This is a genomic window from Edaphobacter aggregans DSM 19364, from assembly GCF_000745965.1.
In the GTDB taxonomy this organism is placed as follows: Bacteria; Acidobacteriota; Terriglobia; order Terriglobales; family Acidobacteriaceae; genus Edaphobacter; species Edaphobacter aggregans.
In genome coordinates this window covers 1-57671 of the sequence record NZ_JQKI01000023.1, presented here as the reverse complement: position 1 = coordinate 57671, position 57671 = coordinate 1, and the positions used below count along the sequence as shown (strand labels likewise).

Below are 57671 nucleotides of genomic sequence, written 5' to 3'. Positions count from 1 at the left end.
TTGAGGACCTTGACGAGTCGCTCCGTGCCGAACATCTCGCCGGTGGCGTTCTCTGCGTCCGGAATGCCGTCGGAGAAGAAGACGATCAGGTCGCCGGTGCGGGTGGAGAGGGTGAACTCCTCATATTCGACGTCGGGGAAGAGGCCGAGGGGAAAGCCTTCGGCCTGGATGGTCTTCACGTCAACCAAGGTTCTGGAGCCGGTGGAGGTGAGAGAGACGAAGAGCGGCTGCACGGAGCCGGCGTTGGCGATCTGGAGGGTCTGGTTGGAGTCGTCCCAGATGGCGATCAGCATCGTCACATATTGGGAGTCGAGCCTGCGCTCCTGGAGTTGGTCGTTGAGCGCGGCCAGCAGGGCTGCGGGTGAAAGGTTTTGCGTGGCCAGCGAGCGAAGGATGCCGCTGACGAGCGCGGCGTAGAGTGCCGCCGGAGCAGCCTTTCCGCTCACATCGCCGATGGCCAGGGCGATGCGGCCCGGGCCGTAGTCGAGGAAGTCGTAGATGTCGCCTCCGATGGAGCGCGCCGCCATGAATCGAGCGGCAAACTCGGCGCGATCGAGCTTCGGAGGCTGCGGCGGCATCAGGCGGAGCTGGACCTTCCGGGCCATCTCGAGGTCGCGCTCCATGCGCTGCTCTTCCTCGTGGATGCGCTGGTAGAGCCGGGCATTCGCGATGGAGATGCCGACCTGCGCCGCGAGCGTGGAGAGCGTGCGCTGATGGTCCTCGTTGTAGTAGTTCACCCGCGTGTGCTCGAGGTCGATGACGCCGATGACCTGACCTTTATAGATGAGCGGCACGGCGAGCTCGGAGCGGACCTCGGGGCTGGCCTCGAGGTAGCGGGGGTCTTTGCAGACGTCGGGGGCGAGGATGGGCTCGCGGAGCTGGGCGGCGGTTCCGATGAGACCCTGGCCGAGCGAGACGTTGCGCTCGCGCAAGACGCGCTCTCCGTAGCGGGAGGTGAAGCGGTGCTCGAACTGCTGGGTTCGCTCGTTCCAGAGCAGGATGGCGAACATGTGGTAGTCGATGACGCGTTTAAGGAGCTGGCCGATGCGCTCGAGCAGATCGTCGAGGTCGAGGATGCTGGTGATCTCGCGGGAGATCTCGTTGAGCACGGTCAGGGTCTGGGCCTGGCGCGAGACGCGGGTGTAGAGGCGGGCGTTTTCGACTGCGATGGCCATGCGCGAGGCGACCAGCTCGAGCAGGCGTTGGTGCTCGGCGGTGAAGAAGCCGGGAATCTCGGATTCGATGTCGAGGACTCCGATGACGCGATTTTTTACGATGAGCGGGACGGCGAGCTCGGAGCGGACGTTGGGGTTGGCCGGGATGTAGTGCTCGTCCTTGGAGACGTCGTCGACGCGGAGCGTCCTGCGCTGGAGGGCGGACTGTCCGATGATTCCGCGGCCCATCTTGATGCGCGCACGCTCGACCTCGGCGGTATGGCCAATCTGGAAGCGCATCCAGAGCTCCTGGGTGCGGTCGTTGATGAGGAGGATGGCGAAGATGCGGTAGTCGATCACGGCGCGAACGAGGTCCGCGACGCGGTGCATCAGGGTGTTTAGGTCGAGGGTGGTGTTGAGGGCGTCGGCGAGGGAGTGGAGGAAGTCGACCTGGTGGACGGGTTCGACGCGGATGTTGGACGGCTGTGCACCGACGGCGGCCTCGTCGGCGCTTGGCCGGTAGTCTCCTTCGAAGGCGTGCTCAGAGGCGGTGGCCTGGGGGGCCGCCGGCGCAGAGGGGGAGGCTACACGTCGCTGTTTGTCGGCTGTGGACATGGGAAGAGGCGATGATACTACTGACGGGCTGTGGGGAGTTCACGTTTTCTCTTCCAGAATGGATTCTGGTGTATCCCGGAAGGATTCTGGCTCGCCCGCATCAGTAGCCGGATGATGGGGCCGGCGAGGATTCGGGCTGGCGATCGGAGAGTTCGGAGACGATCTTGACGCTGGCGCTGGCGCCGATGCGGGTGGCTCCGGCGTGGAGCATGGCGGAGGCGTCGGCGAGGGAGCGGACTCCGCCGGAGGCCTTGACGCCGGCGCGGGTTCCGGCGACTCCGCGGAGCAGGGCAATGTCGTCGACAGTTGCTCCGCCGGTGGAGAAGCCGGTAGAGGTCTTGAGGAAGTCGGCCCCGGCGGCGAGGGCGAGCTCGGAGGCGCGGAGCTTCTCTTCGAACGTGAGAAGGCAGGTCTCGAGGATGACCTTGACGATGGCTCCGGCGCCGTGGGCGAGCTCGACGACGCCGCGGATGTCCTGCTTGACGGCCTCGTAGTCGGCGTGTGTGGCGGACTTGAGGAGGCCGATGTTGAGGACCATGTCGACTTCGTGGGCGCCATATTTGAGGACGCGGGCGGTCTCGTCGCGCTTGGAGGCGGAGAGGGTGGCACCGAGCGGGAAGCCGATGACGACGCCGACGGGGATGCCGGTTCCCTGGAGGGCGGAGGCAGCGAGCTGGACCCAGGTGGGGTTGACCATGGCGCAGGCGAAGCGGTGCGAGGCGGCCTCGTGGCAGAGCTGGAGGACCTGGGCGCGGGTGGCGTCGGTCTTGAGCAGGGTGTGGTCGAGGATGGCGGCGAGGTTTTGGGGAGAGGAGAGGGTGTGAGCGGCGAAGGTGTTTGCGTCGAAGGTCTGTGGTTCCGGGTGCGACAGGCTGCTCATGTTTCTCCTTTGGACCCTGGTTCCGGGCCGGTCTGTTTCTATCACAAGGTGGTTAAGTCTGGCAGTGGGAGGGTTAGCCTTCCCGTCAATTTTGTGCAAAGTATTCGAAACAATATACTTAGCGTGGTACTTTGGTGCTAAGTTATTGAAAATACTGCGTGGTTTCGTGCAAAGTCTTGATAATGCGTATTTTTATGCGCAATGAGAAAGCCCTGGATGGGGCTCCAGGGCTTTTCCTCTGCTGACTTGATTATATCAAGTGGCGGGGAATTAATCGGCACTTGGCATCTCTTTTGGGATGAGTGGTTTGAGGGTTTCTGGGACTTGACAAGGTTTTTGATGGTCCCCGGGATTGGTGGCGCTACGGGCAAAATGCGGGGGTTCTTCGCCTTCGGCTCAGAATGACGCACGCAGAGAGCGTGGCCATGGAGAGATAGCGTGGCCATGCACAGATAGCGTTGCCATGCACAGATAGGAGGGGGACGTCTGAAGGTGTTCGTTGGTTGATGGCAGGTTTCGTTCGAGGGTCGTCGAAGGGTGGTTGGTCATCTGATGGTTATGGATAAGAAGACGGGGTTGCGGCTTTCGGTGCTGGATCAGTCGCCGGTGGCCGAGGATGGGACGCCTGCGCAGGCTTTGCAGAACTCGATTGCGCTGGCGCGGCGGGTGGATGAGCTGGGGTATGGGCGGTTCTGGATGTCGGAGCACCATGCGATGGATACGCTGGCGTGTACGGCTCCGGAGATCATGCTGGCGCGGATTGGGGCGGAGACGAAGCGGATACGGATCGGGTCGGGCGGGATCATGCTGCCTCATTACACCCCGCTGAAGGTGGCGGAGGTGTTTCGGACGCTGTATGGGTTGTATCCGGAGAGGGTGGACCTGGGGCTGGGGCGTGCTCCGGGGGGCGGGCCGATGGAGTCGCTGGCGCTGAGGCGGAGCCGGAAGACTCCGATGGAGGATGATTTCCCGGACCAGTTGGTGGAGCTGCTGGGGTTCCTGGAGGATGGGTTTCCTGACGGGCATCCGTTTGGGAGGGTGAAGGCGATGCCGGCTCCGCCGCCGGGCGAGGAGTACAGGGGGCCGGCGGTGTGGATGCTGGGGTCGAGCATGTGGAGCGCGGTGGCGGCGGTGGAGTACGGGCTGCCGTACTCGTTTGCGCACTTCTTCTCGCCGGTGAAGACGAGGGAGGCGATTGAGACGTATATGCGGTACTTCCGGCCGGGGATTCGGGCGGAGAGGCCAGAGGCGACGGTTGCGGTGGGAGTGGTTTGCGCGGAGACCGAAGAGGAGGCGGAGTATCTGGCGAGCAGCGCTCGGCTGCTGCAGCGGAGGATTCGGCTGGGGGATCGGAAGCCGGTGGCCGCGCCGGAGGATGCGTTGCGCGAGCTGCGGATGATGGGAGAGGTTCCGATGGAGGAGGGGGAGTGGCCGAGGTACTTTGTGGGGACTCCTGCGGTGGTGAGGGAGAGGTTGGAGCAGATGGCTGGGGCTTTGGGGATTGGGGAGCTGATTGTGAATACGATTGTCTGGGATCAGGCGAAGCGGTTGAGGAGTTATGAGCTGCTGGCGGGGGAGTTCGGGCTGACGGCTGCGGGAGTTTCAGGGACTGATAAACTTACGACCGCATGAGTGAGCCAAAGATCCGAATCCTCGGAGTGTACCGGCCAGAGATCTCTGCCGAAACGTATCAGGAGCAGTGGGATGTCACTGGAGATGATGAATCCACGCGCGACCACTTCAATAAACTTGTGCTCATCGAAGCTGAGGTCGAAAGGCATCGATGAGAGATTTACTCTTTCAGATTTTGGTCAGCATGATTTGAGCGGCGATCCTCAACGCATGATGGTTGCGTATGACGAAGCACTCCTTTCAGCGGATGGAGAGAGCGTAATTCAGCGGCAGATGGAATGTGTGCAAGGGACGGGCATTCTCCGGTTCGCATGCTACCTGCACGAATACGCCCCGGCGAGGCCCTTGCGATGGACTTATGGTGAGTTCATGCCACCTCCAGTTGAGTCAGTGCCGGTGCGTCTAACGATGCTGGTTCCTTATAACGCTTGCAGTTGAGTTTCGAGTTGCGAGGTGGATATGAGACTGGATCGGTTTCTGGTTGTTGGCTTGATGAGTGGAGTGGTGTTCGCTCAAACGGGAAGCGGGAAGGCGAAGGTTGAGTTCATGAACTCGCATGAGATGAGCTCGCCTGCAGGGTACAGCCACGCGGTGGTGGTGCATGGCGGCAAGATGGTGTTTCTTTCCGGACAGGTTGGGGTGAACCGGAAGGGTGAGATGGTGGGGAAGGATGATTTTCGCGCGCAAGCGGCGCAGGTGTTTGCGAACCTGCGGGCGGAGCTGGCTGCGGCAGGGGCAACGCCGAAGGACGTCGTGAAGCTGAACTACTACGTGGTGGGGTTGAACCATGACAGGGTGGTTGCGTTACGGGAGGTGCGGGACGGGTTTATCGATAAGGCGCACCCTCCGGCGAGTACGCTGGCCGGGGTGCAGGCTTTGTTTCGCGAGGACGCGATGATTGAGGTAGAGGCGGTAGCGGTGCTGCCGTAATCAGGGACGTATGCGGGCGGGGTTGCCGACTGCGGTGGCTCCGGCGGGGACGTCGCGGGTGACGATGGCGCCGGCTCCGATGATGGCGTCGTCACCGATGGTGACTCCGGGGAGGATGATGGCTCCGCCGCCGATCCAGACGTTGGCGCCGATGTGGACGGGGCGGCCGTTTTCGAGGTGGGCGCGGCGGGTGGCGTGGTCGCGGGGGTGGTCGGCGGCGTAGATCTGGGTGAAGGGGCCGATCTGGGTGCGGTCGCCGATGGTGATGGGAGTGACGTCGAGCAGGACGCAGTTGAAGTTGAGGAAGACATCGGCGCCGAGGGTGATGTTGTAGCCGTAGTCGACGTAGAAGGGCGGGCGGACGACGGTGCGGGGGCCGACGGAGGCGAGGAGCTCTTCAAGCTGGATGAAGTGGGTGGCGGGGTGGTGCGGGGTGGAGTTGTATTTGTGGATGAGGGAGGCGGAGCGGAGGCGGTCGGCGACGAGGGTGGGGTCCTGGGCGTTGTAGAGCTCGCCGGCGAGCATCTTGTCTTTTTCGGATTTTAAAGGAAGCGGCATGTGGGGTTCCGGAAGTTGGGGAGTAGATTGGATGCCTAGCTCAAAGAGCTAACAAGGAGGAAGTCAATGGCCCCTCGAACGAATGGTGGTGCGACCGGTAGCGCACTGGTCACTCTGGCTCGGAAGCACGTCGGCGAACGATATGTGCTGGGAGCTCTTGCTCCCAAGGATAACGGGAATTGGAAGGGGCCCTGGGATTGCGCTGAGTTTTTTTCGTGGGTGGTGTTTCAGACGTCGGGGATTCTGTATGGGTGTAATCGAGACTTTGGGGACCCGGCGACGGCGGATGCTTATACGGGATTCTGCGATCGCGATGCGAGGACGCTGGGTGAGGTGATCTCGCTGGATGCGGCGGCGAGGACTCCGGGCGCGGCGGTTCTGCGCGTGCCGCAGCCGGGGGCGATAGGGCACGTTGTGTTTTCAGACGGGACGGGCGGGACGATCGAGGCGCACTCGTCTGCGGATGGCGTGATTTCTTCGAGGCTGGCGGGGCGGAGGTGGGATATGGGAGTGCTGGTGCCGGGGATCAAATACACGCAACGAGCGGTGGTACCGGTGACGGAGCCTTCGACGGTGGTGTACCGGCTGATGACGCCGATGATGACGGGGCCGGTTGTGCGGAGGATTCAGCAGGCGCTGAAGGCTGCCGGGTTTAATCCGGGTGCGATTGATGGCGAGTTCGGTCCACATACGCAGGCGGCTGTGGTTGCGTTTCAGTTGTCGAATGGGCTGGTGGGTGACGGGGAGGTGGGGGAGCTTACTGCGAGTGCTCTTGGGGTAGCTCTGTAGTAGAGGAAGGCGCATAAGAGATGTTCTATTGCACGGTCACGGATATGTCGGCTGGCTGGGCGAGGGTTAACTGGCCGGTGGCCTGGCCCCAGCCCCGTCCGGTGAAGTGCATGCACCGGTAGCAACGATGGTGTGTGGACAGGGATCGCTTATGAGCGCCTGCGGTGAGCGGTGGGCTGCCCGGCAGGTTCCGTCAGCATGTCAACCGTATGGAGCAGGCAGGCCAGCCGCAGCGGAGTGGAGGCGGTCGGCGACGAGAACTGGGTCCTGGGCGTTGTAGAGCTCGCCGGCAAGCATCTTGTCCTTTTCTGATTTTTCTTTGCCGGTTGGATGAACCATAGGGATCTCCGGCGTCAGATGTGACTGACTGCTTGTGGTGATGATCATCATGGATGAGCTGCGTGTTTTTCAGCCGGCCTCTGACTTCAACTTGAGATTGCGCGCCAACCGATGCAAATACTTGGGGTGAATGTTGAGCGATCGAGCGGCTTCGGGATAGCTTCCGTTTGCTTCACGCAGTGCGTTGAGTACCAGCTCTCTTTTGGTCTGGTTGAGCGCGTCGTGGTATCGCGCGCCGGCGAGGCCGGCGGACTGCTCCTCGAGTATGCCAACGGGGAGATCTTCGGGAAGTATCTCCTCGGTCAGTCCCAAGACGATGGCGTGCTCGATTGCATTCTCCAGCTCGCGGACGTTACCGGGCCAGCTATAGCCCATTAGCAAAGTGCGTGCCCGCTGCGAGATGCCCTTAAACGGGCGCTTGCTCTTTTCTGCGTACTTGGCGGCGAAGTACAAGGCGAGTAAAGGGATGTCCTCGCGGTGTTCGCGCAGGGGCGGGACGGTGACGGAGACGACGTTGAGACGGTAGTACAGGTCCTGGCGAAAGTCGCCGGACTTGAGTGCTTGCTCCAGGTTCTTGTTGGTTGCGGCGAGGACGCGGGCCTTGAAGGGGATGGGGTGAGCACCTCCGACGCGCTCGAACTCCCTCTGCTGCAGGACTCGCAGGAGCTTTGCCTGCATGGGGGGAGCAAGTTCGCCTATCTCGTCGAGGAACAGGGTTCCGTTTTCAGCCGCTTCGAGCTTGCCCTTTCTCGTGCCGACGGCGCCTGTGAATGCGCCCTTCTCATGGCCGAAGAGCTCGCTTTCGAGCAGCGTTTCGGGAATTGCGGCGCAGTTGATAGCGATGAAGGGGCGGTCGGAGCGTGGACTGGAGTGATGTATGGCGCACGCAACGAGCTCTTTGCCGGTGCCACTCTCGCCGCGGATCAGGACGGTGGAGTCGCTCTGCGCGACACGGGAGATGAACTCTTCCACCTGGCCGATCTGGCGGCTTTCGCCGACGAGCTTGCAGGCAGGGTTGAGTTCGGCTTTCAGCAGGCTGTTCTCGGAGCGTAGCGCGTCGAGCGCGAGTATGTTTTCGAGCGTTACGGCTGCGATGCGGGAGACCGAGTCGAGGAAATGGATGTGATCTTCGTGAAACGGCGGAGAAGAGCGCGGCGATGTGAGATAGATGACGCCGATGGTCTTTTCCACGGCGACGAGCGGAAGGCAGAGCACGTTCTGGCTTGCCTCGGTAGCGGCGTTGGTGAAGACAGCCGAACGCTCCCAGATGGCGCGGTGGACCAGCTCACGCTGAACCTCGATTGGCCGACTGTCGCCGAGTTGCCGGCTGTTGGTGCAGATTGAGGCTGGTTCGCCCTCATCGAGATCTGTCAGGAGAAGGACTGCGCCTTTTTCCGCGGGGATGACCTCGAAGATCAGGCGTAGAAGTTCGTGCTGCAGGAGTTCGGAGTCACGGATGGAATTGATAACGTTACTGATTCTGAACAGTGCGGCCAGATCACGCGCCATGCGTCCCACTTCAACTCCAAATGTCGGAGGCACTGGAGGGGCCATTCGAATGGTACTGAGGGTGGAGATGGCGGGGAGATCGCTGTGGATAGCGGTGGCCTGAGTCATCTCGTCGCCTTCATGGGACAGAAACACAAGCTCGGATCTTCCAACGCGGATTGTGTCACCGTGTTCGATAAGCTTGCGCCGTACGGGGACTCCATTCACGAAGGTGCCGTGACGGCTGTCAAGATCGACGAGCTCATAATGCTCGTCGAGTTGCTGGAGCATGCAGTGCCTGCGGGAGACGGCGGGATCGGTGAGGCACAACTGATTTGCTTCGTCACGGCCAATGAAGAACTGGCCTTCGACGAGATGCCGGACGGTGCCTGGGAGGGAACCTGAGATAACGAGGAGCCGCGGCTTCATCGGAGCCTCCGGTCGAGTCAAAGTGTAGGCGAGTTGGTAAGGAATCCCAGATCGTTCTTAATTTTCACGACAGGTAATGGGAAGGATACCGGTGGGTATCCCTTCGGATACCAGCTGCTGGTGCATAGCGGGGACATGGGTGGGTTTGAGTCCGGGGCGGCGTTTGTATCTCGTTGCAAATACATGTGCGGTGTTGCGAGGCGGGAGATCGGCCAGCTTTGGCAACAGGTATGCACTATATCGAGGCATATCAGCTCCTGAAGAGCAAGATCCGAGCCCGAAGGGACCCTGGAAGAGGGTACTCCGGAAAGGAGAACGTCATGAAACGCATCGTCAAGGCAATCGCTCTCTTCGTAGCGGCTACCTCCATCACAGCAGGAGTATGGGCCCAGGATCACAAGATGAAGGCAACCGTCCCATTCAACTTCACGGTCAACGGCAACTCTTTGCCTTCTGGAACCTACACGATCGGTTCCGATTCGTCCAACCCTAATCTGCTCCTCATCTCCAACCGGGAGAAGAGCGTCCACATTCTGACTATGGCTAAAAACAATGATCCAGGAAAGGGCAACGCGCTGGTCTTCCATAAGTATGGGGACCAGTATTTCCTGAGTCAGATTTGCAGCGACCTCTCGGCAATGAATCTTTCCTTCTCGGTCTCGAAGGCCGAAAAGCGCGCCAGGGAGCAAATGCAGGTATCACAGCGTCCGGTCAGCAGCGATGTCACGATCGCCCTCAAGTAGTTATCTTGAGGCGAAGAGGATCCGGAGACGATCGTCTCCGGGTCTTTTTTTGTGCCCGGCAGGTTCTGCCAGCACGTCAACCGTAGGGAGCAGGCAGGTCAGCCGCTATCCGATGCTTGCGCATCTCGGATTCCTGGTGAGAACGGATGCGCACATCGCTACGTGGCATAGCGCAACAGATCAGGATGTAGCGGGCTGCCTCGTCCTCGGGAAAGTAGGTATCGGGATGGTCGTGTTCGACGACGCCTTCGAGCAGCAGTCCGGCACACGTCAGGCAGCGGCCCTGATGACAGATTGCGGGCAGGACGACGCCGTTTTCCGCAGCGGCACCCCAGATGCGCTCCTCTTTGGGGCAGTCAAAAGAGCGTGGGCCGTCCGGGGTTTCGATGAGAACCCGGAAGCTCCGACTTTCTGTCATGCGAACTCTGGCGCGTTATGGATTATCGCGTTACGGATTGTAGAAACCGCGATTCTTGCTGTACGGCGCCTCGCCGGGTTCGCCGCGACGGAAGTGTCCGGAAGGTACCGACTTTCCATCGCGTTCATGGGCCAGCAGTTCGATGAACCAGGCTTCATGCTCTATCTCCTCGTTGAGAATGCGGGCGGCGAGATCGTAGGTGCGCGGGTCTTTGCCGAAGGTCATGTCGCAGACAGCGCTCCAGCTGCGAATGGCGCACCGCTCGGATTCAAGCAGCAGGGTGAGGATGTTCACGGCGGTGGGGGGATCCGGCAGTTTGGCTGCCTTGCAGCCGGCCTGGTCGTGGAATTCCTTGAGGTCGTTGGGTAGTTGTCCGCCAAGCTCGTAGATGCGCGGAACGATCAGTTCCCAGTGGGCCCGGTCTTCAAGCCTGGCATCCTCGCAGATCTCCTTGTAGTCTTCATGGCCGGCAAGGTTCATGCGCAGGATGGTGTAGTAGTAGTACGTGCTGGCAAACTCCGCCGCAGCATTGGCGACCAGCATCTTGATGAGCTTGTCTACGTCCACGCCGCGGGCACGGATGACCTCGACGCCGACTCGTTGGGTTACGTCTCCGGGTTGCACTACGCTTTCTTGTGCCATTGCATGTCCTTTCCCCCGGTCGGAGTTTTGGTCCTCCCGGATTTTTCGTTACCCATTGAGATGCTGGTAATGAGGTGTGGCTATCTCCAATGAGCGGGAAAGTGCGAGATGACAGGCGAAGAGCTAACGAATTGCAGGTTTGGGCTCGTTTGCGGTGATGACTTCGTGGATGAGGGGCGGGCGGGGAGCCGGCTTGCTTCTGATGCGGAGGGTGTCGCGTAGCATCTTTTCCGGTTCGTCGAGGAGGGCTTCGTCTTCGGCGAAGAGGGTGAAGAGGGGTTGGCCTTCTTCGATGCGGTCTCCTAATTTGGCGTGGGACTCGATGCCTGCGTGGGCGCTGACGAGGTCGCCTGGGTTGGCTCGGCCTGCGCCGAGGCGTTGTACGGCCCAGCCGACTTGTTTGCAGTCCATGGAGGTGAGGAAGCCGGAGCGAGGGGCAGTGAGGGTGCGGGTAGCGGTGGGGATGTGGTGGGCGGCGGGGTCGGCGAAGATGGTGGTGTCTCCGCCCTGCGCGGCGACGATTTTTAGCCAGGCTTTGTAGGCTTCGCCGGAGTGGAGGATCTGGTCGGAGAGCTTTGCGCCTTCTTCGGGGGTGCAGGCGCGGCCGGCGAGGTGGAGCATCCAGCCGGAGAGGATGTTGGTGAGCTCGATGAGGTCTCGGGACATGGGGTGGCGCGTGCCGCGCATGATGTCGACGCACTCCCAGACCTCGACCCAGTTGCCGGAGAAACGGCCGAGGGGTTCGTCCATGGAGGTGAGGAGGGCGACGGTGCGAGTGCCGGAGGCCTCGCCGGTCTCGACCATCAGGTCGGCGAGGAGTTTGGATTTCTCGTAGGTGGGCATGAAGGCGCCGGAGCCGACTTTGACGTCGAGGACGAGGGCGTTGAGACCCTCGGCTAGTTTTTTGCTCATGATGCTGGCGGTGATGAGGTAAGCGGACTCGACGGTGCCGGTGTGGTCGCGGAGGGCGTAGAGGATGCGGTCGGCGGGGACGATGTGGGGGGTCTGGCCGATGAGGGAGGCTGCGCATTGCTTGAGCACGTCGCGCATCTCCGCGAAGGAGAGCTGGGTGTTGAAGCCGGGGATGGTCTCGAGCTTGTCGAGAGTGCCGCCGGTATGGCCGAGGCTTCTCCCGCTGATCATGGGAACGACGATGCCGGGGACGCCTTCGGGGGTGGGGTGGGCGAGGCCGGCGGCGGCGAGGATGGGGGCGATGAGGAGTGAGGTCTTGTCGCCGACTCCGCCGGTGGAGTGCTTGTCGATGGTGAAGGTGTTGAGGGCTTCGGTGTAGGCGACCTCGCCGGAGAAGCGCATGGCCTCGGTGAGGGTGGCGAGTTCGCGGGGCGAGAGGCCTCGGAGGAAGACGGCCATGAGGAAGGCGGCGATCTGGGAGTCGGTGACGAGCTGCTTTTTGGGCGTGCGGTCGACGATGGCGCGGATGAAGGCGCGGATCTCCTGGTCGGTGAGGGTGAGGCCGTCGCGCTTGTGGAGGATGACGTCGATGGGATGGATGCGTTTCATAAGAGTTGCAGGTTGCCAGTTGCAGGTTGTCAGTTTGTGAGGCGGAAGGCTGAGGGGAGCAGGTCTGGGATGGTGGAGCGGGTGAGGGAGCCGTCGGCGGCGGGGAAGAAGATTTCAGTGGAGGGCGTGCTGAACTCGTGGATGGTCTGGCGGCAGGCTCCGCAGGGCTGCGAGGCGGCGTCGTTGAGGTTGACGATGACGACGGCGCGGAGGCGGAGGGCGGGGCCGTGGAGGGCGACGGCGGCGGCGATGGCGGCCTGCTCGGCGCAGGTGGTGAGGCGGTAGGAGGCGTTTTCGACGTTGCAGCCGGTGACGAGGTTGCCGTTTTCGAGGAGGAGTGCGGCGCCGACGCGGAAGTGGCTGTAGGGGGCGTATGCGTTTCCGGCTACGGCGAGGGCACGCTGGCGGAGGTCTTCGAGCTGGGACGGCGTGATGCTGCCGAGGGTGTCGTTTTGAGACATAAATGTGAGGCTATCGGGTGTGTTCGGTGAAGGCAAGTAATTGACCAGCTAATGCTTTGTGACGGCTGCGCGATAAGAGGGATGTGGACGACCTGACCAAAGAATTTATCGCAGAGAGCCAAGAGGGACTGGACCGCATGGAGCGGTGCCTGACTGAGCTCGAGGCTCGGCCTGAGGACCGTGCGCAGCTGGTGGGAGAGATCTTCCGCTCGGTGCATACGATCAAGGGCACGACGGGGTTTCTGGGGTTCAACCGGCTGGAGAAGCTGGCGCACGCGGGAGAGCATCTGCTGGGCTCGCTGCGCGAAGCGCGGCTGGCGGTGACCGAGGAGCTGATCAGCGGACTGCTGCGGCTGCTGGATGGGCTGCGGGCGATCCTGGCACTGATTGAGGAGACGGGCGGCGAGGGGACGCGCGCGGGCGATGACGACAGCGCGCTGATCGCGGAGCTTGCGGCGTTGAATGGAGAGGCCGCTGCGGGCGAACCGGAGAGGCCTGCGCCGGTGGTGATGATGAAGGCTGCGGGCGAGGTGGAGGCGGCGGCGCAGACGACGGCCGCGCAGGCGGTGCACGCGGCGGCAAACAGCGACAAGACGCTGCGCATTGATGTGGACGTGCTGAACCGGATGATGAACCTGGTCGGCGAGCTAGTGCTGACGCGCAACCAGATGCTGCAGAGCGGCGTGGAGTCGACGAACTTCCAGGAGCTGGCGCGGCGGCTGGACTCGGTGACGGCTGATCTGCGCGAGACGGTGATGCAGGCGCGGATGCAGCCGGTGGGGAATCTATTCGGCAAGTTTCCGAGGATGGTGCGCGACCTGGCGCGGACGTGCGGTCGCGATGTGCGGATCGAGTTCTCGGGGCAAGAGACGGGACTGGACAAGAGCCTGCTGGAGGCGATCAAGGACCCGCTGACGCATGCGGTGCGAAACGCGGTGGACCACGGGATCGAAGCTCCGGCGGATCGTGTGCTGGCGGGCAAGCCGGCGGAGGGATGCGTCCGGTTGCGGGCGTTCCATCAGAGCGGGTCGTGGTGATCGAGGTCTCGGACGACGGCGGCGGCATTGCGATGGAGCGCGTGCTGAAGAAGGCCGTCGAGCGTGGACTGGTGACCCTGGAGCAGGCCACGGAGATGACGGAGCGCGAGGCATTGCAGCTGATCTTTCTGCCGGGATTTTCGACGGCTTCGGCGGTGACGACGGTTTCGGGCCGCGGCGTGGGCATGGATGTGGTTCGTGCCAATGTGGAGAAGGTGGGCGGCAGCGTCGAGCTGGAGTCGAAGGTTGGCGTGGGCACGACGCTCAGGCTGCGGGTTCCGCTGACGCTGGCGATTGTGCCGGCGCTGGTAGTGCGCAGCGGGGGGCAGAGCTTTGCGCTGCCGCAGACGACGCTGGTGGAGCTGGTGTATATCCCGCCGCGACGGTGCTGGGCAACGGGACGCTGGCGCTGATTCTGGATATTGCGGCTACGGCGGCGCGCGCGGGCGTGAAGCCGGTGGTCGAAGAAGAGGAAGAGGAGCAGGGAGTAGCGCCAGAGCAGAAGGACGAGGCGTCGTTCCTGGTCTTTGAGGACAGGCCGCGCGAGCGCACGGCGCTTCCGCTGGGCGTGGTGGAGCGGATCGAGAGCGTTCCGCTGAGCCAGATCGAGTATGCGAACGGGCGCGCGCTGTTGCAGTATCGCGGCGAACTGCTGCAGCTGAGGGACGACGGCCGCGTGCTGGATGAGATGGAGTCGCTCGAGCAGAAGGGCGAGGAGACGGCGGCGACGGTGCTGATCTGTGGCGATGCGAGCGTGAAGGGATCTCCGCGACTGGGGGTTGTGGTGCGGAGGGTGCTCGATGTCTCCGATGGCACGCTGCTGGAGAAGGATGCGGCGAGCGGCGGGATGGACCTGGCGCTGGTGAAGGAGAAGCTTACGACGATCTTCCGCGGATTTGGCGCGGGCTCGGCGGATGCGTGGAGGGAGGTCGCGTGAAGATCGTGGGACAAGAGGCGCAGGGCGCACAGCAGATCCATGAGGAGGACGACAGCACGTCGCTGTGCTCGATGTTTGCGGGCAATGAGAGCTTCGGCATCGACACGGGCAAGATTCGCGAGGTGCTGGGCAAGCGCGAGAAGCTGGAGCGGGTTCCTATGGCTCCGGCGTTTGTGGCCGGTGTGGTTCCGTATCGCGGCGACGTGCTGACGACGGTGAGCTTTCGCGCGCTGCTAGGACTGCCGGAGAGCAAGGAGGCGGGCTGCGTGCTGGTGCTCGAAGACCGTGACGGCGAGGAGCGGTTCGGCCTGATGGTCGACGCAGTGGGAGCTGTGGTGACGGTGAGCCGGAGGATGCTGGAGGCCAATCCGTGCACGCTGGAGGCGAAGTGCAAGTGGCTGTTCGATGGAGCGTACAAGATGCCGAACGGATTGATGGTGCAGCTGGATCCGCAGAAGCTGCGCCCATCGCGGCTGGCCGAGACGGGAATGTTCAAGCAGGGAGTGACAGGGGAGAACGCATGAGGGCACTGATCGTGGATGATTCGAGCTTTATCCGGGAGTATCTGCGGCATCTGCTGGATCGGATGGGAATCGCGTGCGAGGAGGCCGTGGACGGAAGCGATGCGCTGGCGGTGCTGACGGATGAGAAGGAGTTTGACCTGATGTTGTTGGACGTGAACATGCCGGTGATGAACGGCCTGGAGTGCGTGAAAGCGCTGCGAGAGGTGAAGCTGCATCCGGAGATGAAGGTGATGATGGTGACGACGGAGGCGGACAACTCGTTCATCTCGATGGCACTAAACAACGGAGCCGACGAGTTTCTGATGAAGCCGTTCACGCCGGAGAGCCTGCGCGAGAAGATGATGCTTCTGGGCTTTTGCCGCCTGACGCCGGAAGGCAGTTGAGGAAGGGTGTTTCGTACTGCGGATTGCGGAAGGAAGAGGACAGGGCACATGGTGAATTCAGGGGAGCGGCCTCTGCGCGTTCTTGCGGTGGATGATTCGGCGGTGATGCGCGGGATCATGAGAACTCTGTTTGAGCGGCACGCGAACGATCCGTGCGGCGAGCTGCCGAAGATGGAGCTGGCGGGGGTGGCGCGGGACGGCGTGGAGTGCCTGGAGGCGGTGATGCGACTTGCGCCGGATGTGCTGGTGCTGGATCTGGAGATGCCCCGGCTGAGCGGGCTGGAGGTGCTGGATCATCTGCGCGCGAACAGGCAGCGGCTGCCGGTGATCATGTGCAGCTCGCACACGGAGCGCGGCGCGCGGGCGACTCTGGATGCGCTGACTCGCGGCGCGGCGGACTATGTGATGAAGCCGGCGGGGCAGAGGGACTTTGAGGGCGCGCTGGCTTCGCTGGCGGAGCAGCTGCTGCCGAAGATCGCCGCGCTGGTGAGTGTGCGGAGAGAGAGCGCGGTGTCGAGCGTTGTTCCGCGAGCGAGATTCACGGCTAGCTCGGAGGCCATGGATCGCCCGGTCGAAGCGGTGGTGATCGGAGCTTCGACGGGGGGACCGACGGCGCTGGAACAGCTGCTGCCGCGGCTTGCCCCGGATCTTCCGGTGCCGGTGCTGATTGTGCAGCACATGCCCAAGTTGTTTACGGGAGTGCTGGCGGAGCGGCTGGATCGATGCTGTGCGCTGCGAGTGGAGGAGGCCTACCATGGCGCGCCGCTGCGGGCGGGCCGTGTGCTGCTGGCTCCGGGAGATACGCATATGGAGGTGGCTCCGCATCTGCTGAGTGCTGCGGGCGAGCGGGTGCGCAGTGGCAGAGTGAAGCTGCACAGCCAGGAGCCCCTGAATCATTGCAGGCCATCGGTGGACTATCTGTTCTCTTCGGCGGCTCGCGTGTATGGTGCGGGAGTTCTGGCACTGGTGCTGACGGGCATGGGCTCGGATGGGCTGGACGGAGCGCGGGCGGTGCACGATTCGGGCGGCGTGGTGCTGGCGCAGGACGAGGCGAGCTCTGCGGTGTGGGGGATGCCGGGACGGATCTCGGAGTCGGGCATTGCAAGCGCTACGCTACCGCTGGACGCGATGGCGCGCGAGGTGAACCAGAGAGTGAATGCGGGGCGGGTGGCTAGAACGAGAGTGGCGCCGCGAGCAGCAGAGCTGACGAGTTTGCGGCGGGAGGTAGCGTATGGCCTGTACTGATTCCGATTACGCGTATCTGCGAGAGGTGGTGATGACGCAGTCGGCGAACATGATCGATCCTTCGCGCAATTCGCTGTTCGATTCTAAGCTGACGCCGCTTGCGCGGATGGCGGGAGCGTCGAACCTGGAGGACTTCGTGCATCTGCTGCGTTCGGACAGGCCGGCGCATCTGCATCGCGCGGTGGCCGAGGCGATGACGATCAACGAGACGAGCTTCTTCCGCGATGTAAAGCCGTTCGATCTGCTGCGCGAGACGATTCTGCCTCGGCTGATCGAGGCGAGGCGACACCAGCGCAGTCTGCGGATATGGAGTGCGGTGAGCTCGACGGGGCAGGAGGCCTACAGCCTGGCGATGATGCTCGCGGAGCATCTGCCGGAGATTGCGCTGTGGGACGTGAGGGTGATCGGGACCGACATCTCGCGGCAGGTGGTGGAGTATGCGCGCAGGGGACGGTACCGGAGGCTCGAGGTAAACCGCGGGCTGCCGGCGAGGATGCTGCTGAAGCATATGACGCGAGAGGGAGAGGAGTGGGAGATGAGCCCGCGAATTCGAGCGATGTGCGAGTTCGAGTGCGCTAATCTGTGCGGTCTGCTGCCGAAGCTTCCGGTGTTTGACCTGGTTCTGCTGCGGAATGTGCTGCTGTACTTTTCGCAGGAGGACAGGAGCGTGGTGTTTCGCGATGTGCACCAACATATGGCGCCAGATGGGTATCTTCTGCTGGGGAACGCGGAGCAGGCGGAGGAGTCGACGAATCTGTTTGAGGTGGAGTTCTCTGCGAACTCTTACTTTTATCGGCCGGTGTTTTAGGGCTGATGCGGGTGTGACGATGGCGGGGTAAGGAGCATCGCATAAGTGTGCGGCAGGTATGCTGCTGAAAGAGCGACCTGGTTGGCGATGCCACGTACCCACTCGAACACGAAAGAGAAGGGAAGACCGAAGAGCACGGCTGTCTCTGTGGACGGCGACGTGCTGGAGTTGTTTCATCCGGTGACGGCGCGGTGGTTTCGCGAGGCGCTGGGCGAGCCGACGGCTCCGCAGGTGGAGGGCTGGCCGGCGATTGCGCGTGGGGAGTCGACGCTGATCCTGGCGCCGACAGGCACGGGCAAGACGCTGACGGCGTTTCTGTGGTGCCTGAATAAGTTGATGCTGGGGACTGCGCCCGATGCGGAGCGCGGCTCGCGGGTGGTGTATGTGTCGCCGTTGAAGGCGTTGGCGGTGGACGTGGAGCGCAATCTGCAGCGGCCGCTGGAGGGGATTGCGGAGATGGCGCGGCGGGAGGGCGTGCGGGTGCACGTTCCGGAGATCGCCGTTCGAACGGGTGATACACCGCAGAGGGAGAGGGCGCGGTTCAAGAGGCATCCTGGAGAGATAGTGATTACAACGCCGGAGAGCCTGTACCTGATGCTGACCTCGGGGGCGGGCGAGGCGCTGCGGACGGTCGAGACGGTGATCGTTGATGAGATTCATGCGCTGGTTCCGACGAAGCGCGGGGCGCATCTGGCGGTGTCGCTGGAGAGGCTGGAGGCGCTTTGCGGGAGGCGGTTGCAGAGGCTTGGGCTGTCGGCGACGCAGAGGCCGCTGGAGGAGGTGGGGCGGTTTCTGGGAGGAGCGAGTCAGCGAGAAAGCGAGTCAGCAAGTCAGCGAGTCAGCGGAGGAGCAAGTCAGCGAGTCAGCGAGTCAGCGAGTCAGCGGCTGGTTGCCGGAGTGCTCGATGAGGAAGAGAGTGCGGCGGCTGTGCCGGTATATCGGGCGGTGACGGTGGTGAATACGGGGGCGAGGAAGAGGCTGGAGCTGAAGGTGGAGGTTCCGGTGGAGGATATGGCCCGGCTGAGCACGGCGCTCGATCAGACGGACGAGGAGAGGGAGGCGGTAGGGACGAAGCGTGGGTCGATCTGGCAGTCGATCTATCCGCGTGTGCTGGAGATCGTTCGTGCGCATCGTTCGACACTGATCTTTGTGAATGCGCGTCGCGTGGCGGAGCGGATGGCGGGGGCGCTGAACGATCTGGCGGGAGAGTCGATTGCGCGGGCTCATCATGGATCGCTGGCGGCGGCGCAGCGCAGTGAGATCGAAGAGCTGCTGAAGGCGGGAGAGATTCGCGCGCTGGTTGCGACATCGTCGCTGGAACTGGGGATCGATATGGGGGCGATCGACCAGGTGGTGCAGATCGAGTCGCCGCCCTCGGTAGCGAGCGGGATGCAGCGGATTGGCAGGGCGGGGCACCAGGTGGGGGCGCGTTCGAGCGGGGTGATCTTTCCGAAGTATCGCGCCGATCTGGTGGCATGTGCCGCAGTGACGCGGGCGATGCACGAGGGGCATGTGGAGTCGACGAGGTTTCTGCGCAATCCGCTGGATGTGCTGGCGCAGCAGATTGTGGCAGTGGTGGCTCATCCTCCGCTGAGCAGAGACGTGGAGGCGACGCAGGCGAGGTGGAGCGGAGAAGAGGATGGGCCGGGGATCGGGTACGAGGAGTTGTTTGCGCTGATGCGGAGTGCGGCTCCGTTTGCGGGGCTGAGCCGCGAGGTTTTCGATGGGGTGCTGGATATGCTGGCGGGACGGTATCCGTCGGATGAGTTTGCAGAGCTGCGGCCGAGGATTACCTGGGACCGGAAGCGGCAGTGGATTACGCCACGTGCAGGTGTGAAGCGGATTGCGATTCTGAATGCGGGGACGATTCCGGATCGTGGGATGTATGGCGTGTTTCTTGCCGGCGAGCGGGCGAAGCCGGTGCGGGTGGGCGAGCTGGATGAGGAGATGGTCTTCGAGAGCAAGCCCGGGGAGACGTTTGTGCTGGGGGCTTCGGCGTGGAGGATCGAAGAGATTACGCATGACCGTGTGCTGGTGACGCCGGCGCCGGGCGAGGCGGGGAAGACGCCGTTCTGGCATGGAGACAGAGCGGGGAGGCCGCTGGAGTTTGGGCGCAGGATCGGCGCGCTGGTGCGGGAGGTGCGCGAGATGCCGCGGGGAGCGGCGGTGGCGAGGCTGGTGGAGTCGCACGATCTGGATCCGGTGGCGGCGGAGAATGTGCTTCGTTACATCGCGGATCAGGAGCTGGCGACGGTGGTGGTTCCGGATGACCGCAATGTTGTGGTGGAGCGGGTGCGCGATGAGCTGGGCTTCTGGAGGGTGTGTGTGCTGACGCCTTTTGGAAGCCGCGTGCATGCGCCGTGGTCGATGGCGGCTACGGCGAAGGTGCGGGCGCTGGGTGGTCCTGATGTGGAGGCGATGTGGAGCGAGGACGGGTTTGTGCTGCGCTTTCCGGAGACGGACGAGCCGCCGAGTGTCGAGCCGTTTTTGCTGGAGGCGACGGAGGCGGCTGAGCTGGTGATGGGGCAGCTGAGCGCGACGCCGATGTTTGCGGCGAAGTTTCGTGAGAGCTCGGCGAGGGCGTTGCTGCTGCCGAGGAGGCGGGCGGATGGCAGGACTCCGCTGTGGCAGCAGCGGAAGCGGGCGTATGACCTGCTGCGGGTGGCGAGCCGGTATGCGGAGTTTCCGATGGTGCTGGAGGCGTATCGCGAGTGCCTGAGGGATGTGTTCGATATGCCGGCCCTGATGGAGACGCTGGAGAGTGTGGCGAATCGAACGCTGCGGGTGCATACGGTGGACTCGCGGACGCCGAGCCCGTTCGCTTCGGCTCTGCTGTTTGGGTACGTGGCGAATTATCTGTACGACGGCGATGCTCCGCTTGCCGAGCGGAGGGCTCAGACGCTGGCGATCGATCAGGATCAGCTGCGCGAGCTGATGGGCGATGCGGACCTCCGCGAGCTGCTGGACGCGGGCGCGATCGAGGAGACCGAGGAGCAGCTGCAGTGCCTCGTGGACAACTACAAGGCGCGGACGATGGACGGCGTGCACGATCTGCTGCTGCGGCTGGGGGATCTGACGCGAGAGGAGCTGCGGCTCAGGTGCGCGAACGATGCGGTCTGCGGAAGCGTGGAGAAGCTGCTGCGGGCGAAGCGCGTGCTGGAGGTGGAGCTTGCGGGTGAGCGGAGACTGATCGCGGTGGAGGATGCGGCGCGGTATCGCGATGCGGTGGGAGTGGCGCTCCCGGCGCGATTGCCTGCGGCGTTTCTGGAGGTAGCGCCGGATGCGACGGTGGACCTGGTGCGGAGGTTTGCGCGGACGCATGGGCCGTTCACTACGCCGGAGTGCGCGTCGCGATTCGGCGTGCCGGTGGAACGGGTGGAGGCGGTGCTCGAGCGGCTCGTGCAGGCGGGACGTCTCGTTGAGGGAGGTTTCCGACCGGGGGGAGCGCATCGCGAGTGGTGCGAGGACGAGGTGCTGCGGACGATCCGGCGCAAGAGCCTGGCTCGTCTGCGCCGCGAGGTGGAGCCGGTGGAGCAGAGGACGCTGGCGAGGATGCTGACGCGATGGCAGGGCGTGGTGCAGCCGCGAAAGGGTCTGGATGCGCTGCTGGATGCGATCGAGAGTCTGCAGGGAGCACCGCTGCCGGCGTCGATTCTGGAGACGGAGATTCTGCCGGCGCGGATTGCGGGTTACAGGACGAGCGACCTGGATACGCTGATCGCCGCGGGCGAGGTGGTGTGGGTGGGGCTGGAGCCGCTGGGGGAGCGGGATGGTCGGGTTACGCTCTATCTTGCGGAGCAGCTATCGGCGCTGTGGCCTCTGCAGGCAGGTGGCAGGGAGCTGGGAACGGAGAGCAATGAGCGGGAGGGTGCGATTGTCGAGTACCTGAGGGCGCGGGGGGCTTCGTTCTTTCAGGAGCTGCATGAGGGCGTAGGCGGAGGGTATCCAGGTGAGACGCTGGATGCTCTGTGGCGGCTGGTGTGGCGGGGGATGATGACCAACGATGGCATGGCGGCGCTGCGGGCTTACTGCGAGCCTCCGGCGGCGTCGCGCAGGCCTGTGCGGAGGGAAGTGGGATTTCAGGCGGGGTTCAGGTCGAGACGGACTACACCCCCGAGTGGGCAGGGGCGATGGGCGCTGCAGGCGGCGGCGTTTGCCGAGGGGAGGTCGGCTACGGAGTGGAGCCATCGGGTGGCGTCGCAGCTGCTTGCCCGCTATGGCGTCGTGTTTCGCGAGACGGCGCATGCGGAGGGGTTGCCGGGGGGATTCTCGGCAGTCTACGACGTGCTGAAGGCGATGGAGGAGAGCGGGAAGGTTCGGCGCGGGTACTTTGCGGCGGAACTGGGAGCGACGCAGTTTGCGCTGCCGGCGGCGGTGGAGCTGTTGCGGTCGCTGCGTGCGCGGCGGGAAGACGGCAAGGTGGAGATGGTGGAGCTGGCGGCGACGGATCCGGCGAATCCTCATGGGGCTCTGCTGCGCTGGCCGGCGGCGGAGGCGGGGACGCTGCTGACGCGCAGCGTCGGGGCGAAGGTGATTCTTGGGGATGGGGCGTTGGTTGCGTATCTGCGGCGGGGGAATCCGAATGTGCAGGTGTTTCTGCCGGAGGAAGAGCCGCAGCGATCGCATGTGGCGCAAGGGCTGGCGGAGTTTCTTGTGCGGCGCGTGGAGGAGCGCAAGGAGGAGGGAGACGCGAGGGCGGGAATGCTGATCTCGACGGTGAACGGCGTTCCGGCGGGAGGACATGCGCTGGCGAAGTATCTGCTGGAGGCTGGGTTTTCGGCTGGCGCGACAGGGTTCTATGTGCGGAGAAAGGCGGAGTCGCTAACGGAGCGGTAGGCTGGTGGCGATCGGATGCGGGCGAGTTGGAGAGTGGGCTGCGAACCACTAGACTGACGGGATGTTGGCCCCGGCTACTGTCGTTGCAGCTCTGCTGACGCTGGCGCCGTTTGTTGCGGCGGCGTTCTTTGCAGACTGGTTTCGAGGGCTCAGGAAGAGACTTCCACCGCCGGTGAGGCTGATGCTGCCTGCGCTGCTGTGTATTCCTTACGTGCTGGTGGCGCGGTGGGGCGGGATCTTTCTATGGGACTGGTTTGCGCTGTATGCGTTGCTTCCGGTTGCGGTGGCGGTGCTGCTGGAGCATGCCAGGCAGAGCGACCCAGGTGGGCGCGGTACGTGGCGCGACTTTTTTGTGCTGGCGGTACTGGGGCTGGCGGTCGATCTGCGCTGGTTTGAGCCGGCGTGGCCGCCGCGGATGGCGGTCTTCAGTAAGATGCTTCTGCTGGATGCTGGGATCTATGGATTTCTGGTGATCCGGCAGCTGGATGGCGTGGGGTTCGATCTGCGGCTGCGCTGGCGCGACGTTGTGGTGGGGCTGAGGGAGTTCGCCTTCTACGTGCCGATTGCGCTGCCGCTTGGGCTGGCATTGGAGTTTCTGCATCTTCACGTCGGATTGCCTAGTCTTGCGCGGGCTGCGGGAGCCTTTGTGGGGACGTTCTTCTTCATTGCAGTGCCAGAGGAACTGTTCTTTCGAGGGTGGTTGCAGAATCTGCTGGAGCGGCGCATGGGGCGGGTTCCGGCGTTGGTGTTGACGGCGGTGCTGTTTGGGCTGTCGCACTTCAACAAGCGTGCAGCGTACTTCAACTGGCGTTATGTATTGCTGGCGGCGGTGGCGGGGGTGTTCTACGGGCGGGCGTGGCGCGCGGAGCGCAGGGTAGGGGCGGCGGCGATGACGCATGCCTCGGTGGACACGGTGTGGTCGCTCTGGCTGAGATGAAGGCCGTGTGTGGAGGGGTAGCGGAGATAGCCGAGGCCGACGCGCATGTTGCGGCTGACCGGGCCGGGAACGGTGATGGCGAGGGATATTCCGAAGATCGCGTGCATCAGTCCCAGCGTGTAGAGGTTGCGGTAGCGAAGGAAGAGCATGCAGGCGGCGAATCCCCAGATGAGCGTGATGACGGTGAGGAGCGGGTTGGGGAGGTGAGCGGTGGCAAAGAGGCCGGCGGCCGCGGCAATCGCTGCGCGTTGACTGGGGAGGATGCGAAGCAGGCGGAGCAGGACGAAGCACTGCAACAGAAACTGCTGTACGAGCGACCAGAGGGCGTATCCCCAGAATGCCTTGATGAAGGGCGCGGTGCCGTGCGGGTGGTGCAACGTGCGGAGTTTGAGGGCGAAGACGATGGCGATGGATGCGAGGAGAAGTGCGCCGCCGAGGGTCCAGAGCGAACGGCTGGGTCGCGAGGGGCGCAGGCCGGTGATGGCCCAGCCGTCGAACGAGAGAATGGTGACGAGAAGAATCCAGGCGACGGCAGCGAGATAGAGGGGCCTCTGGAAGTAGCGCGGCGTCCAGAGCACAAGGAGGATAAGGCCGTAGCCGGTGGTAAGTTCGAGGAGATCGCGTCGCCGACTCGGGGAGAGAGACGGACGGGGTATCGAGGCGACGGCCGAAGAGTCTGACTCGCAGAACATGGCGGCGTTCTCGCAACGGAAGCAAACATCTTAGACCATTTCTCGGGTCGTGGTGCAGTCGAGCGAGACAATTTTTTACGATGTGGCACAGACTACTGCGGGGCCGGGACGGGCTGCGGCTGTTTGTTCTTGTCTCCGCCGCCGCCGAAGATTTTTTGAAAGATGTTCTTCTTCTTCTGCGGCTGCTCCGGCTGGCTGGGCGGAGGGGTGGCGTTCGGCGAGGTGACGGGAGAGGAATGCGGGACGGGTGGCGGCGCGGCAGAAGACGGATTTGAGGCGGGATTTGGCTCTGCCGGGTGGCCGCCGAGGCCGAAGAGCTTCTGGAAGAAGTTCTGGGGGCTCTCGTTCATCTGGCTGCAGGACCCGGTGGGCGCGGTTCCGTCGAGGAAGGCGGCGTTCGTCGTGTGGTCGGGGCACGAGGAGTCGGCGAGCAGGCCCGAATCGCGGTCGACCTTCGCGACGGTGACACCCTCGGGCGGCGAGAAGGGCTTGACGTCGGAGTACTGCGGAAGCTGGATGGCACGCTTCATGAACTCGGCCCAGATCGGCGCAGCGGCGTGGGCTCCTTCGATCTTGACGTCGGTGTAGTCGTCGTTGCCGACCCAGACGATGCAGATGAGGTTGGAGGTGTAGCCGGCGAACCAGGCGTCGTGGCTGGTTCCGGTCTTGCCGGCTGCGGGAGCGCTGAAGCCGCGTGCGCGGACGGCTGCGGCGGTGCCGTAGTTCATCACGCCTTCGAGCAGCGACTGCGTAAGGTAGGCGGCTCGCGGGTCCATGACCTGCTTGGCCTCGGGCGCGTAGTCGGCGACGATGTCGCCGTTGGGGTTGCGAACCGAGGCGAGCATCCACGGGTTGATGTGAACTCCGCTATTGGCGAAGACAGTGTAAGCGCCGGCCATATCGATAGGCGTGGCGTCATAGGACCCGATTGCGACCGAAGGGGTTCCGCGGACATTTGCGATGCCGGCTGAGCGGGCGAGCGCGGCGACATTGTTGTAGCCGACCTCCTGGGCAAGAGCGATGGTGGCAATGTTGAGCGAGTGCGCGAGGGCGTTGACGGCAGTTACCATGCCGGGGTACTCGCCCTTCACGAAGTTGCCAGGCATATACGACTTACCAGCGGTACCGAAGTCCTGGGGATCGTCGTTGATTTTAGTGACTGCGGTGAAGGGACCGTTACCGTCGATGTTCGTTCCATTGAGCGAAGTGTTGTAGGCCGTGGCGTAGACGAAGGGCTTGAAGATAGAGCCGGTGGGACGTTGGGCGACGGCGTGGTTCAGCTGCGATTGCGCGTAGTTTCTTCCGCCGACGAGGGCGAGAACCTGGCCAGTGTGGGGGTTAAGGGCGATGAGCGCGACCTGCGGATAGGTGATGGGGCCGCCATCTTCTTTGCGGGCGTAGCGCTTGCGCACCATCTCGTCGACGTTCTTCATGCCGATATCGACGGCCTCGGAGGCAGCGCGCTGGAGGTCGGGATCGAGAGAGGTGTAGATGCGGAGGCTCTGATGAGCGAGATCCTGATCGCTGATGCGCTGGACGAGCTGATCGTGGACGAGATCGACGAAGTAGGGGGCCTCGCTGGCGTCGACGCTCAGGGGCGCCAGGCGGAGGGGCTCGGCCTTGGCGCGCGTGGCCTCGGAGGCGGAGATGGCTCCGGTCTCGACCATGGAGTCGAGTACAACGTTGCGGCGAGCGATGGCGCGCTCGGGGTGACGGTAGGGGTTGAGGCGGCTTGGGCTCTGGATCATGCCCGCGAGGAGGGCTTCCTGAGCGGTGTCGAGTTGCTTGAGATCTTTGCCGAAGAAGGCCTGCGAGGCCTCACCGAATCCGTTGATGTCGTAGCTTCCGCGGTGCCCCAGGTTGATCTGGTTGGCGTACATCTCGAAGATCTGCTGCTTGGAGAAGCGCGACTCGAGCTGGAAGGTGATCAGGATCTCGATGAGCTTGCGCTTGAGACGCTTCTCGGGCGTGAGGAAGAAGCCGCGCGCCAGCTGCATGGTGATGGTGGAGCCGCCGCAGCGTTTGCGGCCGCTGGTGACATCCTGGACGCCACACTTGACGATGCGAAGGAAGTTGATGCCGCTGTGCTCGAAGAAGTTGCGGTCTTCGATGGAGGTGACCGCCTGAACCATGCGCGGGGGAATGTCTTTGTAGGTGATGAGGCGGCGCTTGGTTCGGCTGCTGTCCTCGGAGAGCGCGGTGATGAGCTGCGGCTCGAGCTCGTAGGCGCTGAGCGCGGCTCCGTTCTCGGCGGTAATGCGCTGGACGACTCCGCTGCTGGTCGTGATGGTGGCGCCGTCGGTGGTGTGGTAACTCTCGGGGCCGGGCTTGATGAAGATGCTGTCGCCGTTGATCTGGTAGGTGCCGAGCTGCGGGTTGCTGTTGTAGCCTGCGCGGTGGAGGTCAGCGGCGATCGTGGAGGCGGAGAGCTTCTGGCCGTTGCGGACCTCGCGCGGGGCGGCGTAGATCTGCGAGACGCTGGCAAACATCGGCCCTTTGGCGAGCCGGTCGTCGACGATGCGCTCGTACTTGAAGTAGAAGTAGCCGAAGACAGTGGCGGCAAGTACGAGGCAGCCTAGCACTGCGACCAGCGCGACTCGGACGAAGCGGTTCTCGAGATGGAGCCTGTCGATGAAGCTCCGCTGGGTGCCACCGGATTTGCTGCTGCCGTATTTGAGTTTGACGGGCAAGGTGCTTCTTTCTTAAGACGGTTTGATGGCAAAAGCGGGAAGCGCGGGCTGCAGGGCGGATGTTATCTGATCAGCTACGGTTGAGGCTATGCGCTCCAGTGCAACTTCTTGGGTATGGCGGTTGAGGCGGTCAACGAATTCAACCTTGCCTTCAGCAATTCCGCGTCCGATGTTGATTCGATAGGGGATGCCGATGAGGTCCGCGTCCTTGAACTTGACCCCGGCGCGCTCGTCGCGATCGTCGAGCAGAACGTCGAGACCGGCCTCAGTGAGCTCGGCGGCAACCTTTTCGCCGGCGGAGGACAGGGCGGCGTCGGCGGTGTTGGTGACGGTGACGACGACCTGGAAGGGCGCGATAGCCGGGTGCAGGGCGTAGGCGGAGCCATCGTTTGCTGCGGCGGATGACTCGATGGCCGCGGTAAGGATGCGCTCGATGCCGATGCCGTAGCTTCCCATGATGGGCGTGACCTCTTTACCGTCGCGGTTGAGGACGGAGGCTCCCATGGATTTGGAGTACTTGTAGCCGAGCTTGAAGATGTGGCCGATCTCGACGGCCTTGCCGAGGCGCAGAGGTTCGCCGCAGACGGGATCGAGTTCGCCCTCGTTAATGTTGCGCACGTCGGCGACGACGGTCGGCTTGAAGTCGCGCGTGGGAGTGACGTTGCGAAGATGGTACCCCTCCTTGTTGGCTCCGGCGATGAGGTTGGTGCGGCTTTCGAGAGCTTTGTCGAGGATGACGAGCGTGCCGGGTTTCTTCGGGTGCGGCGCGGGGTCGAGGCCGATGGGGCCGAGGTAGCCGGCGGGAGCCTTGAAGATCTCGACGATTTCTTCCGGAGTCATCGGGCGTAGTTCTCCGCCTGCGAGCGCGGCAAGTTTGGCCTCGTTGAGCGAGTGATCGCCGCGGAGGAAGATGACGACGGGACGAAGCGCGCCGAGCTTAGCGTGGTCGGCCTCGGGAAGCGCGGCCATGTAGGCCATGGTCTTGATCTGGTACTGCGGCTGGACGTTGAGGAAGGCGCCGACCTCTTCGATAGTACGCTGGCCGGGCGTGTGGACGAGCTCGGGCTGGCCGTCGCCTGTGGGCGCGAGATCTTCGACCAGAGCGAGGCGCGAAGTGGCTTTCTCGAGGTTGGCGGCGTAGCCGGAGGAGGAGCTGGCGATGAGGTCTTCGCCGGCGTCGGTGTAGACCATGAACTCCTGCGAGGCCGAGCCTCCCATGGCGCCAGAGTCGGCTTCGACGGCGACGAACTCGAGCCCGCAGCGAGTGAAGATGCGGCGGTAGGCAGTATCGTGCTTGTTGTAACTATCGTCCAGACCCGCCTCATCGATGTCAAAGGAGTAGGCGTCCTTCATGATGAACTGGCGCACGCGCAGCAGGCCGGACTTGGGGCGCGGCTCGTCGCGGAACTTGGTCTGGATCTGGTACCAGATCTGCGGGAGCTGCTTGTAGCTGCGCAGCTCGTTGCGCGCGATGGAGGTCATGACCTCTTCGTGCGTCATGCCGAGGCAGAGATCGGCGCCCTTGCGGTCCTTGAGGCGGAACATGTTGTCGCCCATCACCTGCCACCGTCCGGTCTCCTCCCATATCTCGCGCGGGTTGAGCGCGGGCAGCAGAAACTCCTGGCCGATCTTGTCCATCTCCTCGCGCACGATGGCGATGATCTTGTTGATGGAGCGGTTGCCGAGGAAGAGATAGCTGTAGATGCCTGCGCCGAGCTGGCGGACGTAGCCGGCGCGGAGAAGGAGCTTGTGGCTGGCGACCTCGGCGTCTGCAGGGGCTTCACGAAGGGTGGGGATGAAGAGTTGCGACCAGCGATGCATGCGTTCTGAGTGACCTTCCGGCTCTTCGAGCGAGGGCTTGATGACGTTCTCCCTATTCTAACTTCCGACGCAGGCCGATTTGTCTGCGAATCGTTACGGTTGCGTCGACAGACGATAACGGCACTTGCGGGGATAGCCTTTGCGATGGATGATGCAGTCGGCGGGAACGTCGACGATCTCGACTAATTCAGCGCCGGCGAGCTCGAGGGTTCTTCGTGAGGCGAAGTTCTCGGGGTCGCAGGTGATCCAGAGCGGATTGATGGCGAGCCTGTGCGCAAAGGGAAGGAGGAGGCGAACGGCGCGGGCTGCGTAGCGATGACCTCGATGTTGAGGAAGGACACCGTAGCCGATGTGGCCTGCTAACGGACGAGGTGATCGGTTGAGCCGATGGAGAGTCGGATGTTGCCGAGGACTTCGTGGGTCTCGCGATGAACCATGTAGAACTGGTAGGTCGGCACGTGATGCGCGGGATGGAGCTCGAAGCGAACGAGAACGAGCTGGAACTCGCCTTCGCAGAGGCCCTCTGGAGTGAGGGGCATCGAGAGGGAGTCGAGGTTGAGAGGCTCCTGCATGCGGCGCTGCGGTTAGATCAGCTCGAGAGTCCAGAGATCGTGGAGATACGTCCATCGCTCACGAAAGACAGTCATGTTAGCTTACGGAGTTTACAGAACTCTCTTCGTGGGTTGTTGAAACAAATTTTGCATCGATTCCACCCGTTCTCTTGGCCAGAGCATTGAAACATACTGCCATCGCCGCCCCCGAGAGCCAACCGGTGAAGGCATGCGCAAGAATTGAGGCAAAGCAGCCAAAAAGACAATAGATTGTGCTTGTCGACCGCGAGAGGTTGATAGTGATATTGAGATGAAAAAGAGGACCCACTATGCCTAGGGGCAGGGACAGGGATGGAGCATCGGTAAACGCAAAAAATAGAAAATTGCCGAGACCAACTATCCCGTATCCAATTGCAAATATAGTTGCGACTGCTTCCCACCGAACGGAAATGATGCGCATTGGCGTCGAATTTACCTTGGTTTCCAGTTTAGTTCAATGTTGATTTGAACTTTGATGGAAACGTCAAAGGAGCTGCAATGTCCAGAGGTCATGGAGATGAACGACGCCCTGAGCTTGATGGTGAGGATCGGTGACGATCAGCGAGGTGATCTTCTTCTCTTCCATCAGGGCGAGCGCAGAGGACGCGAACGCGGATGCCGCGATGGTGACGGGATGCGTATTCATGATCTCGGCTGCAGTGTGATCGAGGGCACGGCCGCCGTCGCGCTCGAGCAGGCGGCGCAGGTCGCCGTCGGAGATCATGCCGAGCAGGAGGCCGTTGTCGTCGAGCACGGTAGTCATGCCGAGCTTCTTGCGGGACATCTCGTAGATGACCTGGGGCATGGGGGTTGAGGGAAGGACGCGCGGCAGGGCATCGCCGGAGTGCATCAGGTCGGCGGCGCGGGCGAGGCGCTTGCCAAGGCGGCCTCCGGGGTGAAGCTCTGCGAAGTCTTCGGGACGCCAGCCGCGGCGTCGGCTGACCTCGAGGGCGAGCGCGTCACCGAGGGCGAGCATGACAGTGGTGGAGGCTGTGGGCGCGAGGTTGTGCGGGCAGGCTTCGGTGGAGACGCTGGAGTCGAGTACGACATCACTGGCCTGCGCGAGGGTTGAGGTTGGGCAACCGCAGAGGGTGATGATCTTGTCGGCGAGCCGCTTGAGGAGCGGGAGAAGGCGGAGGAGTTCTTCGGTCTCGCCGCTCGAGGAGAGCGCGATGACGGTGTCGCCGTGCGAGAGCATGCCGAGGTCGCCGTGCACGGCGTCGGCGGGATGCAGGTAGTGGGCGGGGGTTCCGGTGGAGCGGAGCGTGGCGGCGATCTTGCGGGCGATGATGCCGCTCTTGCCGATGCCGGTGACGATGATGCGACTCTGCCGGGCGATGGTCTCGAGCAGCAGATCGACGGCCTGGGTGAAGGGTGGAAGCATGGGGCCGTCGAGCCGGAGGGAGAGCTCGAGCAGAGCGCGGGCCTCGATGCGGACGAACTCGGAGGGGAGCGTGTGGCCTTCGGGATTGAGCGGAGCGTCGGACATGATTCTGCGAGGTGTTGTTATCAGCGGGTAATTCTGAGCGACATCGTTTTGAGCCTTCCCGATGCTAGCAGAGCGGGTGACGACGACGGCGTTGTACGAGCCGTAATAGGGTCTGTCGGATCAGGAAAATTCATATGCAAATTTGCGGCGAGGGGACTAGAGTAATCTGCTACGGGGCCCTGCACGATGTAGTTGAGGAGGGCTTGCGATGTCGCTGAAGCACTATATTATTCGCGGCGGTATCGAAGGGTGGGAGCGGCTACGGATTCTGTCGAGGGTGATGCAACCGACGACCCTTGAACTGCTACGGCGTGTAGGCACGCGGCCTGGTATGACTTGTCTTGAAGTTGGCTGCGGAAGTGGAGACGTAGCCTTCGATCTGGCGAGAATGGTTGGCCGAGCAGGACGAGTCGTCGCCACCGACATCGATCAGATCAAGCTGGATCTGGCCCGGGATGAGGCGACAAAACAGCAGGTAGAGAATGTCGAATTTCGATATTCCGACATCATGCGGGAGGAGGTCGAAGGCAAATTCGATCTCGTTCATTGCAGATTCATTCTGACGCACCTGCCTGATCCGGTGTCTGCGCTGAGCCATATGTACGGGGCACTGCGCACGGATGGGATCATCGCGGTGGAGGATATTGATTTTCGCGGCTACTTTTCCTATCCCGACTTTGAAGCTCACCGGCAGTATGTCGATCTGTATATGCGCACAGTGGAGCGCAGGGGAGGAGATCCCTGCATCGGGCCGAAACTACCGTCGCTTCTCGCGGATGCGGGGTTCCAGCAGATACGGATGAATGTGGTCCAACCCGCGGGAACCGATGGAGAGGTGAAGCTGATCTCTCCGCTCACGATGGAGAACATTGCGGATGCCGTGATCGACGAAGGGCTCCTATCGCGAGAGGAGGCCGACAGTATTATCGATCAGCTCTATACGTTCGCGCGCACGGAAGGAACGGTGGGATGTATGCCGAGGGTGATTGAGGCGTGGGGTATGCGAGCAGCCTTCGCGTAGGTTGGGCAGCGCTGCAGAGCCAGATTTTCCTCCCAAGAGCAGTCAGCTCACGAATGCGTCTAAACTGAAGGTAGTGCTTGTTGTTTGGGCCGGAAGGATGCGGATTGTGATGCGGAGAGCGTTGGTTCTTGGTGTGATGGTGGTGGGGATTGCTCTGCTGCTCTGGGCGGGCTGGCATAACCTTCGCGAGCGAAAGCTGGCGATGCAGAGGGCGCGCGAGAGCCAAGTGGTGCTGATTCCGGAGAAGCAGGGTTCGGAGGCGCAGGGTGGTTCGCAGAGTGGAACCGAGGCCGACGGTCTGGTTCCGGTGATGCGGGGCAAGCAGGCTCCGGCGTTTGCGCTCACGAGCCTGGATGGCAAGAAAGTGTCGTTGGCGGACTACAAGGGGCGGCCGGTGCTGGTGAACTTCTGGGCTACGTGGTGCGGGCCGTGCAAGGTTGAGATGCCGTGGTTCGAGGAGTTTCGTAAGCAGTATGCGGCCCAGGGCTTTGAGGTGCTTGGGCTGGCCGATGATGCTGATGCGGGAAAGGACGCGATTGCGAAGGTTGCGGGCAAGGCCGGCGTGAGCTATCCGATCCTGCTGACCGATGGGAAGGTGCAGACTGCGTACGGCGGGCTGGACGTGCTGCCGATGTCGTTTTATGTGGACCGGAACGGCGTGATTGTGGAGCAGACGGCGGGGCTGGGCTCGAAGGAGCAGATCGAGGCGAACATCAAGAAGATTGTTGGGCCGGGCGCGGTGGCTCAGGCAGGTGGTCAGTGATGCGGGCTGCGGTTGTGGCTGGGTTGATGCTGGGGTCGGGGCTGGCGTCGACGATGGGGGCGCAGCAGGAAAGCCTGACGACTCCGCCGGCGAAGCCGAAGCAGTATGTGAGCTATGCGGCCGAAGAGCAGGTGGTGAAGGCAGGGAAGAAGGCCGTCGTTGAGCTGCGCTTCCGTGTCACGGATGGATTTCATGTGAACTCGCATACTCCGAAGTCGGAGCTGCTGATTCCGACGAACCTTACGCTTCAGCCGGCGGCGGGGGTGAAGGCTGAGGCGATCGAGTATCCGGCGGGGACCGAGTACAGCTTCAGCTTCGAGCCTAAGGAGAAGCTGGATGTTTATTCGGGGGCGTTCACGGTGAAGCTTCCGGTGGTTGCTGAAGCTGGCTCGCACACGGTGAGCGGCGTGCTGCGCTATCAGGCTTGCGATAACGCGGCGTGTTACCCGCCGAAGAGTCTTCCGGTTGAGGTCGTTCTCACCGCGAAGTAGCGAGAACGGTTCCGGCTGCGCGGTGAGCGGCTGCCGCGATGCGGCGCGATGGCATGATGGGACGAGACGGTAAAGCGAGACGAGCAGTGCAATGGAAGAGTTCAGAAGACTGACCAGGCTGCCAGCCTATGTGTTCAACATCACCAGCGAGCTGAAGGCCGCGGCACGCAAGCGGGGCGAGGACATCATCGACTTCGGGATGGGAAATCCCGACGGAGCGACTCCGAAGAACATCGTCGACAAGCTGATTGAGGCGGCGCAGAAGACGCAGACGCATCGCTACTCGCTGTCGCGGGGGATTCCGCGGCTGAGGCGGGCGATCTCGAACTGGTATAGGACGCGGTACGGTGTCGAGATCGACCCGGAGACCGAGGCGATCGTGACGATCGGTTCCAAAGAAGGCATCGCGCATCTGTGCCTGGCGGTGCTGGATGATGCGGATACGGTGGCGGTTCCGAATCCGAGTTATCCGATCCACATCTTCGGGCCGGTGATCGCGGGGTCGAAGGTGCGGAGCATCAATATTGCGGATGTGGCCGGCGCGGACGACGTGCTGACGCGGCTTGAGTATGAGCTGCCGCGGATGGAGCCGCGGCCGAAGCTGCTGATCCTGAACTTTCCTGCGAATCCTACGACGCAGTGCGTCGACCTGCCGTTCTTCGAGCGGGTTGTAGCGCTCTGCAAGGAGCTGGGGATTTATCTGGTTCACGATCTTGCTTACGCGGACCTGGTGTTTGACGGGTATCGCGCGCCGAGCGTGCTGGAGGTTCCGGGCGCGAAGGACGTTGCGGTCGAGTTTTTCACGCTGTCGAAGAGCTACAACATGCCGGGGTGGCGGGTGGGCTTCATGGTGGGGAACCGGAAGCTGGTCTACGCGCTGGGCCGGATCAAGAGCTACTTCGACTATGGGACGTTCACGCCGATCCAGGTGGCCTCGATCCAGGCGCTGGAGGGGCCGCAGGAGTGCGTGCGGGAGATTGTGGAGAACTACAAGTGCCGGCGCGATGTTCTGGTGCCGGGGCTGAATAAGCTGGGGTGGCCGGTGGAGCTGCCGAAGGCGACGATGTTTGCCTGGGCGAGGATTCCGGAGCAGTACCGCGGGCTCGGCTCGATCGAGTTCTCAAAGAAGCTGCTGACGGACGCCAAGGTCGCGGTGAGCCCGGGCGTCGGGTTCGGTGAGCATGGCGACGGCTACGTGCGGTTCTCGCTGATCGAGAACGAGGAGCGGACGCGACAGGCGCTGCGCGGGATCAAGCAGATGTTCCGCAACGGTTAGGGCGGATGTTTCGCAACGGCTAGGGCTCCCCCTGTCTTTGTGCAAAGTATTCAAAACAGATAAGTTAGGCCCGTATTTTGACGCTAAACTATTGATTGTAAAGGTGGTTTTTGTAGATTATTGAAAGTAAATAAGAAAATCCCCGGAATGGCCCGGGGATTTTCTTATTTCTTATGCTTAGACTTTAAGTCTAGCAGATGGAGGGAAATCAATTGGCAGATGTAAGTTGCTGATTGTATGCTGGTTAGTTGGATCGGGGGCTTGACACGCGTCTTCTGCCCGTTTTTTGAGGTTCTGGGCAGAAAGAATTTGTTGGTGCCTTCGTCGTGGGGACGGCGATCAGGCCTGCAGATTCTTTGCCCGGGTTTGCAGGTAGTTTTTTAGCTCCTGCTCGGAGTCGAGCGACGTTCCTGCGTATGGAGAGGCAAGGCGGGGGAGTGCAGGGTTTCCGGCGTCAGGGTGGAGCGGCTGATGGGGGACGTCTGCGACTGGAGCTTCCGGCTCTGCGGCGGGCTTTGCCGCTGCCTTTGAGCGGGTGGAGGGCTTTGGTTTCGCGGCGACTTTTGCCTTCTTCGCGGGGGCATCGGGGGACGGGACGCCTTCGGTCAGGTCACGGACGGTGCGGATGAGGCGGTCGCGCTTGGCCGAGAGTTTGGCTGCGGCGATGTCGCGGTCGGCGTCGGAGGGAAAGCTCTCAAACTTGTGGAGGTGGGCAAGCTTGCGCTCGAAGAGGCTGATCTCTTCTTCGAGGGACTTAATGGTGTACTTGTTGCTGAATGGGGCGGTAGACATTAAAAACCTCCGAGGGACCTGAGTACGGTGGAGCGGCGAGGGGAGAGGAGCGCAGGCCAAGCGCGGGAGGGTTCCGGGTAGAGGGAGTGGGCTAAACGAAGAGGGACGGTCCGTCCCTTGAGACAGGCGGACCGTCCTTCTACCTGAAGTCGATTAGAGGGCCTGGACGTTCTCGGCCTGCCAGCCCTTGGGGCCCTTGACGACGTTGAACTGAACGCTCTGACCTTCCTGCAGCGAACGGAAGCCGTTGCTCTGAATGGCGGAGTGATGCACGAAGACATCCTCACCGTTGGCGCGGCTGAGGAAGCCGAAGCCCTTTGCGTCGTTAAACCACTTTACGATTCCTTGTTCCATTGACTTGTTCCTTGATGTAGCAAATTTACCGCTGAACTCAGATGTTGGAATTGATTGCGAGTAGAGCGGACTGCCAGAACAAGCAAGAACACCAGACCGGATTCGACGGTCAGATACAAGTCTAACAGGTGTGTGGATAAAAGGGGCTTATTTCTGTAACGGGTTTGTAATAGCGCGAGCTGCGGCAGGCGGGCAACCTTTTGGCGGCTTTGGATGGCGGCTGACGCGGTAAGTAAGATGATTGTATGGAAAAGAAGCAACTTGGTAACTCTGATTTGGCGCTGACACCAATTGGTTTTGGCGCGTGGGCGATCGGCGGCGGCGACTGGCAGTTTGCGTGGGGACCGCAGAACGATACTGATTCGATTGCGGCGATTCATAAGGCGCTGGATCTGGGGATCAACTGGATCGATACGGCAGCTGTATACGGTCTGGGCCACTCGGAAGAGGTGGTGGCGCGAGCGCTGAAGACGGCCTCGCAGAAGCCGTACGTGCTTACGAAGTGCGGCTTGGTGTGGAACGAGAAGCGCGAGGTGACGAACAGTCTGAAGCAGGTACGGCGCGAGTGCGAGGACAGCCTGCGGCGGCTGGGTGTGGAGGCGATCGACCTGTACCAGATGCACTGGCCGAAGCCGGATGAGGACGTGGAAGAGGCGTGGGGCGTGATGGCCGATCTGAAGAAGGAGGGCAAGGTGCGCTGGATTGGCGTGTCGAACTTCAGCGTGAGCCAGATGGAGCGGGCGATGAAGATCGCTCCGATTACGTCGAACCAGCCGCCGTACTCGATGCTGAACCGGTCGATAGAGGCGGAGGTTCTGCCGTTCTGCGAGAAGAATGGCATTGGGACGATCAGCTATGCGCCGATGCACTCGGGCCTGCTGACGGGAGCGATGACGAAGGAGCGCGTGGCGAATTTTCCGAAGGACGACTTCCGCCGCAATGCGAAGAACTACCAGGAGCCGTTGCTCTCGCGGAATATTGCGGTCGCGGAGTTTATCGGCGAGATCGGCAAACGCCATGGCGTGAGCGCGGGCGTGGTCGCGATTGCTTGGGTGCGGCACCATTCCGCGGTGACTGCGGCGATCGTCGGCGGGCGCAGCGCGAAGCAGGTGGAGGGCGTGATTCCTGGGGCGACTTTCCGGTTATCGGAGGAGGAGTTCGGGGAGATTCAGGCTTATCTGAAGGAGCATGTTTCGTAGCTTGGAGCGGTTGTAACGAAAAGCCCCGGCTGCCGGCCGGGGTTTTTGTTTTAGGGGAAAGCACGCTCGGAGAAGCATTCTGCAAACCCAATCTCAGAAGCGAGATGTGGGGCGCCCGGCAATCAAGGCCGCCAGATATGGGGCACCCGGCGATGCTTGACGCGCGGGATTCAGCTGGGAGCTGTGTTGGGTTGAGGCGGTTGGTTCGACAGAGAGTTCGACGTGAGCGGAGGGCCTGAGCGGTGGGAACTAGAAGAACGATGCGGCAGCCGAACGATGCCCGGCTGCCGCATCGTTGGGTGAGGTTAGCTCATTACGGCAGCGATCGCCGGATCGGTCACGCTGTCTTCGCCGGTCTCGAGGTGTCCGGCGATGCGCTGCTGGAAGGTGGGGTCGGAGTCGACCTCGACGATGAGGTCGTACCAGCCGTAGGTTTTGCTGAGGTTGAAGTGGTGGTTGAGAGGCTGGCCGGGGTTTAGTTTGTGCGTGGTCTTTTTGTTCGTGTAGACGTCGGTGATGCTGACCTGAGCGGTTCCGGCGAGGTTAATGATATCAAGCGAGATTCCGGACTGCAGGATGTCAGGGTGCACGATGATCTGCAGGTTGGCTTTGTTCTGGCCTGAGAGGCTGCCCATGAACGAGCGGAAGAAACCGTTGGGGCCGAAGACGGAGAGGTCGTAGGCGTTCTGGTTGCCGGTGTTGTAGCTCCACTTGTCGGAGACCTGAGCAGAGGGCTCGACGGTGTAGGTCCAGGGGCCGGCGTTGGTGTTGCCCGAGCGGACGTGGAAGACGGCGGCGGATTTGCCGGTGTTGCCGAAGTTGAGGGTGACGGTGTCGTTCGCGGGATTGATCTGCGCGTGAACGCTGGGCTGATAGGGGACGGCGCGAGCCGGACGTGTGCCGGACTCCTGCGTGGGCATCGCCTGATCGGTGGGAGGAACAGGTTTGTAGTCGGGATGGCGCTGATCGTCGGGTGGAAGGTAGCCGATGGTGCTGGGCAGCGGCACGGTGGCGGCGTTGGGCGATTTGAAGTTGAAGGCGGAGGTGAGATCGCCGGTGACGGCGCGGCGCCACGGGGTGATGTTGGGTTCATTGATGTTGGCGTGATTGCCGAAGCGGCGCTCGATGAACTGGATGAGCGAGGTGTGGTCGAAGACCTCGGAGTTGACCCAGCCGCCCTTGCTCCAGGGGGAGATGACGATCATGGGAACGCGCATGCCGAGACCGTAGGGGCCGGGGGTGGGGTTGTTGTTGTCGCCGCCGAAGATCTCGTTGGTGATGGGGACGGTAGAGAGGCCCTGAGCGCGTGTCTGCGGCGGGACAGGCGGAGGCATGTGGTCGAAGAAGCCGTCATTCTCGTCGTACATGAGGATGAAGGCGGTCTTGCTCCAGACGTCGGGGTTGTCGGTGAGGATGTCGAGGACCTGCGAGATGTACCAGGCTCCGTAGTTGGCAGGCCAGTTCGGATGCTCGGTGTAGGACTCGGGCGCGACGAGCCAGGAGACCTGCGGGAGATTTCCGGAGGCTACGTCCTGTTTGAAGATGTCGAAGAGGGAGCCGCCTTTGAGGATGTTAGTTCCGGTGCGGGCCTTCTGAGCGAGCGGTGAGCCCTCGGGGGCGTTCTGGTACTGGTGGAAGTAGAGGAGGGAGTTGTCGCCGTAGTTGCCGATGTAGGGGTTGTCGCCGGTCCATCCCCAGAAGCCGGCGGCGTCGAGGCCTTCGCCGATGTCCTGGTAGATCTTCCAGGAGATGCCGGCCTTCTCGAGGATCTCGGGATAGGTGGACCAGTCGTAGCCGGCTTCGGCGTTGTCGACTACGGGGCCACCGTTCTTGCCGTCGTTGCCGACCCAGCCGGTCCACATGTGGTAGCGGTTGGGATCGGTGGGTCCGAGGAGCGAGCAGTGGTAGGCGTCGCAGACGGTGAAGGCGTCGGCGAGGGCGTAGTGGTAGGGGATGTCGCTGCGGGTGAGATGCGCCATGGTGGTGGTGCCCTTCTGCGGGACCCACTGGTCGTTGTTGCCGTTGTTCCATGCGGCGTGGGTAGTCTCCCAATCGTGGGCGAGGTCTTCGAGGAATTGCAGGCCGAGATTGGGGGCTCCGGGATGGAAGGGAAGAACGTAGTTGTTGTTGCCGTTGGGCTGCTTCCAGACGGGATCGCCGTTTTGTAGCGTGACGGCACGGGGATCGCCAAAGCCACGGACGCCGCGGAGGGCGCCGAAGTAGTGATCGAAGGAACGGTTCTCCTGCATCATGAAGATGATGTGCTCGACATCGTTGATGGTGCCGGTGCGGTTGTTGGCGGGGATAGCCAGCGCGCGAGCGATGCTGGAGGGGAAGGAAGCGGTGACGGCGCCTGCGCTTAAAAGCTGCAGGAATGTACGACGATCGGTAGCCATGTGGGAGGGCCTCGCAAGTGAAGATTGACTGCTCAGAGAGGCTAGTGCGCGGTTATTTCTAGGGTGTGACAGGAAGGTAATAAGTCTGCAACGAGTGCGGATAAGGTGGGCGCGCGGTGGTTGCATGCGAGCTGACGAAGCGGGCAAGTGGTTGTCCTCTTGCATGCGGGACAATCGTTTGTCTTTATTGATGCGGGTGGTTGATTTTCGTTGACAGGATTTTGAACGCAATGCTTCTATGGTCGCCGGTCAAATTGACCGTAGCTCAAACCAATTGGTCATCAAGGAGACCTCCCCGTGAATATTTTGCGAACAGTAACACGTGTGGTTGTTTGTTTGGGCGTCCTGAGTGGGACGCTTTTTTCAGCTTTGTCGGTACAGGCACAGACTTGGAAGCATCCAGGAATTGTTGTTAGCCAGGCGCAGCTGGATGCGACGAGGGCGGCGTATCAGGCAGGGGATCCGGTGGTTGTGGACCAGGTGCAGAAGGCGATGGCGAGCAACTACGGCGTGTTGAGTTACACGGTGCAGGGGCCATGGCCGGGCGGGATCAATCAGTGCGGATCGAACTCGACGCCGAACAACGGATGCCTGATGGCGGACAACGATTCGAACGCAGCGTACGTGCAGGCGCTGCTGTGGTACGTGACGGGCAATCAGACGTATGCGAATAAGGCGATCAACATCATGAACACGTATGCGCGGAATTTCAGAGGGTATGCGGGGACGAACGGGCTCTCGTGCCCGAGTGGAACGGACTGCTCGAATGGACCACTGCAATCGGGCTGGGATGCGGAGAAGTGGCCGCGGGCGGCGGAGATTATTCGCTATGGCAAGACGAGTGGCGGTGCGGGCTCGGGTTGGGCTTCGTCGGATATTACGGCGTTCAAGAACATGCTGAACAACATCTACCTGCCGGTGATTCAGAACGGTTCGGGCGTGAACGGCAACTGGGACATGTCGATGATCGACGGCGTGATGCAGATTGCGGTGTTCACGGAGAATGCGGCGATGCTGTCGCAGGCGCGGACGCTTTGGCTAGGGCGAGTGCCGGACCTGTTCTATCTGAACAGTGTTGATGGAGGGACGCATGCTCCTTCGCCGAGGGGAAATCCGAGCTGGTTTGGGCAGTCGGTGTTCAACTCGAGCACGAACAATGTGGGGCAGGAGACGTGCCGGGATCTGAGGCATATGGAGGACAGCATCGCTTCGACAATCATGACGGCGGAGACGGACTGGATTCAGGGCGGGTCCCTGTACACGGATGCGGGGAGCCATGCGCAGGAGCGAATTGTGGGTTCGATGAACCTGATGGCGGGGTTTGAGAGCGCACGGACGGGAGGGCCGGACACGACGATTACGGCGCCTTCAGGGTTCTGCACGAGTTCGGGCGCGACGAACATTGGGAAGATCAGCGTGGGACCGGGGACGACGTATGTGATTGGGTACAACCACTACCACAACCGGCTGGGTGATCCGAACATGGCGGATGGGTCGGGGACGAGCGGGCAGCATGGGACGGGCAATGTTTATCGCTGGATTCAGAACGGCCTGCTGCCACAGAGCCTGACGTCGGACCAGGGCAATCACATGACGCTGTTCGAGGCGCTGACGCATACGGCGATTCCGGCTGCTCCGGGATGCCAGACGGTGGGCGCGACGTGGACGAACTCGTCGTTTACGGGGCAGACGGGAACCTTCACGGCTACGTTTACGGCGACGCCTTCGAGCAATGGCATCAACACGGTGATGGGGCTGAGCAGTGGACCGCAGAGCGCTTATACGGGGCTGGCGGCGATTGTGCGGTTCAATCCCTCGGGGGATATCGATGCGTATAACGGCACGGGGTACGCTGCGGCGTCGACGATTCCTTACTCGGGAGGGACGACGTACACGTTTGAGTTCGACGTGAATGTGGCGGCGCAGACGTACACGGTGTATGTGACTCCGCAGGGCGGGACGAAGACGCTGGTGGGACTGAACTATGGCTTCCGCACGGCGGCTGGCACGCTGAATAACTTTACGGTGTACGCGCAGGTTGGGGCGAACACGGTATGCGGCTTTACGGCGGCGGCGACGACTCCGGTGTGCCAGAACGTGACGGCGTCGTGGAACAATACGTCGTTCGCGGCGCAGACGGGGACGTTTACGGCGACGTTCACGGCGGTTCCTTCAGCGAACGCGATCAACACGGTGATGGGATTGAGCAATGGGCCGCAGAGCGCTTACACGGGCTTGTCGGCGATTGTGAGGTTCAATCCGTCGGGGGATATCGACGCGTATAACGGCACGGGGTATAGTGCTCAATCGACGATTCCTTATACAGGGGGGACGACGTATGGGTTTGAGTTTGTGGTGAACGTGCCGGCTCAGAATTATTCGGTGTATGTGACGCCGTCGGGCGGGTCGCAGGTTCTGGTGGGATCGAACTATGCGTTCCGGACGACTGCGAGTACGTTGAACGATCTTTCGTCGTATGCGCAGGTTGGTTCGAACAACGTTTGCATGCTGAGCGTAGGCAACTGATTGTTAAACAGAAAAGAGAACGACGGCCGGATGGGTATCCGGCCGTCGTCCTTGCAGTGGAGGGAGTGCGGGCGGCAGGAGCGCGTGGGAAATCTTCGCATAGGGGGTTCTTCAAACATCTCTATTCTTTTGTCGTGATCCTTTGCTTGGAAATGCGCTCAATGTTATGCCGGGTTAGGGTAGTGTCAATGAACACATTGCGCAGACCTAGAGATGCTGGGAAAGGCGATTTCGATGGCGGAGTGGGAGTTTGGCCACTGCATGCTTTTTTTTGACTGAAGTTTTAGGGAACTCCCATGACGCAGCCTTCGTATTGTCGATCAGAGGGTCATCCTATGAGCCGCTTCGCTATCTTGGCAGTCGCCTTGATCGTAATCGTAGCCATCGGTTCTCAGCCCCGGCACGCTGGGGCCACGAGTAAGTCCATGTGCGTCTGCATCCCGGCTCGGGCGGGATTAATCCTGAAGTCGGCGATTGCGAAGACGCAGGCACGGTCCGCGGAGCTATTTGCTGTTAGCCAGTAACAGGCTGGCGCAACTGCAATCCCTGGCTCTCGCCACTGGAAAGGGCGATCGGCGTCGAAGTGGAATTATCATCAGGATTCGAGTGACTAACAGTCATACCATCTTTCGCATCAGCAGTCCGGGGCCGAAACGAGTTTCGGTCGTTCCGACGATATTGAAACCACATGCGCTGTAAAAGTCGTGGGCGTGGGGATTACCGATAACACAAAGCGCAGAAAATCCCTGCATGCGGGCGATTTGAACACAGTGGTCGACAAGCGATCTTCCGACACCACAACGCCGGACTTCGGGGTCAACGAACAAGGCGTCTAGTTCGACGTCTCCGTCCGCCCCTGGTAGCAACGCAGCAAATCCAACGATCGAGCCGTTTCTTTCCGAGACGAACACCGTACCCGCCGCTATCTGATCGATCGACAATTCAATCGCATCGGGGTGGGCGAGCAAAGCGTCACGATCGCCAGCATTGGTAAGTGACGCACGCCATTGCAGGGCCTCAAGCTCTTTTTGCTCAGAGATGGCCGCGCAACGAATGACGAAGCTACTCACAGCGCAGGAGTGTAGCATCCTAAACGTAACTTCCGGCTAACGGGCTATCCAGAATTGACCAAGCACTCGTTTTACTTCTTGGAGTTGGCTTGCTTCTTTTGCGCTTCGAGGAAGCGGCGCATGCGGTCGAGGGAGCGGGCTTTGCCGAAGACGATCATGCTTTCGAGAAGCGGCGGCGAGGTGGCGCTGCCGGTGATGATGGCGCGGAGGAGCATGAAGTTTTCTTTGACGGACCACTGCTTCTCTTCGCCGAGTTTTTTCAGGGCGGGCTCGAGGTTTTCGTGGGTCCAGTCGGCGGCTTCGAGGACGGCGAGCTGCTCCTGGGCGAAGGCGAGGGTCTCTTCGGGGGTGCGTTTCTTGGGGAGCCAGACGTCGGCGGGTGGGAGGACGTTGTCAGAGAAGAAGAAGCTGGTGAGGTCGCCGAACTGGGTGAGGGTCTCGATGCGGGTCTGCATGAGGGCGGCGATGTTGCGGAGGTAGTCGTCGCCGAAGACGCGGTTGCGGACGGCGAGGAAGAAGTCTTCGGGGGCGAGCTTGCGGAGGTACTCGCCGTTGAGCCACTTGAGCTTGGCGAGGTCGAAGACGGGGCCTCCGACACGAATGTCGGTGAAGACGAAGTTGGCGACCATCTCGTCGAGGGTAAATTTTTCGATGACGCCGTCGGGGCCGGCGAAGTCGGCGGGCATGCCTCCGCCCATGAGGCCGAGGAAGTTGATGATGGCCTCGGGGAGGTAGCCGGAGTCGCGGTAATAGATGAGGGAGACGGGGTTTTTGCGCTTCGAGATTTTGGATTTGTCGATGTTACGCAGCAGAGGCATGTGCCAGAAGCGCGGGATTTGCCAGCCGAAGGCCTTGTAGAGCAGGACGTGCTTGGGGGTGGAGGAGATCCACTCCTCGGCGCGGATGACGTCGGTGATCTGCATGAGGTGGTCGTCGACGACGTTGGCGAGGTGGTAGGTGGGGAAGCCATCGGACTTGATGAGGACCTGGTCGTCGACGTTGCCGTGCTCGAAGGTGATGGAGCCGCGGAGTTCGTCACGGAAGGTGGTGGAGGAGGTGAGGTCGCTGCCGTGCGGGGGGACGGCGAGGCGAATGGTGTAGGGCTTGCCTGCGGCTTCGTTAGTGGCGATCTGATCGGGTGTCAGGCGGCGGCAGATTCCGGGGTAGCGCGGGGGGAGCTTGGCGGCGAGCTGCTGCTTGCGGACGGCTTCGAGCTCGTCGGGGGTGCAGAAGCAGCGGTAGGCGGTGCCGTTGGCGAGGAGGATGTCGGCGTGCTGGCGGTAGATTTCGGTGCGCTCGGACTGGCGGTAGGGGCCGAAGGGGCCTCCGACGTCGGGGCCTTCGTCCCAGGTGAGGCCGAGCCAGTGGAGGGAATCGAAGATCATCTGCTCGGAGGTGGGGACGAAGCGGGTGCGGTCGGTGTCCTCGATGCGGAGGACGAATTTGCCGTTGCGCTGGCGGGCGTAGATCAAGTTGAGGAGGCCCATGTAGGCGGTGCCGACGTGGGGGTCGCCGGTGGGAGAGGGGGCTATGCGGACGCGGATGGGGGCTTCAGTGTTTTCAGTGTTGGTGCTCGTCATGATGGTGGCCAAACTTCGATGCTAGCAGAGTTGGGCCAGGCCCTTCATGAGCGTTACGGCTGCTCGCCGTAGATGCTGATGGTGAAGCTGGAGTCGTTGAAGCGGTAGGAACGGGAGAGGCGGAAGGATGAAGACTTTTTGTGGATATCGTAGTGGGTTCCGGTGACGACGGTAGGGACGGAGAGCAGGCAGGCGGCGTGGAGGGAGTCGATCTTGGACTTCCAGGCTCCGGCGAGGATGTTGGTAATCTCGCCGAGGGCGTCGTAGACGGTGTCGTCGAGGGATTCGACCTCGATGCCGAGCATGGCGGCGGCGATCTGCTTGGCGGCGGCCTCGTTGACGACGACGGAGTAGGCTCCGCTGACCGCTCCGGCGAGTCCGATGACGGCGGTGAGGGTGATGGGGATGTTGGTGGGAGCGATTCCGGTGTCGGAGACGGTGACGGGGGAGCCGAGCATGAGGGCGAAGACCTCTTCGACGGACCGGTCGAGGAGAGTAGTGTCGTTGATGGCGTTGAAGAGGGGGCTGGATGCCGGCGCGTGTGTGGGTTGGATAGTGGATTGGAGCATGGAGTACGGTCGGCCTCCTTGGCGTATGGGTGCTTTATCGGCGGGGTAGGGAAGGGGATGAGGGCGGGGCAAAGAAAAAGGCCCGGACTCTTTCGGAGTCCGGGCCTTTGGTTTAGGGTTGGGTTAGAAGTGGTACTTCACGGAGAGCTGCAGGTTTCTCGGTCCTGAGCGAACGGGCGTGGCCTGGTTGCTGATGTTGCCGAACTGAGAAGATTGGATGTTGCTAACGGGGTTGCCGAGGTAAGCGCTGTTGAAGACATTGTCAGCGTCAGCTCGGAAGTTGATCTGCTGCTCATGCCAGATGGTGAAGTCCTTCGTGACCGATGCACCGTAGGTCTGGAAGCTCGGTGCGCGCTCGGACAAAGGGGGAGCCGTACCGAAGGTTCCGTTGGCGGGTTGACCGTAAGCACAGACTCCGTTATCGACGCCTGGTGTGGTGCACGGTATGGCCGATGGATCGGTGCCGAACCAGTTATCGATAGATCGGTCCACAATCCTGAGCTTACGGTAGTGATTGGCGCGTTGCGATCCGCTGTTGACGAAGGAGTTATTGCTGGAAGTGTTCATGTTGACGGGGAAGCCGGAATAGGCGACACCAGTCATGCCAATCTTCCATCCACCGACGATCTGGTCGAGGATGATGGGCATGTTGGCAGCGAACTGGCGGTTCCGACCGAAGGGAAGATCATAGACGATGTTCCAGTTGACAGCGTGACGGACATCCTGACCTGCCGGTCCGTACTCGTTGTGCATGTTGTAGACGTTCTCCGCGTATGGGCTGGGATTGTTGATGCTGGGAGCACCGTAGAATCCGATGCTGTTCGTCATGGCGCGGCCGTAGGTGTAGTTGACCATGTACTGCAGGCCACGCGACAGACGCTGGCGAACCGATGCCTGTAAGGCGTTGTAGTTCATCATGGCGTTGGAATCGGTGTAACGAATGTTGCCGTTGTAGCCGACGCCCGGAGTTGCGTAGAACGGTGCCGGGGCCTGCGCAAGGCATGCCGCAGATGGAGTTGGAGTTGCTGGATCCACGAACGCTCCATTGACAACGCAGGGATTGCGCAACTGGTTCCTTCGATTCGCAGTGATGAGATGTTGACCGGATTCTCCGAGATAGCCGACCTGCACAGAAGCACTGCTGCTCAACTGATATTCCAGGGTCAGGTTGTACATGTTGATAAATGCCGGTTTGATCTTCTTGTTCCACACGTTGTAGACGGCTCCTGAGGCTGCGGGGCCTGCAGCAGGATTGCTAAAGCCGTTTTGGACGATGAAGAAGGAGCCGGGTGAGGTTGCCGACGCCTGGTTACCGCTAGCCTGGTAACTGGACTGGAAGGGAAGATTGGTGGTCATGCGGAGATTCGCACCGGTTCCTTCCATGTAGTTCTGCAGGCCGTATCCGCCGCGAATGACCCACCGAGTGGTCGGGGAAAACGCGAAACCGATACGCGGCATGACGCTTCCATAGTAAGCATCGACGAGGGCACGGCTGTATCCGGCGGCCTCAGCTTGCGGGCTTCCGGCAAGCAGGATGACCGAAGGATTGTTGGGGTCGATCGTGGACATCTTGTTGTTGACTTCATAGATCGGCTGAACGTATTCATACCGCACGCCGAGGTTGACGGTGAGTGTGGGAGTGACCTTCCAATCATCCTGCGCAAAATAAGCACTGCGCCAGGAACGCATGCCGACCGGTCCGGCGACGCCGCCTTTGCTGACAAAGCCTGCTCGGTTCAGCATAAAGTCGGCAGCGGTGTAGCCAGTCGCTCCTGCCACGGTCGGGGACGCTGTTCCGGCTCCGAGGAAGTAGAAACCGCCGAGGGAGCCGTCGTTGCCTGGGTAGAAGTTGTTCTGCTGCTGGCGGAGAAACTGAACACCGAACTTAAAGGTGTGGCGGTCCTTGAGCCAGGTGAAGTTATCGCCGTAGAGGAAGGTATTGAGTGTGTAGTTGGTTCCCAGGTTGGCGTTACCGAGTGTGGTGTACTCGGTTCCGTTGGAGGCGGTGAAGCCCTGTGGGCTTGCGGAGTTACTCATCGCCAGGGCGGAGAAGCCTGCGAAGGCCTGCGCCTGGCTGGCGGGATCGTTGGATCCGATGCCGAGGATACTGTTGCCGTTGAGTCCGAAGACGCCGGTGGGATCGAGGAGTACGGCGCCGTTGTTTTGGATGCGGGTATAACCTGCGCGGAATTCATTGACCATGGACGCGTTAAACGTGTGGACCGCATTGATAGCGACACCCCGCACCGGGAAAGTAGGCGCGCTGGCAAAGCTGATTGGCAGGGGGTTAATCGTGGTCTGGCCAAAATCGCCCCAGCTGAAGCGACCAGACACGTTATCTCTTTCGGTAGCTTTCCAGTCGACTCTGGCATCCATCTGGTCGCCGTAGTTGCGAAGCTTCTGCTGTCCACGATAGTTGTTAAGGGCCGGCGATCCGCGGTTGGGAGTCTGGTTTGGCAGCGGATACAGTTCGGGATGCTGCAACAGATAGTTCAGTGCGGGATTGTTGCCAACCGGAATCCTGTTGTTGGGATAGGCCGGCGCTCCGGGTGCGGTTGCGTCGTAGAGCTGAATCAACTTTGCGGTACACGCTGCTGCTGTTGTTTCGGTACCCGTGCACATGATGTTTGGATCGAGTAGTTCAGAGAAATCACCTTGGCGCTGCCTGGTGGTGAGGACGGTCGCCTGGGTGGGACCTGCAAGGTGATAGCGGCCACCCTGATAGTCGACGAAGAAGAATAGTTTGTCCTTGAGGATAGGGCCGCCGAAGGTGCCGCCGAAGAGGTTACGCGTGAAGGAGTTCTTCGGTGTCGCAGGCGTGGTGTGCTGGTTGACCCAGCTATTTGCGTTCAGGTTGTAGTTGCCGAGGAAGTAGAAGGCGCTGCCATGGAACTGGTTGGTGCCGCTCTTTGTTTGAAAGAGAATGTCGCCGCCGAGAACGTTGCCGTACTCAGCAGGGGCGTTGGCTGAGATAACCTGCACCTGTCCGATGGCGTCGACGCTTGGGTTGTAGCCTAGGATGTCGTCGAGGGTCTGGTTGATGTTCATACCGTCGAGCAGGTACTGGTTCGCCTGCTGGCGGTTGCCGTTGACGGATACGGTAGTGTTGCTGGTTACTGGACCCGAAGAACTCAGCGGTCCGGAGACCGCGCCCTGGTTGACGAAGCCGTTGGGGTTGGTGCTGACGGCGCCGGGAAGGAACATCGTCAGAGCGACGATATTGCGGCTGACAAGCGGAACGTTCTCGATAGCGCGGGTGTCGAGCGTGGTGGAGAGTACGGGGCTCTCAGTGTTGATCAGCGGAGAGATCTGGGCTTCGACGGTAACCTTCTGCTGCTGGTTCTCAAGGGCAAGCTTTGCGTCGATCTTGGCGTTCTGGTTCGTCTCGAGAGCAAAGGGGCCGAAGACCGTGGTTCCGAAGCCGGTGGCGGTGACCGTGACCTTGTAGTTGCCGATCTGCAGGAAGCGGAGGTTGTAGACGCCGTCATCGTTGGTGGTCGTCTCGGTGACGACTCCGGTGTCGACATTGGTCGCCTGGACCCTGGCGTTTGGAATGACGGCGCCGGAGGGGTCGGTGACGATGCCGTTTACGCCTCCGGTGATGGTCTGCGCCCATGTTGCTGCGCTACCAATCAGCAAGATGAAGACGGCAATGAATTTTAGATACATCGATCTGAATTGCATCGTTAGTCTCCCTTAGAAGTAGTTATGAAGGCGGCGAAGCGGGTGTTTGCTCTACGGCTGGGGTGGCGGAGAGAAAGCATCGGTGGTCGTTGCTTGCTCTGCTCCAACCTCGTGTTGTGTCTTCGACCGCGACGTTTTTGTCGAGCGGCGTTGGCAAGATATCGCAAGGTATCAGTTGCTGCTGCCAGCGGCGATTTGATCTGACTCGGGTGCCTCCTTTATGGGGATTTGGGGTTTCTTCCATGCGTTCGGGACCTTAGGGAGGGCCCGAATTTTGTCATGAAAGGAACATGAATTGTCGCTCTCGGCGCCCGGGAAAGTCCATCGAAATTGGACCAATTCGGGTGCCCTGGGACGAAAGGGGCGAAGCGTGTGACGAATAACAGGGGCGAGCGGCGGCGCCCGCGGCGCAGGGGATGAATGCTGTGTAGTTGTCTGGACAACCGTAAGTTCAGAGGTGCGATCAAGAGTGTCTCCGTGAAACGGAAGTTCACTGCAAAATCAGCTGCTCAGAAACTTTGAAACGGGAACTTTGAAACGGGGCCCTGCGAAGCAATGCCGAGTTCGGCTCAAGGCCGGATCGACATGGAGTGATGAAAAACGTTGTTGGGATCGTACCGCTGTTTGACCTTCTGAAGGAAGGGATAAAGTTCGCCTTCGCCGTAATAAAGCTGCGGCCAGAAGGGGTAGGCGAGCATGTCGGCGTCGGGATAGTTGATGTAAGCGCCCTCGTACTGTGCGTTGTACCAGGGGGTACCCTTGTGGTTCGGATCGGCGTCGGGGCCGGAGTAGAGGTCGGCGTAGAAGTCGCGCATCCACTGGAGGCGGCCGGCGTCGTCCTTTGGATTCTGCCAGTAGCTCTGGAACTGGAGCTTGAGGACGGAGGCTCGCTGGGGGATGGAGGTCGTTTTGGCTAGTTCGGGCTTGTTGACGGCTCCGCCGTAGGAGTCGGCGGCGAGGATTCCACTCATCTCGGTGCCGGGGATCTCGCGGGTGAGGTGCTTGTAGATGATGCGGGCTTCGTCGCGGGTGAAGCCTCGCTTCATGTAGGAGGACTTGTACTTGGCGCGAGCGGCGCCGCCGATGCCGCCGTGCACGGTGGCGTCGTACCACGCCTGGCGGTTCATGTTGTGCGGGCCGGAGCAGGGAAGCGGGGTGCCATCGGGTTTGGTGAGGATGCGGGCGGAACCGGCCTTGTCGCTGTGGCGCGAGTCCATGGACTGTGGCTCGGCCGCGACGGGTTTGCATGGCTGAAAGAGATCGATGAATTCGTTCAGGACCTTGAGGTCGTCGCAGGTTCCATCGGGATTGCAGAACTGTACGGAGATGCCGATGCGGCCGGAGGAGCGGTGCGAGAGGCCGAGGAAGGTGAACATGCCCCAGGTGTCGGGGTCCTTGCCGCGAGTCTCCATGTAGTGGCCGTAGGTGGTGAGGATGGCCTCGAAGCGCTCGGGGGTCATCTGCTCCCAGGGGAAGGACATGCCGACGTTCACGACCTCGCGGGGAGCGACGGGCATCTTGTCGAAGTAATAGGCGGTGATGATGCCGAAGTTGTTGCCGCCGGCTCCGCGGCAGGCGCGGAAGAGGTCGGGCTCGTGCATGCTGTCGACGCGGCGCGGAATGACTGTGCCGGAAGCGTCGACGGTGAGGATGTCGACGGCGGAGAGCCAGTCGACGGTGAGGCCATGGAGGCGGCTGAGGACGCCGTAGCCTCCGCCGGATATGTGGCCGCCGGCGGCGACTGCGTAACAGGAGCCGCCAGGGAGGGTGACGCCATAGTCCTTGTAGAGCTGGGCGTAGGCATCGCCGAGGCGCATTCCGGGGCCAATCTTGTAGGTGTGCCCGCTGCCTGCGGCCTCCATGCTGGTGAGTTGGCTGAGATCGAACAGCACGCCGCCGGGGTTGTTGCTGACGAAGTCCTCGTAACAATGGCCGCCAGAGCGAATGGTCGGGCGCAGGCCGGCGCGGACGGCCTTCTGCAGGGACTCGGCGACATCGTCGGGATTCAGGCACAGCTCAACGCGGCCGGGAGCATCGGCCTCGGAGGCAGGCCAGCGAAGGTTGTTGCCCTTCCTCAAGATTTGAAAGCGTGGGTCCTGCGGCAGAACGGTGATCGACATGCTGCTCCTAGATTCGGTCTACGGTGCGGGAGGTGTGCCGCGGGAAAGTAGGGGCCAAAAAAGATTTGTGTTCCGGAGACGGTGCAACAGAGGTGTAACTGATAGTGGTTGCGATGGTTCGGTCTCCGTTTTTCTTCAATTGTTCTGGGTGGGACGATTTCATTACACTGCGATGAATATGTCAATCGGTCGGTTGCCATGGAGTTTTATAGGTCAAAAGACCTATTGATTCACGGCCTATAGGGGGAAGGGTTTTGCGCGGCAGCTTCAATAATTCATTGAAAATAAAGGGCACGGTTGTAAACCCATAGAAACTTTCGGGAATGGTCTAAGTGGCACATTTGGAATGGGATAGGAACAGATCGGCAGTTTTGGACGATAATCAGGGCCGTGATGGGGACTAAAACACCCGTCCGAAACGGTTTGCCCAACCGATTGCGGAAGGCAGTGGAGTTTGGCTGAATTTGACAAGGCCGTTTCACCACTCCACCGATGGCCAGCAGGGCGATTTTCGGTCGCAATGTACTGCGTGGCTTCGGAGCTACCCAAGTTGATTTTGCCATTCAGCGGCAATTTCAACTAACTGAAAAGCTGCGGCTCAACTTCCGCTCTGAGTTCTTCAATATCTTCAACCACCCCAACTTCGGTTTCTCCAACAACAACCTGACCAGCCCTCTGTTCGGCCGCTTGACACAAACGCTGGCGAGCAGACTCGGCTCCGGCGGCCCCAACGGCGGCTTCAATCCGCTGTACCAGATCGGCGGCCTGCGATCGATTCAACTGGCACTCAAGCTTCAGTTCTGAGGAGCACACGATGCCGCGGTTCAGCGCCAGGCAGTCTCGCGCGGCTTCCCTGCGACAGGTCGTCGGAGCGACCGTGGAGTGTCACAAGGCATCAACACGGGTATGTGTCATGCGCGTGATTTGATCAATGAACTGACATACGTATCGGTGTGAGGTTCATAGGGGAAGCCTCGCGTCCGAACAAACTGCCATCGCCCTGATTGTTGACTGTGCGTATGACCGAATATACGGCATCATGCCTGCCGCTTCGCAAAAGCGGACCTGCTGAAGTCGGCGATCCGGAGGTAATCCTGAGTTCCGCCTCAAAGGGGCGGCAGATTAGCTCAGGATCTCACTTCTCGGAAGTCAAAGTGGGACTGGCAAGCACTCCGGGACACCGTGCGTCAGATTCAGGCAATTCGCACCTACTACGACTTTCCGGACATCGACATTGATCGCTACGAAATTGATGGCCAGGTGATGCTCGCTACGCGCGAACTGAACGTCGACAAGCTTCCGGCGAGCAGCCGAAACTGGATCAACGAGAAGCTGATCTACACCCATGGCTACGGTATTACGATGAACCCGGTGAATGGGTTCACGACCGAAGGGCTGCCGAGGCTGATGCTGAGCAACATGCCCGTCCAGAGCACGGTGCACGGCCCACCGTCACGCGCCCAGAGATATACTTCGGCGAGCTGACCAACACCGACGTGTACGTCAAGACGCGGCAGCAGGAATTCAACTACCCGCAAGGCCAGACCAACAGCCTCACGTCCTACGAGGCCGCTGCAGATCGAGGCGCGAAATTGATCAGAACGCGCAGCTTGCAGGACAATTGACGCTGTGGAATCGGCAAGGCTCGCGCGTGCGACGCGGAGCGCTCTTAGTGATTCCGTGCGGACGCGCGCTGTTGTATGCGGAGCCGATTTACTTGCAGGCTGTGCGAAGCCCGATGCCGGAGTTGCGCGTCGTCGTGCTCGCGCTTCAAGATCGGCTCGCGTACGTACCGACCTTCGAGGCGGTGCTGACGGATCTTTTTGGCGGAGGAGTCTCGTCCGTGAGCCCTACGGAGCCGGCGCGAGCCGCTTCGGCCGCCGCCGCGCCCCAGCTCGCAGCAGATCCCAACTCACTCATCGCAGAAGCCGCCAAAGACCTTGCCGACTACCAGCGCCTGACAGCGGAAGGCAGGCTCGGCGAGGCTGGGCAGAAGCTTGAAGAGCTGAAACGCACAATCGACAAACTGAACGCGCGTTAACGATAGCTCCGCCGGATGCTCCGTTCCTATCTTTCGAAGTCTTCGTAGTGACGAGAATTGTTTCCTAATAGCCCTTTATTCGGGAGCAAAGCTCTGCTTAGTCATCTGTTCGACAAGCCGGTTATTCACTGAAGTGATTCTGGCCAGGAAGGGGTGACGACCTCGTTGCTCAACGCTCTCCGGTCGATTCAAAGAAGAGGTCTTCGTGCAGCAGGCCGTAGTGGTTCTGTCGCCATTTCGTCCGTCTCCTTCGGTTTTAGTTGTGTCTGCTTTCTTGAGCTTCGAGCAGATTGCATTCTTATGGGTGGAGGGTTTCTGCAGATGACTACCACCCCCAGGATGTGTGCGATTGTGATTGGGATGGTAATACTTTATCGCGAGGTTGTTACATTTCGTCCCTCGTTTTCCATAAGCCGAACGCGGTTGGAGATGTGTCATTTCCTAGCGTAGCGCCGCCGGCGATTGTTGTTCTGGTTGAGCAAAAGCGCTCAGCTGTGCCCCAAAGGTCCACTTGATAGTTTTCCCCCGGAGATTCAGATCCCGAATCCAGAATACGAGCGCCAACGCTCCGTTCGGGATGAAACGGGCTGGCCGGCATCTGGTCCCTTATCTCAGAACGGGGCATAGGAACCAAAGACAGGAATTTTCGACCCGGAAGGAATTACTCGATCTAGGGAGAATTCGGGGTGAGAATTCGGTCCAGGACTGATTTGTAACTACGCCCATGTACGCTGCTGAATGCCGGTTGATTCTAAGTCCAACCTCTTGAGCAATCTACGCAGAGCTCGTTGTTTGGCCCTACGATTGCGAGATGTCTCGAACCTCGTGATCGCGCCGCGGGCACGGTGCGGATGCGGAAGCGTGGGAACCAACCGACGGAGGATTTTTCATGAAAACAGGTATAGCGCTCGCGACTACCCTAATCGCCATAGCAAGCTTCCCGCTGATGGCGCAGCAGTCACCCGCGGCCAATCAACCAGCCAGCCCCGCCACTCAGCAGAACGCTTCAGGCACGGAGGCGGCGACAGCGACTACTCCGACCGCGAACCCGACAGCATCCGCCATAGAGATGAGTCCAATCAACGGCGAACTTGTGAGCAAGCTCGACTCAAAGACCGCCAAGACCGGCGACAGCGTTGTGGTCCAGACCAAGACATCAGCAAAAACTGCCGACGGAACCGAGATTCCTAAGGGGTCGAAGCTGGTAGGCCGTGTGATCGGCGCGCAACCGGGTGGGGCGGGCGAGAATTCTCAAGTGGCGCTCCTGTTTGACCACGTCGAGCTGAAGGGTGGACAGAGCGTGCCGGTCCATTCGCAGATTCAGTCGATCGCTCCGGCGGGAGGTGCGGCGTCGGCCAGCGGGCCCGCCGCCATGAGCGGGCCACCGGCGGGCAGCTCCTCTAACCCGAGTGCGAGTGGGACTCGCAGCGGCGGCGAGGCGAGTGGCGCGCCGCAAGGCACAGGCGGCTACGGTGGGGCAGCTGCTGCAAGTGGTGGCCCTGCGGCAGGAACCGTCGTAGCCAAAACCGGCCAGATAGCCATCAGCACAACGTCGATCCCCGGGGTGCTGCTGGCGAACAATGTGCCGGGGCAACAAGATCCTAGAATGGCTCAGGCTTCCAGCATCCTGCTCGGCGCGAAGCAAGATATCCAATTGGACAGCGGCACGCAGATGGTAGTTGGCGTCTCTGCCGCGGGAGGGGGAACGCAGTAATCGGCAATGGTTGGGCATGGGCGATTGCCCGTTGCCTGGGGCTGAGTCAGAAACCTGACGGAAAGGTTGGCGCTTGATGAGCCAAAGGCCGGAATCTGTCTCCGCGCCTTTGGCGTTGTGCGAACGAACCCAACGGTAGCCTCGGAGGCGTCAGCGAAAACTCTGTGGCTGGATTCGCAGAGGTCGGTTCGAGCCTATAGAGCGATGTATCAAGGCTCACCAAGCTATACCTTCAAAACACTCTCACGTAACTTCGCCTTCGCCTGGTCGCTCTCCACCTTTGGTTCGATCCCAGTCCTGGGGTCGTCAAAGCGCCTTGTGCTCAGGCCGAAGGCGGCACGTGTCAGTTCAACGGAGTGGGACAAGTCGCTTATGGTGCCGATGGCAAATTCGTGACGAAACCGATAGTTCAGAACGGTATCGCCTGCAACCTCAGTTCCTTTAGCAGCGATCCGGCTCCTAACTTCCACAAGGCGTGCTACTACCGGCTCTATAGAGGACGTTTACCATCCCTCGGTGAACGCAAAGTCAAGACAACGGCGCGCTAATAAAATGATCCGCGAACTCCGCAGCCTTGGCTACCGCGTCGAACTCGTGGGGACTCCAGCATGACAGTGGAAGATTTTCGACCCTGTAGGGCTCTTGCATCCCCTACAACATGCCGGTTTAGCCCGGCGCTCTCCGGATAGCCCGTCGCTCGCCCTCGACTCAGAAACCAAAGATCAAGCAAGCCCAGCTCGCCACGAACCCCGTTATATGCCCAGGTAGATATGCACCGAATCCAGAATCGCTCTGGAATAAAGTTGACGGTGGATTCTGTTGGTCATCATCACTCAGGCCGTCTCGGACTTCTATAATGCGAGAGATGTCTTCGTCAGAAAAGAATCAGCGATCGCTGGAAGCTGGCATCGTTACCGATTTCAAGCATCGGATGAGCTATGCAGGCTACCTCTGCCTCGACGGTCTACTCTCGCAACAGCGGCCGCTCTCCCAGCCACCGCACCATGATGAAATGCTGTTCATCATCCAGCATCAAGTCTCGGAACTCTGGATCAAACAACTGATTCACGAGTTGGAGGCGGCGATCCGTTATGTGCAGCAGGACCAACTCGATCCTTGCTTCAAGATTCTGTCGCGCGCCAAGCTCATCCAGGTGCAACTCTTTGAGCAATGGGCGGTACTGGAAACGCTCACTCCATCTGAATACATGGAATTTCGCGGAGTGCTTGGCCATGCCTCCGGCTTTCAGTCGTATCAGTACCGCAAGCTTGAGTTTCTGTTAGGGAACAAAAATCGGGATGCGATTAAAGTCTTTGCCCACGATCCGGAGATCCATCAGGCTTTGCAGTGGGCGCTTGAGTCTCCCAGCCTATATGACGAATTTCTAAGACATCTCAAGCGCCGCGGCCTTGCTGTTCCTAACGTGTGCGTCGAGCGCAATTGGTCCGAGCCTCATCAGAAAAACGATGAACTAACAGAAGTTTTTCGGCAGATCTACGAACATCCACGTGAGCACTGGGACGCATATGAGATGTGCGAAAAGCTGGTCGATGTGGAAGAGTATTTCCAGCTCTGGCGCTTTCGCCATATGAAGACCGTCGAGCGCATCATTGGCTTCCGCCCTGGCACTGGAGGCTCATCCGGCGTTGGTTTTCTACGCCAGGCACTGGAATTGACTTTTTTCCCTGAGCTTTTTGCCGTTCGTACAGGTCTGAGACAACGATGATCCGTGCAGCAGCAACGAGCCGTACGATGGACGAAGCGGTTTCACAACTCGGCCCTGGTTCGCTTACGGAAGAATCTGTGCAACAGCACATTGCACCGTTGTTTTCCCGCGTGTTGGCCAGTGATCGCGTCTACCTCGCCAACCACTCTTTAGGCCGTCCACTCGACGCGATGGCAGAGGACGTGCGCGAAGCAACTTCGTTGTGGGAAACAAAGCTCGGCGATGCATGGGATGCCTGGCTTGAAGAACAGGAAGGCTTTCGCGCTCGCATTGCCCAACTCATCCATGCTCCGCGCGTCGATTGCATCGTGCCAAAGACTTCTGCTGGACAGAGCCTGCGTGCTGTGTTGAATGCGCTGCCCGGAACCCCGCGCGTCTTGAGCACGCGTGGAGAATTTGACTCCATCGACCTGCTATTGAAGCAGTACGCTTCGCTTGGACGCATAGAAATGCGTTGGGTTGAAGCCGATGCTGAGGGCCTATTTACTGTGCCGGGGATAATGCGGCACTTACGACAGGAGATCGATCTCGTCGTGATTTCTCAGGTTATGTTCATGAACGGACAAGCCGTGCATAATCTGGAACAGCTCGCCGAGGCGTGCCACAGTGTTGGCGCAAGACTGTTGGTCGATTCCTATCATGCTATCGGCGTCCTTCCCGTGGATGTTGCTGCCATGCGCGCAGATTTCGTTATCGGCGGCAGTTATAAGTATCTTCGCGGTGGGCCCGGTGCATGTTTTCTCTACTTGTCGCCTGATATTCTTGCCAGCGGACTGCGCCCACTCGATACAGGTTGGTTCGCGCGCGAAAATACGTTTGGTTATGAGCGCTGCGATCCGCCCATCTTGCGTGCAGGTGGCGACGCCTTTCTCGAATCGACCCCTCCTGTGCTTACTTACTATCAGGCACGCAGTGGGCAGCAGTTTACGCTGGCCCTAACTGTAGAGCGTTTGCGTGAGTATGGACAAAAACAACTTAGCCAGCTAAAGCTTTATCTTGCTGATGCTGGAATAGAGGCAATTGGAGGCGATGCCGACCACGGCGCCTTTCTCTCTGTTCGCCAAACGAATGCCAGTAAGCTTGCAGAAACAATTGCGGAGAGGAATGTCATCACTGACGCTCGGGGTGAGTGGCTGCGTCTTTGTCCCGATTGCCTCACACGGGAGGAAGAGCTGCGAACAGCGGCTTCTGCCTTACACAGAGCGCTGGAGCAAATGCATTCCTGACTAGCGTCAAGGGTACGTCCCCGCATTGGGTTATGGCTGTAACTGGTACTTATATAAGCACCTAAGGCGCTAGCTAGAGATCGCCCTCCACAAAGAGGCGAACGCGAGAGCCTAAGAATTGCCCTTTGACCCGGATAGTCTCGCAACAGGGTGTAACCGGACTGATAACAAGCTGGTGAACCGAGGACCTAATCGGTAAGGTGAGGTTTGTTTGAATGTAAGTCAGTGAGGAGCACGAGGTGTTGCACCGTGGCAGCGTAAAAAACCTGCCTGGGAATACAAAACATCAGGATCATTCGGTGCGCAGGCTGCCAGGTCCCGCAGATGACGGGCTGGGCGACGAAGGCAACTTCCGAGGCCCCTTTCGGTTTGTTTCGGGACTGGCAGAGAACACAAACTCAATCTTCTGTGCGGACTCTTTGGAGTCTCAGACAGCAAATGGATGTCCGGTTCTGCGGAGAGCAGGAACCACCAGCCGAGAGGCACTGTTGCGTAACCACGGATTCTGATCAGACGAAAGCGCGCTCTCCCGAGC

At 61.1% G+C, this 57671-nt stretch carries 50 protein-coding genes (1 of these 50 running past the window's edge); 27 read left to right on the top strand and 23 right to left on the bottom strand.

Features of this window, described 5'->3' with window-relative positions; genetic code table 11:
- Positions 1-1769, bottom strand: the 5' portion of a protein-coding gene (locus tag Q363_RS11890; protein WP_051978678.1) for a SpoIIE family protein phosphatase. Its footprint begins 121 nt before the window's first position; 1769 of the gene's 1890 nt are visible here — the first part of the coding sequence; the start codon lies at positions 1767-1769; its stop codon lies off the left edge, out of view.
- Between the two features lie 100 nt (positions 1770-1869).
- Positions 1870-2649, bottom strand: a complete 780-nt coding sequence (gene deoC, locus Q363_RS11885) for a deoxyribose-phosphate aldolase (protein ID WP_084080264.1) — start codon at positions 2647-2649, stop codon at positions 1870-1872.
- 558 nt (positions 2650-3207) lie between these two features.
- Between deoC and Q363_RS11875 the strand changes: the two genes are divergently transcribed.
- The 3 genes from Q363_RS11875 to Q363_RS11870 all read left to right on the top strand — a co-directional run bounded on the left by Q363_RS11875 (position 3208) and on the right by Q363_RS11870 (position 5211).
- Positions 3208-4281 (top strand): LLM class flavin-dependent oxidoreductase, encoded by a 1074-nt coding sequence (locus tag Q363_RS11875; protein WP_051978685.1) that lies wholly within the window; start codon positions 3208-3210, stop codon positions 4279-4281.
- Between the two features lie 72 nt (positions 4282-4353).
- Entirely contained in the window at positions 4354-4719 is a 366-nt protein-coding gene (locus Q363_RS42745) for a hypothetical protein (RefSeq protein ID WP_211256168.1), read from the top strand.
- A gap of 21 nt (positions 4720-4740) precedes the next feature.
- The gene (locus Q363_RS11870) at positions 4741-5211 is read left to right on the top strand and encodes a RidA family protein (RefSeq protein ID WP_211256167.1); all 471 of its coding nucleotides are present in this window, start codon (positions 4741-4743) and stop codon (positions 5209-5211) included.
- Here the strand turns inward: Q363_RS11870 and Q363_RS11865 are convergent, their stop codons facing one another.
- On the bottom strand, positions 5212-5769 hold the full coding sequence (locus Q363_RS11865) for a sugar O-acetyltransferase (protein ID WP_035350351.1): 558 nt from the start codon (positions 5767-5769) through the stop codon (positions 5212-5214).
- A 66-nt stretch (positions 5770-5835) separates the two neighbouring features.
- On the opposite strand from Q363_RS11865, the gene Q363_RS40400 reads away from it, so the two are divergent.
- A complete protein-coding gene (locus tag Q363_RS40400; protein ID WP_051978677.1) occupies positions 5836-6558 on the top strand; it encodes a peptidoglycan-binding domain-containing protein in 723 nt (240 codons plus the stop codon).
- A gap of 201 nt (positions 6559-6759) precedes the next feature.
- Here the strand turns inward: Q363_RS40400 and Q363_RS11855 are convergent, their stop codons facing one another.
- Positions 6760-6948: a maltose acetyltransferase domain-containing protein gene (locus Q363_RS11855; protein ID WP_035350349.1), complete on the bottom strand. Its 189-nt coding sequence runs from the start codon at positions 6946-6948 to the stop codon at positions 6760-6762.
- Positions 6949-6966: 18 nt separating this feature from the next.
- On the bottom strand, positions 6967-8814 hold the full coding sequence (locus Q363_RS11850; RefSeq protein WP_051978676.1) for a sigma 54-interacting transcriptional regulator: 1848 nt from the start codon (positions 8812-8814) through the stop codon (positions 6967-6969).
- A gap of 320 nt (positions 8815-9134) precedes the next feature.
- Between Q363_RS11850 and Q363_RS11845 the strand changes: the two genes are divergently transcribed.
- Positions 9135-9557: a hypothetical protein gene (locus Q363_RS11845; RefSeq protein WP_157466762.1), complete on the top strand. Its 423-nt coding sequence runs from the start codon at positions 9135-9137 to the stop codon at positions 9555-9557.
- Positions 9558-9633: 76 nt separating this feature from the next.
- On the opposite strand, the gene Q363_RS11840 is transcribed toward Q363_RS11845, so the two are convergent.
- The 4 genes from Q363_RS11840 to cdd all read right to left on the bottom strand — a co-directional run bounded on the left by Q363_RS11840 (position 9634) and on the right by cdd (position 12599).
- On the bottom strand, positions 9634-9975 hold the full coding sequence (locus Q363_RS11840; RefSeq protein WP_035350345.1) for a 2Fe-2S iron-sulfur cluster-binding protein: 342 nt from the start codon (positions 9973-9975) through the stop codon (positions 9634-9636).
- A gap of 30 nt (positions 9976-10005) precedes the next feature.
- Positions 10006-10617, bottom strand: coding sequence for a DNA protection during starvation protein (gene dps, locus Q363_RS11835; RefSeq protein WP_035350343.1), 612 nt, complete (start codon positions 10615-10617; stop codon positions 10006-10008).
- A gap of 123 nt (positions 10618-10740) precedes the next feature.
- Positions 10741-12138 carry a thymidine phosphorylase gene (locus Q363_RS11830; RefSeq protein WP_035350341.1) on the bottom strand — a complete coding sequence of 466 codons (1398 nt, stop codon included), beginning with the start codon at positions 12136-12138 and terminating at the stop codon, positions 10741-10743.
- 29 nt (positions 12139-12167) lie between these two features.
- Positions 12168-12599 carry a cytidine deaminase gene (gene cdd / locus Q363_RS11825; RefSeq protein WP_035350339.1) on the bottom strand — a complete coding sequence of 144 codons (432 nt, stop codon included), beginning with the start codon at positions 12597-12599 and terminating at the stop codon, positions 12168-12170.
- 83 nt (positions 12600-12682) lie between these two features.
- Here cdd and Q363_RS43985 point away from each other — a divergent pair, with 83 nt between their 5' ends.
- The 9 genes from Q363_RS43985 to Q363_RS11790 all read left to right on the top strand — a co-directional run bounded on the left by Q363_RS43985 (position 12683) and on the right by Q363_RS11790 (position 23306).
- The gene (locus tag Q363_RS43985) at positions 12683-13636 is read left to right on the top strand and encodes a chemotaxis protein CheA (protein ID WP_051978675.1); all 954 of its coding nucleotides are present in this window, start codon (positions 12683-12685) and stop codon (positions 13634-13636) included.
- Positions 13594-14049: an ATP-binding protein gene (locus Q363_RS43980; RefSeq protein WP_245632173.1), complete on the top strand. Its 456-nt coding sequence runs from the start codon at positions 13594-13596 to the stop codon at positions 14047-14049. The genes Q363_RS43985 and Q363_RS43980 overlap by 43 nt, the downstream gene beginning before the upstream one ends.
- Positions 14022-14573: a hypothetical protein gene (locus Q363_RS43975; protein WP_051978673.1), complete on the top strand. Its 552-nt coding sequence runs from the start codon at positions 14022-14024 to the stop codon at positions 14571-14573. The genes Q363_RS43980 and Q363_RS43975 overlap by 28 nt, the downstream gene beginning before the upstream one ends.
- Positions 14570-15097: a chemotaxis protein CheW gene (locus Q363_RS11815; RefSeq protein WP_035350337.1), complete on the top strand. Its 528-nt coding sequence runs from the start codon at positions 14570-14572 to the stop codon at positions 15095-15097. The genes Q363_RS43975 and Q363_RS11815 overlap by 4 nt, the downstream gene beginning before the upstream one ends.
- Entirely contained in the window at positions 15094-15480 is a 387-nt protein-coding gene (locus Q363_RS11810) for a response regulator (protein WP_035350335.1), read from the top strand. Before Q363_RS11815 ends, Q363_RS11810 begins: the two co-directional genes overlap by 4 nt.
- Before the next feature lie 48 nt (positions 15481-15528).
- Positions 15529-16725: a protein-glutamate methylesterase/protein-glutamine glutaminase gene (locus Q363_RS11805; protein WP_051978672.1), complete on the top strand. Its 1197-nt coding sequence runs from the start codon at positions 15529-15531 to the stop codon at positions 16723-16725.
- Complete coding sequence (locus Q363_RS11800) at positions 16712-17533, top strand: CheR family methyltransferase (RefSeq protein WP_035350332.1); 822 nt, start codon at positions 16712-16714, stop codon at positions 17531-17533. Before Q363_RS11805 ends, Q363_RS11800 begins: the two co-directional genes overlap by 14 nt.
- An 87-nt stretch (positions 17534-17620) precedes the next feature.
- Entirely contained in the window at positions 17621-22369 is a 4749-nt protein-coding gene (locus Q363_RS11795) for an Lhr family ATP-dependent helicase (protein WP_084080263.1), read from the top strand.
- Between the two features lie 61 nt (positions 22370-22430).
- Complete coding sequence (locus Q363_RS11790; protein ID WP_035350330.1) at positions 22431-23306, top strand: CPBP family intramembrane glutamic endopeptidase; 876 nt, start codon at positions 22431-22433, stop codon at positions 23304-23306.
- Here the strand turns inward: Q363_RS11790 and Q363_RS11785 are convergent.
- The 6 genes from Q363_RS11785 to Q363_RS11765 all read right to left on the bottom strand — a co-directional run bounded on the left by Q363_RS11785 (position 23213) and on the right by Q363_RS11765 (position 30588).
- Entirely contained in the window at positions 23213-23998 is a 786-nt protein-coding gene (locus Q363_RS11785; RefSeq protein WP_035350328.1) for a CPBP family glutamic-type intramembrane protease, read from the bottom strand. The two genes, Q363_RS11790 and Q363_RS11785, sit on opposite strands and share 94 nt — an antisense overlap.
- 92 nt (positions 23999-24090) lie before the next feature.
- Positions 24091-26688 carry a transglycosylase domain-containing protein gene (locus Q363_RS11780; protein ID WP_035350327.1) on the bottom strand — a complete coding sequence of 866 codons (2598 nt, stop codon included), beginning with the start codon at positions 26686-26688 and terminating at the stop codon, positions 24091-24093.
- A gap of 12 nt (positions 26689-26700) precedes the next feature.
- Positions 26701-28509 (bottom strand): proline--tRNA ligase, encoded by a 1809-nt coding sequence (locus Q363_RS11775; protein ID WP_035350324.1) that lies wholly within the window; start codon positions 28507-28509, stop codon positions 26701-26703.
- 93 nt (positions 28510-28602) lie between these two features.
- Positions 28603-28860, bottom strand: a complete 258-nt coding sequence (locus tag Q363_RS43970; protein ID WP_245632176.1) for a GNAT family N-acetyltransferase — start codon at positions 28858-28860, stop codon at positions 28603-28605.
- A gap of 8 nt (positions 28861-28868) precedes the next feature.
- Complete coding sequence (locus Q363_RS43965) at positions 28869-29081, bottom strand: hypothetical protein (RefSeq protein WP_035350323.1); 213 nt, start codon at positions 29079-29081, stop codon at positions 28869-28871.
- Positions 29082-29583: 502 nt separating this feature from the next.
- Positions 29584-30588 (bottom strand): KpsF/GutQ family sugar-phosphate isomerase, encoded by a 1005-nt coding sequence (locus Q363_RS11765; RefSeq protein ID WP_051978671.1) that lies wholly within the window; start codon positions 30586-30588, stop codon positions 29584-29586.
- Positions 30589-30796: 208 nt separating this feature from the next.
- On the opposite strand from Q363_RS11765, the gene Q363_RS38005 reads away from it, so the two are divergent.
- From Q363_RS38005 to alaC, 4 genes are all read left to right on the top strand, one after another.
- Positions 30797-31609 carry a class I SAM-dependent methyltransferase gene (locus Q363_RS38005; protein ID WP_084080262.1) on the top strand — a complete coding sequence of 271 codons (813 nt, stop codon included), beginning with the start codon at positions 30797-30799 and terminating at the stop codon, positions 31607-31609.
- A 109-nt stretch (positions 31610-31718) separates the two neighbouring features.
- On the top strand, positions 31719-32372 hold the full coding sequence (locus tag Q363_RS11750; RefSeq protein ID WP_035350391.1) for a TlpA family protein disulfide reductase: 654 nt from the start codon (positions 31719-31721) through the stop codon (positions 32370-32372).
- Positions 32372-32863 carry a protein-disulfide reductase DsbD N-terminal domain-containing protein gene (locus tag Q363_RS11745; RefSeq protein WP_245632172.1) on the top strand — a complete coding sequence of 164 codons (492 nt, stop codon included), beginning with the start codon at positions 32372-32374 and terminating at the stop codon, positions 32861-32863. The genes Q363_RS11750 and Q363_RS11745 overlap by 1 nt, the downstream gene beginning before the upstream one ends.
- Before the next feature lie 91 nt (positions 32864-32954).
- The gene (alaC, locus tag Q363_RS11740) at positions 32955-34139 is read left to right on the top strand and encodes an alanine transaminase (protein ID WP_035350318.1); all 1185 of its coding nucleotides are present in this window, start codon (positions 32955-32957) and stop codon (positions 34137-34139) included.
- 339 nt (positions 34140-34478) lie between these two features.
- Here alaC and Q363_RS11735 read toward each other — a convergent pair whose 3' ends face one another.
- Positions 34479-34931: a hypothetical protein gene (locus tag Q363_RS11735; RefSeq protein ID WP_035350317.1), complete on the bottom strand. Its 453-nt coding sequence runs from the start codon at positions 34929-34931 to the stop codon at positions 34479-34481.
- 153 nt (positions 34932-35084) lie between these two features.
- Positions 35085-35285: a cold-shock protein gene (locus Q363_RS11730; RefSeq protein WP_035350315.1), complete on the bottom strand. Its 201-nt coding sequence runs from the start codon at positions 35283-35285 to the stop codon at positions 35085-35087.
- Positions 35286-35530: 245 nt separating this feature from the next.
- Between Q363_RS11730 and Q363_RS11725 the strand changes: the two genes are divergently transcribed.
- The gene (locus Q363_RS11725) at positions 35531-36484 is read left to right on the top strand and encodes an aldo/keto reductase (protein WP_035350313.1); all 954 of its coding nucleotides are present in this window, start codon (positions 35531-35533) and stop codon (positions 36482-36484) included.
- A 305-nt stretch (positions 36485-36789) separates the two neighbouring features.
- On the opposite strand, the gene Q363_RS11720 is transcribed toward Q363_RS11725, so the two are convergent.
- Entirely contained in the window at positions 36790-38880 is a 2091-nt protein-coding gene (locus Q363_RS11720) for a phosphocholine-specific phospholipase C (protein ID WP_035350311.1), read from the bottom strand.
- Between the two features lie 297 nt (positions 38881-39177).
- Between Q363_RS11720 and Q363_RS36005 the strand changes: the two genes are divergently transcribed.
- Complete coding sequence (locus tag Q363_RS36005) at positions 39178-41406, top strand: alginate lyase family protein (RefSeq protein WP_157466760.1); 2229 nt, start codon at positions 39178-39180, stop codon at positions 41404-41406.
- A gap of 617 nt (positions 41407-42023) precedes the next feature.
- Here the strand turns inward: Q363_RS36005 and Q363_RS11700 are convergent.
- From Q363_RS11700 to Q363_RS11680, 5 genes are all read right to left on the bottom strand, one after another.
- Positions 42024-42476 (bottom strand): GNAT family N-acetyltransferase, encoded by a 453-nt coding sequence (locus tag Q363_RS11700; protein WP_245632171.1) that lies wholly within the window; start codon positions 42474-42476, stop codon positions 42024-42026.
- Between the two features lie 71 nt (positions 42477-42547).
- Positions 42548-44056, bottom strand: a complete 1509-nt coding sequence (gene gltX / locus Q363_RS11695) for a glutamate--tRNA ligase (protein ID WP_051978684.1) — start codon at positions 44054-44056, stop codon at positions 42548-42550.
- Positions 44057-44109: 53 nt separating this feature from the next.
- Positions 44110-44625, bottom strand: a complete 516-nt coding sequence (locus Q363_RS11690; protein WP_035350305.1) for a chemotaxis protein CheX — start codon at positions 44623-44625, stop codon at positions 44110-44112.
- A gap of 123 nt (positions 44626-44748) precedes the next feature.
- Positions 44749-48309: a TonB-dependent receptor gene (locus Q363_RS11685; protein ID WP_051978669.1), complete on the bottom strand. Its 3561-nt coding sequence runs from the start codon at positions 48307-48309 to the stop codon at positions 44749-44751.
- A 569-nt stretch (positions 48310-48878) separates the two neighbouring features.
- Positions 48879-50429, bottom strand: coding sequence for an FAD-binding oxidoreductase (locus tag Q363_RS11680; RefSeq protein ID WP_035350304.1), 1551 nt, complete (start codon positions 50427-50429; stop codon positions 48879-48881).
- 492 nt (positions 50430-50921) lie between these two features.
- Here Q363_RS11680 and Q363_RS11675 point away from each other — a divergent pair, with 492 nt between their 5' ends.
- The 7 genes from Q363_RS11675 (at position 50922) to Q363_RS11645 (ending at position 57136) form a co-directional block, all read left to right on the top strand.
- Positions 50922-51233 (top strand): outer membrane beta-barrel protein, encoded by a 312-nt coding sequence (locus Q363_RS11675; protein WP_035350302.1) that lies wholly within the window; start codon positions 50922-50924, stop codon positions 51231-51233.
- A 378-nt stretch (positions 51234-51611) separates the two neighbouring features.
- On the top strand, positions 51612-51914 hold the full coding sequence (locus tag Q363_RS43960) for a UPF0182 family protein (RefSeq protein WP_035350300.1): 303 nt from the start codon (positions 51612-51614) through the stop codon (positions 51912-51914).
- 11 nt (positions 51915-51925) lie between these two features.
- Positions 51926-52054 (top strand): hypothetical protein, encoded by a 129-nt coding sequence (locus Q363_RS45410; protein ID WP_281175985.1) that lies wholly within the window; start codon positions 51926-51928, stop codon positions 52052-52054.
- Positions 52051-52470 carry a hypothetical protein gene (locus tag Q363_RS43955; protein WP_035350298.1) on the top strand — a complete coding sequence of 140 codons (420 nt, stop codon included), beginning with the start codon at positions 52051-52053 and terminating at the stop codon, positions 52468-52470. The genes Q363_RS45410 and Q363_RS43955 overlap by 4 nt, the downstream gene beginning before the upstream one ends.
- 889 nt (positions 52471-53359) lie before the next feature.
- Positions 53360-54184: a hypothetical protein gene (locus Q363_RS11660; RefSeq protein WP_035350296.1), complete on the top strand. Its 825-nt coding sequence runs from the start codon at positions 53360-53362 to the stop codon at positions 54182-54184.
- 865 nt (positions 54185-55049) lie between these two features.
- A complete protein-coding gene (gene kynA, locus Q363_RS11650) occupies positions 55050-55910 on the top strand; it encodes a tryptophan 2,3-dioxygenase (protein ID WP_035350292.1) in 861 nt (286 codons plus the stop codon).
- 26 nt (positions 55911-55936) lie between these two features.
- Positions 55937-57136 carry an aminotransferase class V-fold PLP-dependent enzyme gene (locus Q363_RS11645; protein WP_245632170.1) on the top strand — a complete coding sequence of 400 codons (1200 nt, stop codon included), beginning with the start codon at positions 55937-55939 and terminating at the stop codon, positions 57134-57136.
- Positions 57137-57671: the final 535 nt, after the last annotated feature.

Excerpts from the sequence above, each read along its gene's own strand:
- deoC (WP_084080264.1), bottom strand. The coding sequence starts at position 2,649 with ATGAGCAGCCTGTCGCACCCGGAACCACAGACCTTCGACGCAAACACC.
- Q363_RS11875 (WP_051978685.1), top strand. The coding sequence starts at position 3,208 with ATGGATAAGAAGACGGGGTTGCGGCTTTCGGTGCTGGATCAGTCGCCG.
- Q363_RS42745 (WP_211256168.1), top strand. The coding sequence starts at position 4,354 with ATGTCACTGGAGATGATGAATCCACGCGCGACCACTTCAATAAACTTG.
- Q363_RS11870 (WP_211256167.1), top strand. The coding sequence starts at position 4,741 with ATGAGACTGGATCGGTTTCTGGTTGTTGGCTTGATGAGTGGAGTGGTG.
- Q363_RS11865 (WP_035350351.1), bottom strand. The coding sequence starts at position 5,769 with ATGCCGCTTCCTTTAAAATCCGAAAAAGACAAGATGCTCGCCGGCGAG.
- Q363_RS40400 (WP_051978677.1), top strand. The coding sequence starts at position 5,836 with ATGGCCCCTCGAACGAATGGTGGTGCGACCGGTAGCGCACTGGTCACT.
- Q363_RS11855 (WP_035350349.1), bottom strand. The coding sequence starts at position 6,948 with ATGATGATCATCACCACAAGCAGTCAGTCACATCTGACGCCGGAGATC.
- Q363_RS11850 (WP_051978676.1), bottom strand. The coding sequence starts at position 8,814 with ATGAAGCCGCGGCTCCTCGTTATCTCAGGTTCCCTCCCAGGCACCGTC.
- Q363_RS11845 (WP_157466762.1), top strand. The coding sequence starts at position 9,135 with ATGAAACGCATCGTCAAGGCAATCGCTCTCTTCGTAGCGGCTACCTCC.
- Q363_RS11840 (WP_035350345.1), bottom strand. The coding sequence starts at position 9,975 with ATGACAGAAAGTCGGAGCTTCCGGGTTCTCATCGAAACCCCGGACGGC.
- dps (WP_035350343.1), bottom strand. The coding sequence starts at position 10,617 with ATGGCACAAGAAAGCGTAGTGCAACCCGGAGACGTAACCCAACGAGTC.
- Q363_RS11830 (WP_035350341.1), bottom strand. The coding sequence starts at position 12,138 with ATGAAACGCATCCATCCCATCGACGTCATCCTCCACAAGCGCGACGGC.
- cdd (WP_035350339.1), bottom strand. The coding sequence starts at position 12,599 with ATGTCTCAAAACGACACCCTCGGCAGCATCACGCCGTCCCAGCTCGAA.
- Q363_RS43980 (WP_245632173.1), top strand. The coding sequence starts at position 13,594 with ATGCGTCCGGTTGCGGGCGTTCCATCAGAGCGGGTCGTGGTGATCGAG.
- Q363_RS11810 (WP_035350335.1), top strand. The coding sequence starts at position 15,094 with ATGAGGGCACTGATCGTGGATGATTCGAGCTTTATCCGGGAGTATCTG.
- Q363_RS11805 (WP_051978672.1), top strand. The coding sequence starts at position 15,529 with ATGGTGAATTCAGGGGAGCGGCCTCTGCGCGTTCTTGCGGTGGATGAT.
- Q363_RS11800 (WP_035350332.1), top strand. The coding sequence starts at position 16,712 with ATGGCCTGTACTGATTCCGATTACGCGTATCTGCGAGAGGTGGTGATG.
- Q363_RS11795 (WP_084080263.1), top strand. The coding sequence starts at position 17,621 with ATGCCACGTACCCACTCGAACACGAAAGAGAAGGGAAGACCGAAGAGC.
- Q363_RS11790 (WP_035350330.1), top strand. The coding sequence starts at position 22,431 with ATGTTGGCCCCGGCTACTGTCGTTGCAGCTCTGCTGACGCTGGCGCCG.
- Q363_RS11785 (WP_035350328.1), bottom strand. The coding sequence starts at position 23,998 with ATGTTCTGCGAGTCAGACTCTTCGGCCGTCGCCTCGATACCCCGTCCG.
- Q363_RS11775 (WP_035350324.1), bottom strand. The coding sequence starts at position 28,509 with ATGCATCGCTGGTCGCAACTCTTCATCCCCACCCTTCGTGAAGCCCCT.
- Q363_RS43965 (WP_035350323.1), bottom strand. The coding sequence starts at position 29,081 with ATGCAGGAGCCTCTCAACCTCGACTCCCTCTCGATGCCCCTCACTCCA.
- Q363_RS11765 (WP_051978671.1), bottom strand. The coding sequence starts at position 30,588 with ATGTCCGACGCTCCGCTCAATCCCGAAGGCCACACGCTCCCCTCCGAG.
- Q363_RS38005 (WP_084080262.1), top strand. The coding sequence starts at position 30,797 with ATGTCGCTGAAGCACTATATTATTCGCGGCGGTATCGAAGGGTGGGAG.
- Q363_RS11750 (WP_035350391.1), top strand. The coding sequence starts at position 31,719 with ATGCGGAGAGCGTTGGTTCTTGGTGTGATGGTGGTGGGGATTGCTCTG.
- Q363_RS11745 (WP_245632172.1), top strand. The coding sequence starts at position 32,372 with ATGCGGGCTGCGGTTGTGGCTGGGTTGATGCTGGGGTCGGGGCTGGCG.
- alaC (WP_035350318.1), top strand. The coding sequence starts at position 32,955 with ATGGAAGAGTTCAGAAGACTGACCAGGCTGCCAGCCTATGTGTTCAAC.
- Q363_RS11735 (WP_035350317.1), bottom strand. The coding sequence starts at position 34,931 with ATGTCTACCGCCCCATTCAGCAACAAGTACACCATTAAGTCCCTCGAA.
- Q363_RS11730 (WP_035350315.1), bottom strand. The coding sequence starts at position 35,285 with ATGGAACAAGGAATCGTAAAGTGGTTTAACGACGCAAAGGGCTTCGGC.
- Q363_RS11725 (WP_035350313.1), top strand. The coding sequence starts at position 35,531 with ATGGAAAAGAAGCAACTTGGTAACTCTGATTTGGCGCTGACACCAATT.
- Q363_RS11720 (WP_035350311.1), bottom strand. The coding sequence starts at position 38,880 with ATGGCTACCGATCGTCGTACATTCCTGCAGCTTTTAAGCGCAGGCGCC.
- gltX (WP_051978684.1), bottom strand. The coding sequence starts at position 44,056 with ATGACGAGCACCAACACTGAAAACACTGAAGCCCCCATCCGCGTCCGC.
- Q363_RS11690 (WP_035350305.1), bottom strand. The coding sequence starts at position 44,625 with ATGCTCCAATCCACTATCCAACCCACACACGCGCCGGCATCCAGCCCC.
- Q363_RS11685 (WP_051978669.1), bottom strand. The coding sequence starts at position 48,309 with ATGCAATTCAGATCGATGTATCTAAAATTCATTGCCGTCTTCATCTTG.
- Q363_RS11680 (WP_035350304.1), bottom strand. The coding sequence starts at position 50,429 with ATGTCGATCACCGTTCTGCCGCAGGACCCACGCTTTCAAATCTTGAGG.
- Q363_RS11675 (WP_035350302.1), top strand. The coding sequence starts at position 50,922 with ATGGCCAGCAGGGCGATTTTCGGTCGCAATGTACTGCGTGGCTTCGGA.
- Q363_RS11660 (WP_035350296.1), top strand. The coding sequence starts at position 53,360 with ATGAAAACAGGTATAGCGCTCGCGACTACCCTAATCGCCATAGCAAGC.
- kynA (WP_035350292.1), top strand. The coding sequence starts at position 55,050 with ATGTCTTCGTCAGAAAAGAATCAGCGATCGCTGGAAGCTGGCATCGTT.
- Q363_RS11645 (WP_245632170.1), top strand. The coding sequence starts at position 55,937 with ATGGACGAAGCGGTTTCACAACTCGGCCCTGGTTCGCTTACGGAAGAA.